Here is a 57,130-nt window from a genome sequence, read left to right as displayed (position 1 = left end):
CTCAACAAGTGGACGGGCTGACCGACGATCGAGGCACGTGCCATTTCAACCGCGGTTATACCGTAATGACTGGCGGCTTCCGCAAGTACCGGTAACACGCCGTAATAAAATGCATCGTTCGACATGAAGAACGTGAACGGCATGCTTACCAGCGCAGTGATCACGGCCAGATACGGGCCGAGAAAATCCGGGATGACCGCCAGCAGGCTTTTCGACATCGCGTCGACCATACCGGTGCCAGTCAGGATACCGGTGAAGATGCCCGCGGCAAAGATCAACCCGACCACCGCCAGCACGCTACCGGCGTGGGCCGCAACGCGGTCCTTCTGTTGTTGCAGGCACGGGTAGTTGACGATCATCGCGATACTGAACGCCACCATGAACAGCACCGGCAGCGGCAACAGGCCCGCGATCAGGGTGCACATCAGGCCCAGGGTCAGGGCGCCGTTGAACCAGATCAACTTCGGACGACGGGCATCCGGGAATTGCGAAACGCTGATTTCACTGTGGTCGATTTCATCGCCCACCAGGTGCAGTTCACCCAGTCGCGCACGTTCACGTTTGCCGTAGAAGTAGGCAATCAGGAGGATTGCCACCACCCCGGCCGCCATCGCCGGAATCATCGGTACGAAGATGTCCGACGGGTCCACATGCAGCGCACTGGCCGCACGGGCGGTCGGGCCGCCCCAAGGGGTCATGTTCATCACGCCACCGGCGAGGATGATCAGACCGGCCATGATCCGCGGGCTCATGCCGATGCGGCTGTAGAGCGGCAGCATGGCGGCCACGCAGATCATATAAGTGGTCGCGCCGTCACCATCGAGGGAGACGACGAGCGCCAGTACGGCGGTGCCGACCGAAACTTTCAGCGGATCGCCCTTGACCAGTTTGAGGATCTTTCGCACAGCCGGGTCGAACAGGCCGGAGTCGATCATCAGGGCGAAGTACAGAATGGCGAACATCAGCATCACACCGGTCGGCGCGAGCTTGGTGATGCCTTCGAGCATCATCGGGCCGATCTTCGGCGCAAAGCCACCGAACAGCGCGAACAGGATCGGGATGATGATCAGAGCGATCAGCGCGGAGAGGCGCTTGGTCATGATCAGGAACATGAACGTGATGACCATGGCAAAGCCAAGGAAAGTCAGCATGGGAATACTCCAGGCATAGCGCGGCTAGGGAATGGGCGAACCGGGTGGGTCAGCGCAGAACGGGAAGCACGAGACGTATGGGCGGAGTGACAGCGAAGCGGCGGGTAGCAAAGGACATCAGGATCACCATTGTTGTTGTTAAATGGGCTGTGCGAGCGATAAAACACTGGCATTGGCCGACCGGTCTGTTGCCGGTAGTGGGGGCGATCCTAATCGGGGAAGCTTTCACCGAGCTTTCGCGGATGAAAGCATTGACCAGATGAGCAGCCGGTCGTCGGACGGGTTTAAAGTCCCTGAATAGGGGGCAGGAGGAAAAAACATGGCCGAAATTCATACGGGCGGCTGCCACTGCGGACATCTGCGCTATCAATTCAGCGGGCCTTTGCACGACATCGCCCACTGTCATTGTTCAATTTGCCGACGGGTCAGTGGCGGCATCGTGACCACCTGGATCACCGTGCCGGCATCAGCCTTTGAATGGGTGAAAGGGATACCCGCGCAGTACGACTCTTCGAAAACCGCCGTGCGGTATTTCTGCAGCAACTGTGGGGCGCAGCTGGCGCTGGTAGCGCACCTGAGCTCGGGCAGCATCGACGTGACCATCGCCACCCTCGATCATCCCGAGCAGGCTCCCGCCCAAAGGCATATCTGGACGGACAACCGTTTACCCTGGCTGCACCTGGACGAGCACTTGCCCGGTGAAGCCGAAGAAACACTCTGATCAAAAAATAGACAGATCCAGCGGCCGAATCGCGCCCATCCAGATGGCATGCTCGGTGTGATCGAGCAGATCGTCGCCAGTGTCCGGGTGCAGGAACACCACCAAACCCTTGCGGTTGAGCGCCAACCACGGCAATACGTCGCCAATGAGCTCTGGCTCGAATGCCAATTGGCAACTCCAGTCCGGGTGCGGGCCCACCGGGCGTTCATGGACGCGGCCCATCTTCAGTGGAAACAAGTGCGCCGCCTGCTCGCACAAGGCTCGCGCCTGTGGGAGGGTGCTGGCGTCGAAATAGACATGGGCGTGGTAGCCCTTGATCCGCTGCATTTGAAACCCTCTGAACCGAGTCGAACTGGCGCTGTTTCCCACAGGTCACACGCCATATACGTAGGAAAAACGGAGTACAGCCATGAAAAATGCCGAAACACCGGTGGTGAAAGTGGTGCTTTATGGTGCCATGAGTAGCCTGGGCAGTGCGCTGATGGCTGAAATGTTGCGGCGCCAACATGAAGTGATCGCGATTCTCGATGACCTGACGGCGCTCGCGCCGCGTCCGGGATTGCGCACCAAGACTGGCGATGTGTTCGACGCCAAGCGGGTCAAGCAGAGTGTTGCCGGTTGTTCGGCGGTGATCTGTCTGCTGGATGCACCAGGGCTGCCGATGAACAGCGAGCACGTGGAAAAATCCATCGTCCCCGGCCCGGTCGAGCAGGTGTTGGCAGTGGATGCTTTGATCGACGGCATGCAGGCCTCGGGAATTGCCCGGCTGTTTCTTGTGGGTGATTTCGAGGTATTGGACGATCCGGAGGTAGAAGATCAACTGCAACGCCACGCCGCCGAAGAAATCCGCGAAGCCCTGCAAAGCAGCACCTTGCACTGGACGCTGGTGAATGCGCCGCGTGGAGTGGCCGGGCTGACCATCGAACATTTCAGCCACGTCAGCAGCAGCCTGGAACCGGGCCTCGCCGAACCGCTCGAGCGGTTGAACCGGGTCGCGGTGGGGATTGCCGATGAGATGCAGTTAAACCTGCATGTCGGCGAACACGTGACCTTTGTCCCGACCGAGGCTATACAGCGATAGATGGCAGCGGCAGGCCGTTCAGCGATTGCGCACTGCTGGCCTGCTCAGCCATCAGCCAGTCCACAAACTGTTGAATCAGAGCACCACGGCGTTTTCTCTGGGGCAGGACCACGTAATAGCCGAGCCTGGAAATAACCGTTTCCGCAATCGGTCGGCACAATAATCCCTGAGCCAGCAAGTTATCCACAAGGTGCCGCCAGCCAATGGCCACGCCCTGGCCACCAATCGCCGCTTGAATCAGTAGCGTGTAATTGTCGAAGCGTAATTGCCCCGGCGCGGGTGCCGAAGCAATCCCCAACTCACGAAACACGCCGCTCCAGTCGAACCAGTTGCTGCTGTTTTCGCCTCGAAGGTGCAGCAACGGGAATTCCAGAAGTGATTGCACCGGCAAGGGCAGGGCGCGCTCCTTCAGCAACAGCGGGCTGCACACCGGAAACACTTCTTCGCTGAACAACCAATGGCTTTCGCCCTGCTTGAATCGGCCATCACCAAACAACACCGCCACATCAATATCGGTGCGCAGCATGTTGAGGCTGCGTTCGCTGGTGACCAGGCTGACGTCCACTTGAGGATTGGCGGCATGAAAGCGATGCAGGCGCGGCATGAGCCAATAGGCGGCGAAGGCAAAGTCGGTGGCGACCTGCAACACTTCATGTTGGTTCTGTGCGCTGATCGCGCTCAATCCTGCGTCTATATTCTGCAATCCAAGCTGAACCTGCTCAAACAGGATCGTCCCGGGCTCAGTCAGTTCGATGCCGCGATAGATACGGTCGAACAGCCGAGTTCCGAGTTGTTCTTCCAACCGTTTGATCTGCTGGCTGATGGCCGGTTGCGTGGTGCCAAGTTCCACCGCAGCAGCGGTGAAGCTGCGCTGCCGGGCCGCCGCTTCAAAGGCGCGAAGCAAATCCAGAGACAAATCACCAAGGGCGTCATACATAAGCTGTGCTTATCCTAGTCATTGCCGTGCATGGGCTTTACCACAAAATGCATGGGCTACATGCTCGATCGCAGCACTCTCGCATAAATATTCACTATGGAATGCCGCGATCACATGAAGCGCAAGAATATTCTTTTCATCATGGCCGATCAGATGGCCGCGCCAATGTTGCCGTTCTACGGCCCTTCGCCCATCAAACTGCCTAATCTGAGCCGCCTCGCCGCCGAAGGCGTGGTGTTCGACGCCGCCTATTGCAACAGCCCACTGTGCGCGCCGTCGCGTTTTACCCTGGTCAGCGGTCAGTTGCCGAGCAAGATCGGCGCCTACGACAACGCGGCCGATTTCCCCGCCGATGTACCGACGTATGCCCACTACCTGCGTCGACTCGGCTACCGCACTGCACTGTCGGGCAAGATGCATTTCTGCGGACCGGATCAGCTGCACGGCTATGAAGAACGCCTGACCAGCGACATCTACCCGGCCGATTACGGCTGGTCTGTGAACTGGGACGAGCCGGACGTGCGTCCAACCTGGTTTCACAACATGTCTTCGGTGCTGCAAGCCGGGCCGTGTGTACGCACCAATCAGCTGGATTTCGACGAAGAGGTGGTGTTCAAGGCCCAACAGTATTTGTTCGACCACATTCGCGAGGAGGGCGATCAGCCGTTCTGCCTGACCGTTTCGATGACTCACCCACACGACCCGTACACCATTCCCAAGGCTTTCTGGGATATGTACGACGACGCCGACATCCCGATGCCTGAGACCCCGGCCCAGTCCGAACTCGATCCGCATTCCCAGCGTTTGCTCAAAGTTTACGACTTGTGGGACAAACCGTTGCCTGTGGATAAGATCCGCGATGCGCGCCGTGCGTACTTCGGTGCGTGCAGCTATATCGACAGTAACGTCGGCAAACTCCTGCAAACACTCGAGGAAACGGGCCTGATCGACGACACCATCATCGTCTTCTCTGGCGACCACGGCGACATGCTCGGCGAACGAGGTCTCTGGTACAAAATGCACTGGTACGAAATGGCCGCCCGCGTGCCGCTGTTGATCAGTGCGCCGGGGCAATTCGGCGCTGGCCGGGTCAGCGCGGCGGTATCCACTGCCGATCTGTTGCCGACCTTCGTGGAACTGGCGGGCGGTTCTCTGGAACCGGGGCTGCCGCTGGACGGCCGCTCACTGGTCTCGCACCTGCAAGGGAAGGGCGGTCATGACGAGGTTTTCGGCGAGTACATGGCCGAAGGCACTATCAGCCCGCTGATGATGATTCGCCGTGGCGCCTACAAATTCATCTACAGCGAAGATGACCCTTGTCTACTCTTTCACGTACACAACGACCCGCGCGAGCAGGAAGAACTTAGTCAATCGCCACAACATCGAGCGCTTTTCGAAGATTTTCTCGCCGAAGCGCGGGCCAAATGGGATATCCCGGCGATCCATCAACAAGTGCTCGCCAGCCAGCGACGTCGACGATTTGTCGCCGAGGCATTGACCATCGGCAAGCTGAAGAGTTGGGATCACCAGCCGTTGGTGGACGCCAGTCAGCAGTACATGCGCAACCACATCGACCTCGACGATCTGGAGCGTAAAGCACGTTATCCACAACCCTGCCAAAACCAATAATGTTAAGGGGAATGCCATGCGTAGGTTATCCACAGCAGTGACCGTTGGGCTTCTGGCTCTGGGCAGTGCATCGGCACATGCCGATCAAAGCTGCAAGACGGTAAAAATGGCCGACCCTGGCTGGAGCGACATTGCCGCGACCAATGCCATCACCGGGTTTCTGCTGGACGGCATGGGCTACAAGGCCAAAGTCGACACGCTTGCCGTGCCGATTACCTTTGGCGGGCTCAAGGATGGGCAGGTCGATGTGTTTCTGGGTAACTGGATGCCGGCGCAGCAAGGTTTCTACGACAAATTCGTGGCCACTGGTGACGTCACGCAACTGGCGAAAAACCTTGATGGCACCGAATTCACGCTCGCCGTCCCGGATTACGTCTGGGACGCGGGTGTGCATAACTTTGCCGACCTGAACAAATTTGCCGACAAGTTCGACAAGAAGATCTACGGCATCGGCTCCGGCGCTCCCGCGAACATCTCCTTGCAGGAAATCATCAAGAAGAACGACTTCGACATGGGTCAGTGGAAACTGGTCGAGTCCAGCGAGCAGGCGATGTTGGCGGAAGTGTCTCGCGCGGTGAAGAAACAGAAATTCGTGGCCTTTCTGGGCTGGACCCCGCACCCGATGAACGTGCAGCTGAAAATGCATTACCTCAAGGGCGGCGAAAAGTATTTCGGCGACACCGGCAGCGTTCATACGCTCACCCGCAAAGGTTATGCACAGGCCTGCCCGAACATCGGCAAGCTGCTCACCAACCTGAGCTTCACCCAGGAGATGGAGAACAGCATCATGGCCGACGTAGTGAACAAAAAGGTCAGCAATGCTGATGCGGCGAAGGCGTGGATCAAGGCCAATCCGGCGGTGTTGGATAAATGGCTGGATGGCGTGAAGACGGTGGATGGGAAGGATGCATTGCCGGCGGTGAAGGCCAAGTTGTAATCAATCCTGTGGGAGCGAGCTTGCTCGCGAAAGGGCCTTCAGATCCGGCATTAATGTCGACTGACACTCCGCATTCGCGAGCAAGCTCGCTCCCACAGTAGGAACGATCAGCGTCTCGTCCTGCTACCCTTGCGCAACCCCCCACCCGAGAGGACCCATGGCCTTCCCAAGCCGCCATTCGCTCTTCCCCTTCCTCAGCTGGTTGCCCCGGCAAACCCGCGCCAGCGTCGGTCGTGACCTGATCGTCGGTCTCAGCGGCGCCATTCTCGCGCTGCCGCAATCCATTGCCTACGCGCTGATCGCCGGTCTCCCACCGGAATACGGTCTGTATGCCGCCATCATCCCGGTGCTGATCGCGTGTCTCTGGGGTTCTTCGTGGCACTTGATCTGCGGTCCTACGGCGGCGATTTCTATTGTCCTATATGCCAGCGTCAGCCCTCTGGCCGTCCCCGCGTCAGAGGACTACGTCACCCTGATTCTGCTTCTGACGCTTCTCGCCGGCATTTTCCAGTGGCTGCTTGGTTTGCTGCGCTTCGGCGCCTTGGTGAATTTCGTCTCGCACTCGGTAGTCCTGGGTTTCACCCTCGGTGCGGCGGTGGTGATTGCCATCGGCCAACTGCCGAATCTGCTGGGACTGGACTTGCCCAACCAGGCAACAGCGCTGAACAGCTTGATGATGCTGTTCAGTCACCTCGGCGAAGTGGATAAACCTTCTCTAATGCTGGGCTTGGCGACAGTCGTGGTGGGCGTGGTGTTGAAACTGCTCTTGCCCCGCTGGCCGACGTTGTTAATCACCCTGGCGCTGAGCGGATTGCTGGTCTGGTTCTGGCCATCGATGTTCGGCCATGTGAAGTTGGTCAGCGCATTTGTCGGTCGGATGCCGCCCTTCAGCCCGCTGCCGCTGGATCTGGACCTGATTCTGCGCTTGCTACCCAGCGCAGTGGCGGTGGGCATGCTTGGGCTGGTCACCAGTCTGTCGATTGCCCGTTCCTTGTCGGCCCGCTCACAGCAGTTGCTCGACGCCAATCAGGAAGTCCGCGCCCAGGGTTTATCGAACATTATCGGTGCGTTTTTTTCCGGGTCGCTGTCAGCCGGTTCCTTCACCCGCTCGGGCCTGAGCTACGAAGCGGGAGCCTGCTCGCCGATGGCCGGCGTGTTCTCAGCGTTATGGGTCGCACTGTTCGCCCTCTTCGGCGCGGCGTTGATCGCGCACATTCCAATCCCGGCCATGGCCGGCAGCATTCTGTTGATCGCGTGGGGCCTGGTGGATCATCGCGGCATTCGCGCGTTGCTGCGGGTCAGCCGCGCCGAGTTCCTGGTCATGGCGCTGACCTGTGTCGCCACGCTGCTGCTGGAGTTGCAGACGGCGATCTACGCAGGCGTGCTGGCCTCGTTGTTTTTCTACCTCAAGCGCACCTCGCAACCGCGGGTCCAACATTGGCGCGATGGGGATGAAGACATTCTGCGGGTTGGTGGTTCGATCTTTTTCGGCGCCAGCCATTACCTGCAAGTGCGCCTGCAACGGATGCACGGCGCGCGCGTGGTGATCGAGGCGCAACAGATCAACTTCATCGACTACTCGGGCGTGGAGATGCTGCACCAGGAAGCGCGGCGACTACTGCGTCAGGATCGCAGCCTGACCCTGCGGCGGGCACGGCCACAGGTGGTGGAAGAATTGAGGAAGCTGGAAGGGGCAGAGAAATGCCCGATCCGGTTTGAGGATTAAAGCGCGAGTTGCCGACGTAACTCTGCGAGCACCGGTGCCGTGTCCGGGCGCACGTCGCGCCACAGGAAGAAGGCTTCTGCCGCTTGTTCAGCGAGCATCCCCAAGCCATCCATCGACACCGCTGCGCCATGTTCCGTTGCCCAACGGCAGAACGAGGTCGGCTCCTTGCCGTACATCATGTCGTAGCACACTGTTTTGCCCGGCTCGATCAAACTGCTGGCAATCGGCGGTACTTCGCCTGACAGACTGGCGGACGTCGCGTTGATGATCAGGTCCACCGACTCCTTCAACCAATCGAAACTACTGGCCGACACTGGTCCCAGGTCCGCGAACAATTCCGCCAGCAACTCGGCTTTTTCCACTGTGCGATTGGCGATGACCACTGACGCCGGTTGCTCGGCCAGCAACGGCTCCAGCGCACCGCGCACCGCGCCACCGGCACCAAGCAGCAGGATGCGTTTGCCCTTGAGGCTGAACCCGGCGTTGACCGTCAGGTCTCGCACCAGTCCGGCGCCATCGGTGTTGTCGCCCAGCAAGCTGCCATCGGCCAGTTTACTCAGGGTGTTCACCGCACCGGCCCGCTGCGCCCGCGCCGTCAGGCTGTTCGCCAGACGATAGGCCTCTTCCTTGAACGGCACTGTGACATTCGCCCCACGCCCTTCAACGAAAAATGCCCGGGCAAATGCGGAAAAGTCGTCGAGGGGCGCCAGCGAGGTGCTGTAGTCCAATTGCTGAGCCGTTTGCTCGGCGAACAGGCGGTGGATCAGCGGCGACTTGCTGTGGCCAATCGGGTTACCGAATACGACGTAACGGTCCATCAGGATTCCTCGTTCAGGCCTTGGCCAACCAATCGCGGTCTTGCAGGAAGTATTCGGTCAAGCGTGCCTCTTCACTGCCCGGCTCGGCTTTCCAGTCGTAGCCCCAGCGTACTTGCGGCGGCAAGGACATCAGGATCGACTCGGTACGCCCGCCCGATTGCAGACCGAACAGCGTGCCGCGGTCGTAGACCAGATTGAACTCGACATAGCGCCCACGGCGGAATTCCTGGAATTCACGCTGTTTCTGGGTAAACGCATCATTTTTGCGGCGCTGCACGATCGGCAGGTAGGCGTCGATGAACGCATCACCGATGGCACGCATGAAGGCGAAGCTGGTGTCGAAGTCCCACTCGTTCAAGTCATCGAAAAACAGCCCACCGATGCCGCGCGGCTCGTGGCGATGCTTGATGTGGAAGTAGCTGTCGCACCAGGCCTTGTAGCGCGGGTAAACATCCGCACCGAACGGCGCGCAGGCCTGCTCGGCGACGCGGTGCCAGTGCATGCAATCTTCTTCGTTGCCGTAATAAGGCGTCAGATCAAAGCCACCGCCGAACCACCAGACCGGTTCTTCGCCTTCTTTCTCCGCGATGAAAAAGCGCACGTTGGCGTGGGACGTCGGCACATACGGGTTGTGCGGGTGAATCACCAGCGACACACCCAGGGCTTCGAAGCCACGGCCGGCCAATTCTGGTCGGTGGGCGCTGGCGGACGGTGGCAGACCGCTGCCGAAGACATGGGAAAAGTTGACGCCGCCCTTTTCGATGACCGCGCCGTTTTCGATCACCCGGGTACGACCGCCACCGCCGGCAGGGCGGGTCCAGGCATCTTCGACGAAGTGCGTGCCGCCATCTTCAGCTTCGAGGGCCGCGCAAATGCGGTCTTGCAGGTCGAGCAGGTAGGCTTTTACGGCCTCGGTGCGGGTCGTCATGTCATCACCTTGAATCGGGCAAAGCTACGCGGCGCTCCATCGGAGCGGGGGCCGGCGCAAATGGGCGCGTAGCATAACATTGCAGATGGGCTCGCCGCAGTTGACGGGGATCAAGCTTAGGAGTTCGATAGGGCGCTTCGCAAAGACGACCCAAGGAGAAGGCAGATGGCTAAGCGTATCCAGTTCCGCACCCATGGCGGCCCCGAAGTGCTCGAGTATGTCGATTACCAACCTGCCGAGCCCAGCCCGCAGCAGGTCCGAGTCACCAACAAAGCCATCGGCCTGAACTTTATCGACACCTATTTCCGCAGCGGCCTCTATGCACCGCCAGCCTTGCCGTCGGGCCTGGGCGCTGAAGGTGCAGGCATCGTCGATGCAGTGGGCAGCGAAGTCACCCGTTTCAAGATCGGTGATCGCGTGGCATATGGCAGCGGTCCGTTGGGCGCCTACAGCGACGTTCACGTTTTGCCGGAGGCCAATCTGGTGCACCTGCCGGACGCGATCAGCTTCGAACAGGCCGCCGGGGTGATGCTCAAGGGCCTGACCGTGCAGTACCTGCTGCGTCAGACGTATGAACTCAAGGGTGGCGAAACCATCCTGTTTCACGCTGCCGCGGGTGGCGTCGGCTCCCTGGCCTGCCAGTGGGCCAAGGCCTTGGGTGTGAAGTTGATCGGCACGGTCAGCTCGCCGGAGAAAGCCGCACTGGCGAAGGCCAACGGCGCTTGGGCGACCATCGATTACAGTCATGAAAACGTCGCACAGCGCGTCCTGGAATTGACTGACGGCAAAAAAGTCCCGGTGGTGTACGACGGCGTCGGCAAGGACACCTGGCTGACCTCCCTCGACAGCACGGCGCCTCGCGGTCTGGTGGTGAGCTTCGGCAATGCGTCCGGTGCGGTAGACGGGGTGAACCTGGGGATTCTCTCGGCGAAGGGTTCGCTGTACGTGACCCGCCCGACCCTGGTGACCTACGCCAACAACGCTGAAAACCTGCAACGTATGGCGGATGAACTGTTCGAGATGATCACCAGCGGGAAGCTGAAGGTGGACATCAGTCAGAAGTATCCGCTGGCTGAAGCGGCGAAGGCGCAGAGCGAATTGTCGGCGCGGCGTACGACGGGCTCGACGGTACTTTTGCCCTAGGATTTTTAGCGTCTGCACTGGCCTCTTCGCGAGCAAGCCCGCTCCCACACTGGATCGTTGTCGAATACAAAATCTGTGTTCGTTGAAGATCTAATGTGGGAGCGGGCTTGCTCGCGAATGCGGACACCTCGGTCTCAGTCCGGGCGCACAACATGCCCAGTCGCCAAATCGCGAATCACACTCGGGTTCTTGCGCCCACCCAAGTTACCGCCCAGCACCAAATCAATCTGCCCACGGAAATACTGCTCGACACGAATCCGCGTCCGCGCCGCCGGCCGGCCCTGTGGATTGGCCGAGGTCGACACCAGCGGCCCCACCAACGCACACAAATCCCGTACATGCGGATGATCGCTGACCCGTAGCGCCACTGTCTCGTGCACACCAGTGATCCACTGCGGCAACAGATTCTGATGCGGCACCAACCAGGTATTCGGCCCCGGCCAGGTGCTGGCCATGCGGTCCATCCACAATTCAGGGAAGTCTTCGAAGAGGAAGTCGAACTGGCGAATGTTGTCGGCGACCAGAATCAGGCCTTTACCCACAGACCGCCCCTTGATCATCAGCAGACGATCCACCGCTTCTTCGTCCCACGGGTCGCAACCCAGGCCCCAGACAGCTTCGGTTGGGTAGGCAATCACCGCCCCTGCGCGAATTGCTCGTGCGGCTTGTCGCACACGCCAACTGTTGACCATGAAAAACTCTCCGGAATAAGGCTCTGCGCAGTTTACCGATCTTCTTTATAAAACCTAGCTCACCCGCGCAAACCAGCGCCCGCTTTCGCAGACCGCACGGCCGTCCATTTCCAGCTCCGTCAGCGCTGCCAGCACTTTGGGCAAGGCCCAGCCGCTGCTGACAGACAATGCTTCACTGGTATGGGGCGCCGCGTGAAGCAGCATCAGCAAGGGATGAGTCGCCGCCACCGAGGGCGTCTCTGTGGATAACGGCAACCGTTGCCAGCCACGCAAGGCTTCGAGGATATGCTCGATGGTTTCCACCAGCACCGCGCCGTCGCGGATCAGCTGATGACACCCCTTGGCACCAGGGTGGTGGATCGACCCCGGAATCGCATACACCTCGCGCCCTTGTTCCGCCGCCAGCCTCGCGGTGATCAACGAACCACTGGCGACACTCGCCTCGACCACCAGCACGCCGAGGGACAAACCGCTGATGATTCGATTGCGCCGCGGAAAGTTGCTGGCGCTGGGACCGGCGTCCAGCGGGAACTCCGAAATCACCGCGCTGCCCGAGTCGATCATGGCGTCCGCCAGTCGTTGATTGCGCTGTGGATAAAACTTTTCAAGTCCCGTGCCAAGTACACCGACCGTTCGCCCGCCCACATCCAAAGCGGCTTGATGCGCGGCAGCATCAATGCCCAGCGCCAAACCGCTGGTAATGACAAAACCGGCGCCGGCCAAACTGCGGGAAAAAGCGGCGGCGGTGTCCATGCCCGGTCGCGAAGCGCGACGACTGCCGACCATCGCCAGCTGCGGTTTTTCCAGAATGCCCGGATCGCCGGCAACGAATAACAGCGGCGGCGCATCACTGATTTCGGCCAGCAGCGCCGGGTAGTCAGGTTGGTCCCACATCAGTAAATGCTGGCCCGGGCGCTCTAACCAGGCCAATGCGTGACCCGCACCATCGCGGATTTCAGTGGAGCGTCTGGCCTCCGCGCAAGCCAGGGGCAAACCCAGAGAACGCCAAGCGCTGGCAGGCGCGCTGATAGCCTTGGAGGCCGAGCCGAACGCCTCAAGCAATTTCTTGAAACGCGCAGGGCCGAGCTCCGGTAGTCGATGCAGACGTAAACGAGCTTCCAGTTCCGCAGGGGAAACCGGTGGAAAAGCTAACGGTGACATGGATCATCCTTGATCGTTATTAGCCCCGTTCAAACGGGAATAAGCTGTGGATAACTCTGTTGGTAACTTGTTGAACATGCTTACGGATTTCGCACCTTGTCCAGGACCGCCAGGGAGCGTGATGCGTTGAGCACCAGCCCGTAACTGAGCTTGTCATAGGTGCGGAAAACCATCAGCAAACCGGCGCGCTCATCCGGGATTTTCAGTGGCTGGCCGGTGATCCGGTCACGCACGGTTTCGCCGGTTTTCATCACCACCAGCACATTGCCTTCGGCGAGACCATCGCGCCGGCCCTTGTTCAGCGTGACCACATCCAGTGCGCCAATCTGAGTGACACCGCGCGGCACGTCGATGATCAACCCGTTGATCTCGGTTGTTGGCGCACTGGGCATGAAGGTCGAGTTGATCGATCGCTCTTCACCGCTGAACAAGCGGTCGCCGAGGCGGACCTCTTGAGTGGTGCGTTGTAGCGCGAGGGTGGCGACGTCGCCTTCGGTGGCCACAATCTCGCCGCCGCCGATGGCGTCGGCATTGATCCCCAAAAACTCTTTACTGTCAGGGTCGGTGTAGATCTTGCCCTGTCGGAAGATGCCGTAAACAGGCTGAGCCGGGTCGAAGTGGCCACGAGCAAAGATTCGGTCACCGGTGCCACTGAGTACGCGCTCGGCATCGCCGGCGACGATGTAAGGCGCCTTGTCGAAGTCTTCGACCTTATCGACGATCCGGTTGCTCAGCAGAAAGCTGTTGATCGACTTCAGCGGAATGCTCGGGATGGCGTCGGCGACCGGGCTGCTGCGGATGCGTGGCGAAAGCTTGATGGTGCCCCGGGAAGCGCCGCGGTTAAGGGTCAGGCGCGGCTGGCCATTGACGTAAACCAGCGAAAGCGAGTCGCCGGGGTAGATGAGATTGGGGTTTTCAATTTGTGGATTGGCCTGCCAGAGCTCCGGCCATTTCCACGGTTCACGCAGGAATTTCCCCGATATGTCCCAGAGTGTGTCACCCGATACCACGGTGTATTTCTGTGGAAAACCTTCCTTGAGTTGCACTTGCCCGTGCGCCAAACCGGCCGAGGCCAGAAGGAGCAAGGCGAGTAGTGATTTCCTCATGCGGTGAATCCCTTTATTATGTGCGTTCGCGTGAAACGCCAGAGCCCTCGTGGCTCGCTCCTGACTCTTCACCAAAAAGAAAAGGGAGCTACGCTTCACAACGGTAGCCTGCATCTTCGGACCCGCCAGGCCATCGACCCGACATTACCTCACACGTGCAGCAATTACGCTTATGGCCATTTTAGACATCCTCGAATTCCCCGACTCGCGCCTGCGCACTATCGCCAAACCTGTGGCCGTAGTGGACGACGAAGTGCGTCAGTTGGTCGATGACATGTTTGAAACAATGTATGAAGCGCCAGGCATCGGCCTCGCCGCGACCCAGGTCAACGTGCACAAACGTATCGTCGTGATGGACCTCTCCGAAGACCGCAGCGAACCACGGGTGTTCATCAACCCCGAGTTCGAAACCCTGACCGACGAGATGGAGCAATATCAGGAAGGCTGCCTCTCTGTGCCGGGCTTCTACGAAAACGTCGATCGCCCGCAGAAGGTCAAGATCAAGGCCCTGGACCGCGACGGCCAACCTTACGAACTGATTGCCGAAGGCCTGCTCGCCGTGTGCATCCAGCATGAATGCGACCACCTGAACGGCAAATTGTTCGTCGACTACCTGTCCAATCTCAAACGCGACCGAATCAAGAAGAAACTGGAAAAGCTCCATCGCCAGAACGCTTGATGCCCTCCTTTCAAAGGCTTGCTGCGGCAAGCCTTTTTCTTTTCAGAGATTGCTTCCATGACTGAGCCACTGCGCATCGTCTTTGCCGGCACCCCGGAATTCGCCGCCGATCACCTCAAGGCCCTGCTCGACAGCCCTTATGAGATCGTCGCGGTCTACACCCAACCGGACCGTCCGGCGGGTCGTGGGCAAAAGCTGATGCCAAGCCCGGTCAAGCAACTGGCGCTGGAAAACAACATCCCGGTGCTGCAACCGCCGACGCTGCGCAATGAAGACGCTCAGGCTGAACTGGCCGCGCTCAAGCCGGACTTGCTGGTGGTAGTCGCCTACGGCCTGATCCTGCCGCAAGTGGTGCTGGATATTCCGCGCCTGGGCTGCATCAACAGCCATGCCTCCTTGCTGCCACGCTGGCGCGGTGCGGCGCCAATCCAGCGCGCCGTTGAAGCGGGCGACAGCGAAAGCGGCGTGACGGTGATGCGCATGGAACTGGGCCTCGACACCGGACCGATGCTGCTGAAGGTCACCACGCCGATCACCGGTGAAGACACCGGCGGCAGTCTCCACGACCGTTTGGCCGAAATGGGCCCACCGGCGGTGATCCAGGCGATTGCCGGCCTCGCCGCCGGAACGCTGGAAGGCGAAGTGCAGGACGACAGCCTCGCCACTTATGCTCACAAATTGAACAAAGACGAGGCACGCATCGACTGGAGCCGTCCAGCCGTTGAGTTGGAACGCCTTGTCCGCGCCTTCAACCCGTGGCCCATCACCCACAGCACGCTGAATGGCGAAGCATTGAAGGTGCTGGCCGCCAACCTGGCTGAAGGGCTGGGCGCACCGGGGGAAATCCTCAGCGCCAGCAAGGACGGTCTGATCATCGCCTGCGGTGAGCAGGCACTGTGTCTGACCCGTCTGCAATTGCCCGGCGGCAAGGCGCTGAACTTCAGCGACTTGTTCAATAGCCGTCGTGAGAAATTCGCCGTCGGCACCGTGCTTGGTCAAGCGGCGGACGCTCAATGAATCCACGTCTGGCCGCCGCCAAGGCACTTGCTGCTGTTCTTAACGGAAAAGCCTCACTCAATAGTTCCCTGCCGACACAGATGGACAAGGTCGAAGACCGCGACCGCGGCTTCACCCAAGACCTGGCGTTTGGCACCGCACGCTGGCAGCCGCGTTTGTCGGCGCTGGCGGCAAAATTGCTGCAGAAGCCGTTCAAGGCAGCCGACGCCGATGTCGAAGCGCTGTTGCTGGTCGGTCTCTATCAACTGCTCTACACCCGGGTCCCGGCCCACGCCGCCATCGGTGAAACCGTGGGTTGCGCCGACAAGCTGAAAAAGCCGTGGGCCAAGGCTTTGCTCAACGCCGTGTTGCGTCGCGCCCAGCGGGAAAGCGAAGCGCTGCTGGCCGAGCTGGAACATGACCCGGTGGTGCGCACCGCCCATCCGCGCTGGCTGCAAAAATCCCTCAAGGCTTTCTGGCCTGAACAGTGGGAAGCCATTTGTTCAGCGAACAACGCGCACCCGCCGATGATTCTGCGAGTCAACCGTCGCCATCACACCCGCGATGCTTATCTCGTGTTGCTGAGCGAAGCCGGCATCGCCGCCACGCCGTGCGTTTACAGTCAGGACGGCATCATCCTCGACGCCGCCGCCGACGTGCGCAGCCTGCCGGGTTTCGCCGAAGGCTGGATCAGCGTGCAGGATGAAGCGGCGCAACTGGCCGCCGACCTGCTCGACCTGGCGCCAGGCCAACGGGTGCTGGACGCTTGCTGCGCGCCGGGCGGCAAGACCTGTCACATTCTTGAAGCCGAGCCGGCACTCGCCGGCGTCGTGGCAGTGGACCTGGAAGCCAAACGTCTGGTGCGAGTGCGGGAAAACCTCGCACGTCTGGGCCTCAGCGCCGAACTGATCGCCGCCGACGGCCGCGACACCGCCACCTGGTGGGACGGCAAACCGTTCCAACGCATTCTGCTGGACGCGCCATGCTCGGCCACCGGTGTGATCCGTCGCCATCCCGACATCAAACTGACCCGCCAACCCGATGACATCGGCGCACTGGCGGTGCTTCAAGGTGAACTGCTCGACGCCATGTGGCTAACGCTGGAAGTCGGCGGCATTCTGCTTTATGCAACATGCTCCACGCTACCGACCGAGAACACTGAAGTCATCGAAGCGTTCCTCGCTCGTACGCCGGGCGCCCGTGAACTGGACCTCGCCACTGCGGCCGGCATCAAGCAGCCTCATGGTCGCCAGTTGCTGGCCCAGGAAGGCGGCCACGACGGGTTCTACTACGCCAAGCTGATCAAGATCGCCGCCACGCGCGGTTAAATGGACTCAAGGGAGTAACTGGATGAAAATCATCATCCTCGGTGCGGGGCAGGTCGGCGGTTCGCTGGCAGAACATTTGGCCAGTGAGGCCAACGACATCACCGTCGTCGACACCGACAGCGAGCGCCTGCGCGATCTCGGTGATCGGCTGGACATCCGCACCGTGCAAGGCCGCGGCTCACTGCCGACGGTGCTGCGTCAGGCCGGCGCGGACGACGCCGACATGCTGGTGGCGGTGACCAACAGCGATGAAACCAACATGGTTGCCTGCCAGGTTGCCCACACCCTGTTCCACACCCCGACCAAGATCGCCCGGGTGCGCGAAGCCGCGTACCTGACTCGCTCCGAGCTGTTCGACAACGAAGCGATTCCGGTGGATGTGCTGATCAGCCCGGAGCAAGTGGTCACCAATTACATCAAGCGCCTGATCCAACACCCGGGCGCCTTACAGGTAATCGATTTCGCCGAAGGCAAGGCGCAATTGGTGGCGGTCAAGGCGTACTACGGCGGCCCGTTGGTGGGACAGCAGCTGCGCCAGTTGCGTGAACACATGCCGAATGTCGAAACCCGCGTGGCGGCGATTTTCCGTCGCGATCGGCCGATCCTGCCGCAGGGCGATACGGTGATCGAGGCGGACGACGAAGTGTTTTTCATCGCCGCCAAAGCGAATATCCGCGCGGTGATGAGCGAAATGCGCCGCCTCGATGAGAGCTACAAGCGCATCGTTATCGCCGGTGGCGGACAGATTGGTGAGCGTCTGGCCGAGGCCATTGAAAGTCGTTACCAGGTGAAGATCATCGAGATGAACCCGGCGCGCTGCCGTCATCTCTCGGACACCCTCGACAGCACCGTGGTGTTGCAGGGCAGCGCATCGGATCGGGATTTGCTGATGGAGGAGAATATCGCCGACGCCGACCTTTTCCTGGCCCTGACCAACGACGACGAAGCCAACATCATGTCGTCGCTGCTGGCCAAGCGCCTGGGTGCGAAGAAGGTGATGACCATCATCAACAACCCGGCCTACGTCGACCTGATCCAGGGCGGCGACATCGACATCGCCATTAGCCCCCAATTGGCGACCATCGGCACCTTGCTGGCCCACGTGCGCCGTGGCGATATCGTCAGCGTGCACTCATTGCGCCGGGGTGCGGCGGAAGCCATCGAGGCGATTGCCCACGGTGATGAGAAGTCGAGTAAGGTCATCGGCAAGTCCATTGAGAACATTGGCTTGCCGCCGGGCACCACCATTGGCGCAATCATCCGCGACGAAGAAGTGATCATTGCCCACGACGACACGGTGATCGCGGCGGGCGACCATGTGATTCTGTTCCTTGTGGATAAGAAGCATATTCGGGATGTGGAGAAGCTGTTCCATGTGGGGCTCAGTTTCTTCTGATCTGTGACTTTGGGCGCCTGGACTGGCCTCTTCGCGAGCAGGCTCGCTCCCACAGTGGATTTCTGCCGTACACAAATATGTGTTCACTGAAGATCTACTGTGGGAGCGAGCCTGCTCGCGAAAGGGGTCGTTCAGAGAAACTTCCCTTCCTGATTCTCATCAACAAGGAATTCACCATGCTCGAATCCCTGGAAAAAATGCTCGCCAAGGGTGTGGATAACTCATTGCTGCGCTTCGGGCTGGGCAAGGGTTACCTGGATCTTGGGGATAACGCCAGGGCCGCCGAGCATTTCCAGCGTTGCGTCGAATTCGATCCGAAGTATTCGGCGGCCTGGAAGCTATTGGGCAAGGCCCATCTGGCGCTGGCGGACTATCCGGCCGCACGCCACGCGTGGGAACAGGGCCTGGAAGCCGCTCGAGCCCATGGCGACAAGCAGGCAGAAAAGGAAATGGTGGTGTTTCTGAAGAAGCTCGAGCGTCAGGCTCACTGATCAGAGGTAACGCAGGCCAATGCCCTCGGCGTCCACAAGCACCACTTCCATGCGCACGCGCGGCGCGCCTGTGGGTAAGTCCTGCACTTGACCGTAAACCACCGCGCCCTTGGGTAACGCCGACAAACCAGGATGCTTGACGTAGACACCTGTCGTCGACAGGTTACGTGTCTGGCCCAGGCATTCGCCGAAGCTGTCGTGAATGATCTTGATACGAAACGATCTGAGGTGTTCGGACATCTTCTGCGCCCTTCATTGAACGGTTGTGGATAACCCTGCACCCAAAGTTACCCACAGATCGTGCCAAATCAACTCAATACCAGCGTTCTTCACCTGGCGGACGCTTCTTGAAGCGCTTCATGCTCCACATGTACTGGCTCGGATACGCCCGCACATAGCGTTCGACTACCTGGCTCATGGCCGCGCAGGACGTCTCGGTATCGGTGCTGTACATGGCTTCTGGCGCGGCTTCGAGGATCACTTTGTAACCCGAACCGTCCGGCAGACGTAGCGCATGCAGGAACACGCCGACCGCTTTGCCGCCGGCGAGCATGTTCGGTACGAACTTGCTGGTCAGGGCCTGTGTGGCAAAGAACGGCACGAAGATCCCGGCGGATTCGGACGGTTCCGGGTCAGCGGGAATGCCTACTGCACCACCTTTGCGCACTTCCTTGATGACGCTGAGGATGCCTTCCTTGGTGGAAGCAGCCACCCGGTTGCCCAATTGCACCCGCTGCTTGCGCAGCAAGTCATCCACCGCCTTGAGCTTGGGCGGACGGTAGAAAATGATCGGTTTGCACTGGTTGCAATAGAAGTGGTTCAACACTTCCCAGTTGCCCAGGTGGCTGGTGATGCCGACCACGCCTTTGCCGGAGGCGAGGGCATCCTTGAGCACATCGAGACCTTCGACTTCGCGCACCAGATCAATGGAACGCTGAGCCGGCCAGATCCACGCGCAAGCGCTTTCGGTCAGGGACTTGCCAATGTCTTTCAGGCTCTGGCCCACCAGACGCTCGCGTTCGGCCGGGTCCATCTGCGGAAAGCACTTGGCGAGGTTGATCCGCACCACGTCGCGGGAACGGTTGGGGGTTTTCCACATGATCCAGCCAATTGCTGAACCCACCACCTGCACTGCCCGCCAAGGAAGCAGGGCAAACAGACGCAGAGCGCCTACCAGCAAGGCGCCTTTCAACTTATCCACAGGTCACTCCTGATCTTGTGCTGTGCGCGAGGCGGCTATTCTAACCGCCGTTCGCCAAGGTGGCGTAGCGATCGCAATCCCGAGTGTGGTCCATGACCATGCCCGAAGCCTGCATCAACGCGTAACAAATGGTCGGGCCGACGAAGGTGAAGCCGGCTTTTTTCAGGCCTTTGCTCATCTCGACGGCGACCGGTGTCACGGCCGGCACTTCACTGCGATCCTTGAAATGATTGATCACAGGCGTGCCGCCAACGAAGGACCAGAGAAACGCCACCGGATCTTCCAGCGCCAGCCAGGCCTGGGCATTGCGCCGGGCCGCGTTGAGTTTGAGGCGATTGCGAATGATGCCCGGATCGAGCATCAATTCATCGATTTCGGCGTCGCTCATTTGCGCCACGCGCTGTACGTCAAAGCCAAACAGCACCTCGCGATAACGCTCACGTTTACGCAGCACGGTGATCCAGGAAAGGCCGGCCTGGAACCCTTCGAGTAAAAGCAACTCGAACAATCCCTGTGCATCGCGTAGCGGCGTACCCCACTCCTGATCGTGATAAGCCATGTACAGCGGATCTTCGGAACACCAAAAGCAGCGTGGCATAAGGCTCCAGGGGGCGTGCGCAGGACCGAATCGGGTATACTCCCGCTCTTTAAATCGCAGCCCAAGAAACAGGTGAATTTCGTGAGCCAGCCTACGCCAGCCGTGCGTACCTTCCAAGACTTGATCCTCGCCCTCCAGCAATACTGGGCCGAGCAAGGTTGTGTGGTACTTCAGCCCTACGATATGGAAGTAGGCGCCGGGACTTTCCACACTGCCACGTTTCTGCGCGCCATTGGCCCGGAAACCTGGAACGCCGCTTATGTGCAGCCCAGTCGTCGCCCGACTGACGGCCGCTACGGCGAAAACCCGAACCGTCTGCAGCACTACTACCAATTCCAGGTCGTGCTGAAGCCGAACCCGGACAACTTCCAGGAACTGTACCTGGGCTCCCTGAAGCACGTCGGCCTGGACCCGCTGGTCCACGACATTCGCTTCGTTGAAGACAACTGGGAATCGCCGACGCTGGGCGCCTGGGGCCTGGGCTGGGAAGTCTGGCTCAACGGCATGGAAGTGACGCAGTTCACTTACTTCCAGCAAGCGGGCGGCATCGAGTGCTACCCGGTGACCGGCGAGATCACTTACGGTCTCGAGCGCCTGGCCATGTACCTGCAAGGCGTGGACTCGGTCTACGACCTGGTCTGGGCTGACGGCCCGATGGGCAAAGTGACCTACGGCGACGTGTTCCACCAGAACGAAGTGGAGCAGTCGACCTACAACTTCGAACACGCCAACGTCGAGAAGCTGTTCGAACTGTTCGATTTCTACGAAAGCGAGGCCAAGCGCCTGATCGAACTCGACCAGCCGCTGCCGTTGCCGAGCTACGAAATGGTGTTGAAGGCGTCCCATACCTTCAACCTGCTGGATGCTCGCCGGGCGATCTCGGTGACCGCGCGTCAGCAGTACATTCTGCGTGTCCGCACTCTGGCGCGTTCCGTTGCGCAAGCCTACCTGCTGGCTCGCGCCAAGCTGGGCTTCCCGATGGCGACCCCGGACCTGCGTGATGAAGTGTTGGCTAAGCTGGAGGCTGCACAATGAGTGCTCAAGATTTTCTGGTTGAACTGGGCACCGAAGAACTGCCACCCAAAGCCCTGAACTCCCTGGCCGACGCGTTTCTGGCCGGTATCGACAAGGGCCTGCAAGCCGCAGGCCTGAACTACGAGACCAAAACCGTCTACGCCGCGCCACGTCGCCTGGCTGTGCTGATCACTTCGCTGTCGACTCAGCAGCCGGATCGCAGCATTAACCTCGATGGCCCGCCACGTCAGGCCGCGTTCGATGCCGAAGGCAATCCGACTCAAGCGGCACTGGGCTTCGCCAAGAAGTGCGGCGTCGACCTGAGCGAAATCGATCAAAGCGGTCCGAAACTGCGCTACAGCCAAAGCATCGCCGGCAAGCCGACCGCGAGCCTGATGCCAACGATCGTCGAAGACTCCCTGAACGACCTGCCTATCCCCAAGCGCATGCGCTGGGGTGCTCGCAAGGAAGAGTTCGTTCGCCCGACCCAGTGGCTGGTGATGCTGCTCGGTGACCACGTCATCGATTGCACCATCCTCGCGCAAAAGTCCGGCCGCGATTCCCGTGGTCACCGCTTCCACCATCCTGAAAGCGTGCGCATCACCTCGCCGGCCAACTACCTCAGCGATCTGCGTGCTGCCTATGTATTGGCCGACGGCAACGAGCGTCGCGAGCTGATCAGCAAGCGCGTCGAAGAGCTGGCAACGATGCAGGAAGGTACTGCAATCGTTCCGCCAGCCCTGCTCGACGAAGTGACCGCGTTGGTTGAATGGCCGGTGCCGCTGGTGTGCTCGTTCGAGGAACGTTTCCTCGACGTGCCGCAAGAAGCGCTGATCACCACCATGCAGGACAACCAGAAGTATTTCTGCCTGCTGGATGCCGACGGCAAGTTGCTGCCTCGTTTCATTACCGTGGCCAACATCGAAAGCAAAGACCCGCAGCAGATCATCGCCGGTAACGAGAAAGTGGTTCGCCCACGCCTGACCGACGCCGAGTTCTTCTTCAAGCAAGACAAGAAGCAGAAACTCGAAGACTTCAACCTGCGTCTGCAGAACGTGGTGTTCCAGGAAAAACTCGGCAGCGTCTACGACAAGGCCGAGCGCGTTTCCAAACTCGCCGCGTTTATCGCTCAGCGCATTGGCGGTAACGCCGCCTGGGCTTCCCGCGCTGGCCTGCTGTCCAAGTGCGACCTGGCGACCGAGATGGTCGGCGAGTTCCCGGAGATGCAAGGTGTCGCCGGTTATTACTACGCCCTCAACGACGGCGAGCCGCAAGATGTTGCACTGGCCCTGAACGAGCAATACATGCCGCGCGGTGCCGGCGCTGAACTGCCGACTACCCTGACCGGTGCGGCCGTGGCTATCGCGGACAAGCTCGACACGCTGGTCGGCATTTTCGGCATCGGCATGCTGCCGACCGGTAGCAAAGACCCGTATGCCCTGCGCCGTGCAGCGCTGGGTGTATTGCGAATCCTGATCGACAAGAAACTTGACCTCGACCTGAACGACGCCGTGGCTTTCGCCGTGAATGCGTTCGGTACCAAGATCAAGGCCGCAGGCCTGAACGACTCGGTGCTGGAGTTTATCTTCGACCGTCTGCGTGCCCGTTATGAAGACGAAGGCGTTGATGTCGGGACGTACCTGTCGGTGCGTGCCCTGAAGCCGGGTTCGGCGCTGGACTTCGATCAGCGCGTACAAGCGGTAGAGGCGTTCCGTAAGTTACCGGAAGCCGCTGCCCTGGCCGCAGTGAACAAGCGCGTTTCGAACTTGCTGAGCAAGGTAGAAGGTTCTGTTCCTTCGGTCGTGGAAGCCAAGTACTTCGACAACGCCAACGAGTTCTCCCTGTATTCGGCGATCCAGCAGGCTGACCAGGCTGTCCAGCCGATGGCCGCTGCACGTCAGTACAGCGAATCGCTGGCACGTCTGGCTGCCCTGCGCGAGCCGGTGGATGCGTTCTTTGAAGCGGTGATGGTCAACGCCGAAGATGCCAAGGTGCGCGCCAACCGTTATGCGTTGCTGGCACGTCTGCGTGGGCTGTTCCTCGGCGTCGCTGACATTTCGCTGCTGGGCTGAGGGGTTGCTGTTGAAACTGCTGATTCTCGATCGGGACGGGGTGATCAATTATGACTCCGACGCTTACATCAAGTCGGTGGAGGAGTGGATTGCGCTCCCCGGTGCGATCGAAGCCATCGCGCAGTTGAGCAAGGCCGGCTGGACGGTAGCGGTGGCTACCAACCAGTCGGGCATCGCTCGCGGCTATTACGACATCGCCACCCTGGATGCCATGCACGAGCGCTTGCGCTCGTTGGTGGCGGATCAGGGTGGTGAGGTCGGGCTGATCGTCTATTGCCCGCACGGGCCGGATGAGGGCTGCGATTGCCGCAAGCCAAAACCCGGGATGTTGAAAACCATCGCCGCTCATTACAACGTATCGCTGACGAATCTATGGTTCGTCGGCGACAGTCTCGGTGACCTGGAAGCCGCCAAAGCCGTCGATTCTCAGCCAGTTTTAGTTAAGACCGGGAAAGGCGAAAAGACTTTGGGCAAAACCCTACCGGCGGGCACCTTGATTTTTGACGATCTCGCGGCGATTGCCGCAGAACTTATCCACAATTAGAGCGTTTTCGAGATTCCTGACCAAGGATTGATCGGGAGTGCGCTTTATATAGACGGGCAGAGCCCGCACGGTAAACGTCGCCATGTCGATACTGCAGGCCATCAGAACGTTCCTCTTTTATCTGTTGCTGGGCACCAGCTCTTTGCTTTGGTGCAGCCTGAGCTTTTTCATCGCGCCTTTTCTGCCGTTCAAGGCCCGATATCGCTTCATTAATGTGTACTGGTGCCGCTGTGCCTTATGGTTGAGCAAAGTATTTCTGGGTATCAGCTACGAAATCAAAGGCGCCGAGCATGTGCCCAACCAGCCCTGCGTGATTCAGTCGAACCACCAGAGCACGTGGGAGACGTTCTTTCTATCGGCTTACTTCGAGCCGTTGAGCCAGGTGCTCAAACGTTCATTGCTGTTCGTGCCGTTCTTCGGCTGGGCGATGGCCATGCTGCGACCGATCGCCATCGACCGAGACAACCCGAAAGCCGCGCTCAAACATGTGGCGAAGAAGGGCCATGAGTTGCTGAAGGATGGCGTTTGGGTGCTGATCTTCCCAGAGGGGACACGCGTTCCTTACGGGACTATCGGAAAATTCTCTCGGGGTGGTACCGCTTTGGCGGTCAATGCCGCACTTCCGGTGCTGCCGATTGCACACAATGCTGGCAAGTTCTGGCCAAAAACCGGTTGGGCGAAAAAGCAGGGCGTGATCACCGTGATCATCGGCGAACCGATGTATGCCGAGGGCAGCGGGCCGCGGGCCATTGCTGCATTGAACGACCGGGTTCAAGCCTGGAACGAGCAGATGCAACGGGACATGGGTTCGTTGCCACCGGCCCCTCAAGCGCCAGCCGCGACTGATCAAATGGCTGTCTGAGATTCTGTGGATAACCTGTGTACCGTTTTACCGAAAACTAGCTTTTTATGATCGTATCTTTATGATTTATATACATATTTATTAATCTCATAAAACTCGGCAAATGGTGCATAAGTTTTTTTTGGGCGCAAAAAAACCGGCTGATATAGCCGGTTTTTTTATGCCCGCGATTTGCAATGTTTTTCGCTTCTGCGACCATTTTTTGATGAGATAAAAAAAGGCCAACACTACGTGTTGGCCTTTTTTCATTTGGCAGGTTCGCTGGATCAGAAGTCCAGGTTGGAAACCGCCAGAGCATTACTTTCGATGAATTCACGACGAGGCTCGACCGCATCACCCATCAGGGTGTTGAAGATCTGGTCTGCGCCAATGGCGTCTTCGATGGTCACTTTAAGCATCCGGCGCTGGCTTGGGTCCATGGTGGTTTCCCACAGCTGATCCGGGTTCATTTCACCCAGACCTTTGTATCGCTGGATGGTGTGACGCTTGGTGCTTTCAGTCATCAACCATTCAAGGGCTTCCTTGAACTCGGTGACCGGCTTCTTGCGCTCGCCACGCTGGATGTACGCGCCGTCGTCCAGCAAGGTGCTCAATTGAGCGCCCAGAGAAACCACAGTCTTGTAATCGTTGCTGCCGAAGAAATCGCGGTTGAAAGTGACGTAGTTCGACAAGCCGTGGGAGATCAGTTCGACCTCAGGCAGCCAGACATTACGTTCACGGTCTTCACGCAGGCTGGCTTTATAAACCAGGCCAGACTTCTCGACGGTGCGCAGGCGAACTTCGTACCGGGCCAGCCAATCCTGCATCGCTGCGTGATCGGACAGTTGCTCCATGCTCACTGCCGGCAGGTAGATGAAGTGCTCGGTCAGTTCCTGTGGGTACAGGCGCGACAGACGCTTGAGGGTCTTCATCACCAGACGGAAGTCATTCACCAACCGCTCCAGGGCGGGTCCGGAAATACCCGGTGCCTCCTCGTTCAAGTGCAGGCTCGCGTCTTCCAGGGCCGACTGCGTCATGTACTCTTCCATGGCGTCGTCGTCTTTGATGTATTGCTCTTGCTTGCCCTTCTTGACCTTGTACAGCGGTGGCTGAGCAATGTAGATGTAGCCGCGCTCGATCAGTTCCGGCAACTGGCGGAAGAAGAAGGTCAGCAACAGAGTACGGATGTGCGAACCGTCGACGTCAGCATCGGTCATGATGATGATGTTGTGGTAGCGCAGCTTCGCGATGTTGTACTCGTCGCGGCCAATGCCGCAGCCCAGCGCGGTGATCAAGGTACCCACTTCTTGCGAAGAGATCATCTTGTCGAAACGCGCCTTCTCGACGTTCAGGATCTTGCCTTTCAGCGGCAGGATGGCCTGGGTTTTACGGTTACGTCCCTGCTTGGCGGAGCCGCCAGCAGAGTCACCTTCCACGAGGTACAGTTCGGAAAGGGCAGGGTCTTTTTCCTGGCAGTCAGCCAGTTTGCCCGGCAGGCCGGCGATATCCAGCGCGCCCTTACGGCGGGTCATCTCGCGGGCTTTACGCGCCGCTTCACGAGCACGAGCCGCATCGATCATCTTGCCGACGACCAGCTTGGCTTCGTTCGGGTTTTCCAACAGGAAGTCGGAGAAGTACTTGCCCATTTCCTGTTCGACCGCGGTCTTCACTTCGGAAGAAACCAGCTTGTCTTTGGTCTGGGAGCTGAACTTCGGATCCGGCACTTTTACCGAGATGATCGCGGTCAGGCCTTCACGGGCATCGTCACCGGTGGTCGCGACTTTGTGTTTCTTCGCCAGACCTTCAGCTTCGATGTAGGTGTTCAGGTTACGCGTCAGTGCGGAACGGAAACCCACCAGGTGAGTACCGCCATCGCGCTGCGGAATGTTGTTGGTGAAGCACAACAGGTTCTCGTTGAAGCTGTCGTTCCACTGCAGGGCGATTTCCACGCCGATGCCGTCTTCGCGCTGGATATTGAAGTGGAACACTTGGTTGACCGGGGTCTTGTTGGTGTTCAGGTATTCAACGAACGCACGCAGGCCACCTTCGTACTTGAACAACTCTTCCTTGCCGCTGCGTTCATCCTTGAGGACGATGCCGACACCGGAGTTGAGGAAGGACAGCTCACGAATTCGCTTGGCCAGGATGTCCCAGCTGAAGTGGATGTTCTTGAACGTCAGATCAGACGGTTTGAAGTGAATCTGGGTACCGGTGGTTTCGCTTTCACCGACGATTTTCATCGGTTCTTGTGGAACACCGTGAATGTAGGTCTGTTCCCAGATCTTGCCGCTACGGCGAACGGTCAGAACCAGCTCTTCAGACAGAGCGTTCACCACCGACACACCTACACCGTGCAGGCCGCCGGAGACTTTGTAGGAGTTGTCATCGAACTTACCGCCGGCGTGCAGCACGGTCATGATGACCTCGGCTGCCGAAACGCCTTCTTCTTTGTGCACGTCTACCGGGATGCCACGACCGTTGTCGCGAACGGTGATGGATTCGTCCGGGTGGATGATGATGCTGATGTCGTCGCAGTGGCCGGCGAGAGCTTCGTCGATCGAGTTATCGACCACTTCGAACACCATGTGGTGTAGACCGCTGCCATCGTCGGTGTCACCAATGTACATACCGGGACGTTTGCGTACGGCATCCAGGCCTTTCAGCACTTTAATGCTCGTTGAGTCGTACGTATTTTCTTCGCTCAATGCCTTCACTCCCGATGGTCGTGGGTCTGGGTGATACGGCCCTGTTCCACGTGGAACAGAGCGACTGGCGTTTCCGTCTGCCAGCCTTCCCTCAATAATTCGTGATCTACACAGGTAATAAACACCTGGCAGCGTAAGTCTTCCAGCAAGCGGCAAAGCGCGCGACGGTGGTGCTCGTCCAGTTCGGACGGCAGGTCATCCACCAGATAAATACACTGGCCGCGCCGGGCCTGGCTGACCAAGTGCCCTTGGGCAATCCGCAAAGCACAGACCACTAGCTTCTGCTGACCGCGGGACAAGATGTCCGCGGCATTGTGTGCGCCCAATCTAAGACGCAAATCAGCACGCTGTGGTCCGGCCTGGGTATGACCCATTTGCTGATCGCGCTGAAGGGACCCGGCGAGCACTGCACTCAGCTCGCGGTCTTTGTCCCAACCTCGGTAATAACTGAGCGTTAAGCCCTCGAGCTCAACCAGTTCGCTCAAGGTCTGTTCAAAGACTGGTTTCAAGGCTTTGATATAAGCGCGGCGGTATTCATCTATTTCAGCGCTAGCCTGGCACAGTTCCCTGTCCCAAACCGCTTGCGAAACGGCGTCAAGTGTACCATGCCGCAGCCAAGAGTTTCTCTGGCGCAGGGCCTTCTGCAACCGCTGCCAGGTGGACATGAACCGTGGTTCCACGTGGAACACGCCCCAGTCGAGAAACTGCCTGCGTATCTTCGGCGCGCCTTCCAGCAAGCGGAAGCTGTCGGGGTTAATCAACTGCAACGGCAGGATTTCCGCCAGTTGCGCCGCGCTGCGGGCGTTCTGCCCGTCGATGCGGATCTGGAACTCCCCTTGGCGGTCGCGGGAGATCCCCAAGGCGCTGTGCCCGCCCTCGGCTAATTCAACCTGACCAAACACCGTGCATGCCAATTGCTCGTACTGAATGACCGGCAGAAGACGGCTGCTACGAAACGAACGGGCAAGCCCCAGCAGATGAATGGCTTCCAGAACACTGGTTTTGCCGCTGCCGTTGGCGCCGTAAAGAATGTTGATTCGGGGGGAGGGGGAGAAGGTCACCGGGTGCAGATTGCGCACCGCGGTGACCGTGAGGCGACTTAAGGACATCTAGCTTCTGCTGAGCATGATTACAGACGCATCGGCATAACAACGTAGGCCGAGTCGTCGTTGTCGGACTCTTGCACCAGCGCACTGCTGTTGGAGTCGGACAGGATCAGACGAACCTGCTCGGTGGTCATCACACCCAGCACGTCGAGCAAGTAGCTCACGTTGAAACCGATTTCCAGATTGCCGCCGTTGTATTCAACACCCACTTCTTCTTCCGCTTCTTCCTGCTCCGGGTTGTTCGCCTGAATCTTCAGCTGACCGTTAGCCAGTTGCAGACGAATGCCGCGGTACTTCTCGTTGGACAGAATCGCGGTACGACTGAAGGCTTCACGCAGGGCCTGGCGATCGCCGAGTACCAGTTTGTCGCCGCCTTTAGGCAGGACGCGCTCGTAGTCAGGGAATTTGCCATCGACCAGTTTCGAGGTGAAGGTGAATTCGCCAGTGGTGGCGCGGATATGGTGTTGACCCAGCACGATGCTGACAAGGCCATCAGGTTCGGTCAGCAGGCGCGCCAGTTCGAGAATACCTTTGCGTGGAACGATGACCTGATGTCGATCCGGCTGACCGATATCGGCCTGCATCGAGCACATGGCCAGGCGGTGACCGTCAGTGGCCACGGCACGGATGATGCCAGCCGAGACTTCCAGCAACATGCCGTTGAGGTAGTAACGCACGTCCTGCTGGGCCATCGCGAAGCTGGTGCGTTCGATCAGGCGACGCAGTTTGCTTTGCTCAAGGCTGCACGTCAGTGAGCCTGGGCCTTCTTCCACCGTAGGGAAGTCATTGGCCGGGAGGGTCGACAGGGTGAAGCGGCTACGGCCGGCCTTCACCACGAGTTTCTGCTCATCGACCTTGATGTCGATCAGCGCGTCGTTCGGCAAGCTCTTGCAGATGTCCATCAGCTTGCGCGCAGGCACAGTGATGGAACCTGGATCGGCAGGCTCTTCGAGTTGTACACGACCGACCAGCTCGACTTCCAGGTCGGTACCGGTCAGCGACAGTTGCTGGCCTTCGACAACCAGCAGCACGTTGGAGAGCACCGGCAAGGTCTGTCGGCGCTCGACGACGCCTGCGACCAGTTGCAGGGGTTTCAACAGGGCTTCGCGTTGAATGGTGAAATGCATGGTCTAGTCCCTTGCCTTAATAAGCTGCGCTGGTGTTCATCAAGTGGTCAGTGTACGCAGCAGGTTCTTGTAGTCCTCGCGGATGTCCGCGTCGGATTCCTTAAGTTCGTTGATCTTGCGGCAGGCGTGCAAAACCGTCGTGTGGTCTCGGCCACCAAACACGTCGCCGATTTCCGGCAGGCTGTGGTTGGTCAGTTCTTTGGACAAAGCCATGGCGACCTGACGCGGACGGGCTACCGAGCGCGAACGACGTTTGGACAACAAGTCGGAGATCTTGATCTTGTAGTACTCAGCGACAGTGCGCTGAATGTTATCCACAGAGACCAGTTTATCTTGCAGTGCCAACAGATCTTTCAGGGATTCGCGAATCAGCTCGATGGTGATGTCGCGGCCCATGAAGTGCGAGTGAGCGATCACACGTTTGAGCGCGCCTTCCAGCTCACGGACGTTGGAACGAATACGCTGGGCGATGAAGAACGCCGCGTCATGGGGCAGATCGACTTTGGCCTGATCGGCCTTTTTCATCAGGATCGCCACACGGGTTTCCAGCTCCGGCGGCTCGACGGCGACCGTCAGGCCCCAACCGAAACGAGATTTGAGACGTTCTTCGAGGCCTTCGATTTCTTTCGGGTAGCGGTCACTGGTAAGAATGACCTGCTGGCCACCTTCAAGCAGGGCGTTGAAGGTGTGGAAAAATTCTTCCTGGGAACGTTCCTTGCGGGCGAAGAACTGAATGTCATCGATCAACAACGCATCCACCGAACGGTAGAAGCGCTTGAACTCGTTGATTGCGTTCAGCTGCAGGGCCTTGACCATGTCGGCCACGAACCGCTCGGAATGCAGGTACACGACCTTGGCGTTCGGATTCTTCTTTAATAGGTGGTTACCCACGGCGTGCATCAAGTGGGTTTTACCCAAGCCGACGCCACCATAAAGAAAGAGCGGGTTGTAACCGTGCTTGGGGTTGTCCGCCACTTGCCAGGCCGCAGCCCGTGCCAGTTGGTTGGACTTGCCCTCGACGAAGTTTTCGAAGGTGAAGGTGCGGTTCAGGTAGCTGGTGTGCTTGAGCGCGCCTTCGACCTGCACCGTACGCTGTTCGGCGCGAATCGGTGCCTGTTGCGAACTGGCTCCGGCCATCGGGTCGAAGCTGTCACGCGAAGGCTCTTCATTAACCTCGGCAATCTTTTGCGTCGAACGCTTGGCCGGGGCGGCAACCGAGGATGGCGCCGGAGCGCTCACGGGTGCTTGAGCGGCCTGAGCCTGTGAGGCAGCGGCGGCCAAGGGAGCATTCGGGGCGGCACGCGGTGCCGAACTGCGTTTGCTGCCTATTAATAAGGAAAGCGCCGGCGCTGTGCCATTGCCATGCTCATCCAGCAGTTCAAGTACGCGGCCCAGGTACTTTTCGTTGACCCAATCGAGAACAAAACGATTCGGTGCGTAAACACGCAACTCGTCGCCTTCGGCTTCGACCTGTAGTGGACGGATCCAAGTGTTGAATTGTTGGGCAGGCAGCTCATCGCGCAAAAGCTCCACGCACTGCTGCCAAAGTTCCACTGACACGGATATCCCCTAAGTTGAAAGCCGGTGAGGCAAAAACAAGACGCCATTGTAGCCGACCAGACGCCGACTTATCCACACGAAGGTTGTTCACTGCCCAAGAAGAATCAGTGCGTTATACGAAAAAAAGACGACCAGTGGTCTGTGCATAAGCTCTGTGGATAACCGGGTCTAAGGTCGTTGTACAAGTGGGGGGGAAACTCGGTGGATAACCCTGCTGTGGATAAGTAGCCCTTTCACACACAGCTTATCCGATAGCGCAGCACAGGCTGAACACTGTTTTCCACTGTAGTTGTCATTCTCTGTACATCACGTCTTTAAAGGGCTAATGGCAGTTATCCACAGAGGATCGCGCCCCTAGCTTTTATAAGCTTTACAGAAAAGCTTTAAATACTTTCCTTTCTAATTTCTATATCTAGCGAAGGACCTCGGGCAGGAAAAACGTCTGGAGATCTATTTATAAGGAAACGCTGGTTGGAAATTGACCTAGAGGCTTGCTTTCTCTAGAATCCCCGGTCTCTTAAAACGGGGGCCATTCCGGCCCGTTGTGGACGAACCAGGTAACACGACAATGAAACGTACTTTCCAACCAAGCACTATCAAACGCGCTCGTACCCACGGTTTCCGTGCTCGCATGGCTACCAAAAACGGTCGCGCCGTCCTGTCGCGTCGTCGCGCCAAAGGTCGTGCGCGTCTGGCAGTTTGATAATCCGGCACTGGAGGTGAGTCAGGACTTCAGTCGGGAAAAGCGTCTGCTTACTCCCCGGCATTTCAAGGCAGTCTTTGACTCCCCTACCGGCAAGGTTCCGGGGAAAAATCTCCTGCTCCTTGCGCGCAACAACGATCTTGATCACCCCCGTCTCGGGTTGGTTATCGGGAAAAAGAGCGTAAAGCTCTCCGTCGAGCGCAATCGCCTCAAACGTCTGATGCGCGAATCGTTCCGTCTGCACCAGGATTCACTGGTCGGCTGGGACATTGTTATCGTCGCGCGCAAAGGTTTGGGGGACGTAGAAAACCCCGAATTGATTCAGCATTTCGGCAAACTCTGGAAGCGTCTGGCACGCAGCACGCCAGTACCAGCAGTCAAAACCGAAACTGTAGGGGTAGACAGTCCCGATGCGTAAACTGGCACTCGTTCCGATCCAGTTTTATCGCTATGCCATTAGTCCTCTGATGGCCAGTCACTGTCGTTTCTACCCCAGTTGTTCCTGCTACGCGTATGAAGCCATAGAAAATCATGGCCTTCTGCGCGGTGGCTGGCTGGCCTTTCGTCGTTTAGGTCGCTGTCATCCGTGGAATCCCGGTGGTTATGACCCGGTTCCATCTATCCCTACCTCCCGTTCTTCTTCGATGGCCGAGTAATCATGGATATCAAACGCACGATCCTGATCGTCGCCCTGGCAATCGTGACCTACGTTATGGTTCTTAAATGGAACCAGGACTATGGCCAGGCTGCCCTGCCGACTCAGAATGTTGCTTCCAGTACTACCGCACCGGGTCTACCGGATACGGCGACTGGCAATAATGCTTCTGTCAGTGACGACATTCCACGCGCCGCAAGCGATACCACTGCAACTGCACCCGCTGAAACGCCAGTGGCTGCAAGCAAAGACCTCATCCAGATCAAAACGGATGTGCTCAACCTGGCTATCGATCCACAAGGTGGCGATGTTGCCCAGTTGACGTTGCCGCTGTATCCACGCCGCCAGGACCATCCGGACATTCCATTCCAGCTGTTCGATAACGGCAACGAACGGACTTATCTGGCCCAGAGCGGTTTGATCGGCTCCAACGGTCCTGACGCAAGTCCTGCCGGTCGTCCGGTTTATTCCTCGGAGAAGAAAGTTTACCAACTGGCTGACGGTCAGGACCAATTGGTCGTAGACCTGAAGTTCAGCAAGGACGGCGTCAACTACATCAAGCGTTTCACCGTGAAACGTGGCTTGTATGACGTAACCGTTTCCTACCAGATCGACAACCAGAGCGCTCAGCCCTGGTCCGGTGCAATGTTTGCGCAGTTGAAGCGTGACGCCAGCTCCGATCCTTCTTCCAGCACGGCCACCGGCACCGCGACTTACTTGGGCGCCGCCCTGTGGACAAGTAACGAGCCGTACAAGAAAGTGTCGATGAGCGACATGGACAAGGCTCAGCTGAAAGAAACCGTGAACGGTGGTTGGGTTGCCTGGTTGCAGCACTACTTCGTGACCGCGTGGATTCCGGCGAAGGGCGAAAACAACGTCGTCCAGACCCGTAAAGACAGCAAAGGCAACTACATCATCGGTTACACCGGCCCGGCAATGACCGCCGCGCCGGGTGCAAAAGCCGAAACAAGCGCCGTTCTGTACGCCGGCCCGAAAAGCCAGGCTGTATTGAAAGAGTTGTCCCCAGGTCTGGAATTGACCGTCGACTACGGCATTCTGTGGTTCATCGCCCAGCCAATCTTCTGGCTGCTGCAACATATCCACGCGCTGATCGGCAACTGGGGCTGGTCAATCATCTTCCTGACCATGCTGATCAAAGGGATATTCTTCCCGCTGTCGGCAGCCAGCTACAAATCCATGGCCCGCATGCGTGCAGTGGCACCGAAACTGGCTGCGCTGAAAGAGCAACATGGCGACGACCGGCAGAAAATGTCGCAAGCCATGATGGAGCTGTACAAGAAAGAGAAAATCAATCCCCTGGGTGGTTGCTTGCCAATCCTCGTGCAGATGCCGGTTTTCCTCTCCCTGTACTGGGTGCTGCTGGAAAGCGTTGAAATGCGCCAAGCGCCGTTCATGCTGTGGATTACTGACCTGTCGATCAAGGATCCGTTCTTCATTCTGCCGATCATCATGGGTGCAACCATGTTCATCCAGCAGCAGTTGAACCCGACACCTCCGGATCCGATGCAGGCCAAGGTGATGAAGATGATGCCAATCATCTTCACCTTCTTCTTCCTGTGGTTCCCGGCTGGTCTGGTGCTGTATTGGGTAGTGAACAACTGCCTGTCGATCGCCCAACAGTGGTACATCACTCGTAAAGTCGAAGCGGCTACCAAAGCAGCTGCCTGATTTACACTGTGAATAACCACTCAAAACGCCCCCTAGTGGGGCGTTTTGCTATCTGTCACTTTTGTCTGGATAACGGTTTATGAGCGTTCCTCGTGAAACCATTGCAGCCGTCGCCACCGCTCAAGGTCGCGGCGGTGTGGGTATCGTCCGTATTTCCGGGCCGCTGGCGAGCGTTGCCGCCAAAGCCTTCAGCGGTCGTGAACTCAAGCCGCGATTCGCCCATTACGGCCCATTTCTCAGTGAAAACGATGAGGTTCTGGATCAAGGCATCGCATTGTATTTTCCGGGCCCGAACTCATTCACCGGCGAAGATGTGCTGGAACTCCAGGGCCATGGCGGTCCGGTAGTTCTGGATATGCTGCTTCAGCGTTGCCTGGAACTGGGCTGTCGGTTGGCCCGGCCGGGTGAATTCAGCGAGCGTGCATTCCTCAACGACAAACTCGACCTGGCTCAGGCCGAAGCCATTGCCGACTTGATCGAGGCGAGTTCTGCACAGGCTGCACGAAATGCCCTGCGTTCCTTGCAGGGCGCATTTTCCGAGCGTGTGCATAACCTCACCGAGCAACTGATTGGCCTGCGCATCTATGTCGAAGCGGCTATCGACTTCCCGGAAGAAGAAATCGACTTTCTTGCCGATGGCCATGTACTGAGCATGCTCGACAAAGTGCGTGACGAGTTATCCACCGTACTACGGGAAGCCGGACAGGGTGCCTTGCTGCGTGACGGGATGACCGTGGTGATCGCTGGTCGGCCGAATGCCGGTAAATCCAGCTTGTTGAATGCCCTGGCAGGACGAGAAGCAGCGATCGTGACCGAGATTGCCGGCACTACCCGGGACATTCTTCGTGAACATATCCACATCGATGGCATGCCGCTGCACGTGGTCGACACCGCAGGTCTGCGCGATACCGAAGACCAGGTAGAAAAAATCGGCGTCGAACGGGCGTTGAAAGCGATCGGCGAGGCTGATCGCGTGCTGTTGGTGGTCGATGCTACCGCTCCTGAGGCGCTTGATCCGTTCGCGTTATGGCCGGAATTCCTGGAAGTCCGTCCGGATCCGGCGAAAGTCACGCTGATCCGTAACAAGGCTGACCTCACGGGCGAAGCCATTGCACTGGATATCAGCGAGGATGGCCATGTCACCATCAGCCTGAGCGCCAAGTCTGCCGGTGAAGGGCTGGAATTGCTACGCGACCACCTCAAGGCCTGCATGGGCTACGAACAGACCTCGGAGAGCAGCTTCAGCGCTCGCAGGCGTCACCTTGACGCGTTACGTCATGCCAGTGCGTCCCTCGAGCACGGCCGTGCGCAGCTGACGTTGGCCGGTGCCGGTGAACTGCTGGCCGAAGATTTACGCCAGGCTCAGCACTCTTTGGGTGAAATCACCGGTGCATTCAGCTCCGATGACCTGTTGGGACGAATCTTTTCCAGCTTCTGTATCGGTAAATAGTCCTTCCGTTATTCACAGACAGGCCATTCGTGCCTGTCTGTTCCTTCCTTTTTTTAAATTCTCTCCCAATGCCAGGCAGATTCTTTCTGCTTGTGTCGATTTTCCGTGTCCAGGATTTGCCTATTCTGCGTTTTTCTGTGGATTAAGCCCTGTGAATAACTGCCACTAAGGGCAGTTGATAACAGGGCCTCAAAACTGAAGATAACCGTGCTTGTGGATAACAAGCCCTTTCATCCACAGGCTTAAACCGGTTATCCAAGGGCCTCCTTGGTACATGACCACAGGGTTTTGATTCTCTGTACATATTGAATATAAAGGCCTATAGCGATCTATCCACAGAAATTGGCTTCAGTAGAAATAAACATAAAAACAAAGATTTAATAAATTTCTCTCTTTTTAATTTCTATAACCGCGACTTCTCCACAGCTGGTTGAATTTTGTGCAAAGGGTTCTTTAGGAAGGGCGAAGTCCCTATACTTGCCGCCCAGGTCCAAAAACCTGAGCTCAAACTATTCCTGATTACCTAACTGAAGCAGGCACGAGGTGCGTGGTGGATTTCCCTTCCCGTTTTGAAGTGATCGTCATCGGCGGCGGTCATGCCGGTACCGAGGCAGCACTGGCCTCAGCACGTATGGGTGCAAAAACCCTGTTGCTGACGCATAACGTGGAAACCCTCGGTGCCATGAGTTGCAACCCCGCTATTGGTGGAATCGGCAAAAGTCACCTGGTCAAGGAAATCGACGCCCTTGGCGGCGCGATGGCCATGGCTACCGACAAAGGTGGTATTCAGTTTCGCGTGTTGAACAGCCGTAAAGGCCCGGCCGTGCGAGCGACTCGCGCTCAGGCTGATCGGGTTCTGTACAAGGCCGCTGTCCGCGAAGCCCTGGAAAACCAGCCGAACCTGTGGATATTTCAACAAGCCGCCGATGACCTGATCGTCGAACAGGAACAAGTGCGCGGTGTTGTCACCCAAATGGGCCTGCGTTTCCTCGCGGACTCGGTGGTGTTGACCACTGGCACCTTCCTCGGCGGACTTATCCACATCGGCATGCAGAATTTTTCCGGAGGCCGTGCCGGTGATCCGCCGTCGATCGCCCTGGCTCACCGCTTGCGTGAATTGCCACTGCGCGTTGGTCGCCTGAAAACCGGCACACCACCGCGTATCGACGGTCGTTCTGTGGATTTCTCGGTGATGACCGAGCAAGCCGGCGATACACCGATCCCGGTGATGTCGTTCATGGGTTCCAAAGAGCAGCATCCGAAACAGGTCAGCTGCTGGATTACCCACACCAACGCCCGCACCCACGAAATCATTGCCGCCAACCTTGATCGTTCGCCGATGTATTCCGGTGTGATCGAAGGTATCGGCCCGCGTTACTGCCCGTCGATCGAAGACAAGATCCATCGCTTTGCCGACAAGGAAAGCCATCAGGTCTTCATCGAGCCGGAAGGCCTGACGACCAACGAGCTGTACCCGAACGGGATATCCACATCCCTGCCATTCGACGTGCAACTGCAGATCGTGCAATCGATCCGCGGCATGGAAAATGCGCACATCGTTCGTCCGGGTTACGCCATCGAGTACGATTACTTCGACCCGCGAGACCTGAAGTACAACCTGGAAACCAAAGTTATCGGCGGTCTGTTCTTCGCCGGGCAAATCAACGGCACCACCGGTTACGAAGAAGCCGGTGCCCAGGGTTTGCTGGCCGGGGCCAACGCCGCACTGCGTGCTCAGGGCAAAGATGCCTGGTGCCCGCGTCGCGACGAGGCGTACATCGGGGTGTTGGTCGACGACCTGATTACCCTGGGTACCCAGGAACCGTATCGGATGTTCACGTCCCGCGCCGAATATCGCCTGATCCTGCGCGAAGATAACGCCGACCTGCGCTTGACCGAAAAAGGTCGCGAACTGGGTCTGGTGGACGACGCGCGTTGGGCTGCGTTCTGCACCAAACGTGAAAGCATCACGCTGGAAGAGCAACGCCTGAAAAGTACCTGGGTTCGCCCAGGTACCGAGCAGGGCGATGCGATTTCCGAGAAATTCGGTACGCCGCTGACCCACGAATACAACTTGCTCAATCTGCTGAGCCGTCCGGAAATCGACTACGCTGGCCTGATCGCCGTGACCGGCGGGGGCGCAGAAGACCCGCAAGTCGCCGAGCAGGTCGAAATCAAGACCAAATACGCCGGTTACATCGATCGCCAGCAGGATGAAATCGCACGGCTGCGGGCCAGCGAAGACACAAAACTGCCTGTGGATATCGATTACACGAATATTTCCGGTCTCTCCAAAGAGATCCAGAGCAAGCTCGGTGCGACTCGTCCAGAGACCCTGGGCCAGGCGTCGCGTATCCCGGGCGTGACGCCAGCAGCGATTTCGCTGTTGATGATTCATTTGAAAAAACGCGGCGCGGGCCGTCAGTTGGAGCAAAGCGCTTGAGTTCGTTGGTCACCTCGCAACACGCAGAAGAGTTATCCACAGGTGCTCGCCAGCTCGGTGTCACACTGACAGAATCCCAGCATGCGCAGCTGCTGGGTTATCTGGCCCTGTTGATCAAATGGAACAAGGCGTACAACCTGACCGCCGTACGCGATCCGGACGAGATGGTTTCCCGTCACTTGCTCGATAGTTTGAGCGTGATGTCGTTCGTCGAAAACGGCCGCTGGCTTGACGTGGGCAGCGGTGGTGGCATGCCGGGTATCCCGATGGCCATCCTGTTTCCAGAGTCCCAAGTGACCTGCCTGGACAGCAACGGCAAGAAAACCCGCTTCCTGACTCAGGTCAAACTCGAACTCAAACTGGATAACCTTCAAGTTATCCACAGTCGCGTCGAAGCCTTCCAGCCTGCACAGCCATTCAACGGGATCATTTCCCGGGCATTCAGCAGCATGGAGAACTTCAGCAACTGGACTCGCCACCTCGGCGACGCCGATACGCGTTGGCTGGCAATGAAGGGCGTTCATCCGGCCGATGAGCTGGTAGCATTGCCGGCAGACTTCCACCTCGATAGCGAACACGCCCTGGCCGTACCCGGTTGCCAAGGCCAACGCCATCTGCTGATACTGCGCCGCACGGCATGATTGGGAACACAAGCAAGAATGGCTAAGGTATTCGCGATAGCGAACCAAAAGGGTGGAGTGGGCAAGACCACCACCTGCATCAACCTCGCAGCTTCCCTGGTCGCTACCAAGCGTCGGGTGCTGTTGATCGATCTCGATCCACAGGGCAACGCCACCATGGGTAGCGGTGTGGATAAACACGGCCTGGAAAACTCGGTCTACGACCTGCTGATCGGCGAATGCGATCTGGCCCAGGCCATGCACTACTCCGAGCACGGTGGTTACCAACTGCTGCCGGCCAACCGTGACTTGACCGCGGCCGAAGTGGTTCTGCTGGAAATGCAGATGAAGGAAAGTCGCCTGCGCAGTGCGTTGGCGCCGATCCGTGAAAACTACGATTACATTTTGATCGACTGCCCGCCGTCGCTGTCGATGCTCACGCTTAACGCACTGGTGGCGGCTGACGGGGTGATTATCCCCATGCAGTGCGAGTACTTCGCGCTCGAAGGCTTGAGCGACCTTGTGGATAACATCAAGCGCATCGCAGAACTGCTGAACCCGAACCTGAAAGTCGAAGGCCTGTTGCGGACCATGTATGACCCGCGCCTGAGCCTGATGAACGATGTTTCGGCGCAGCTCAAGGAACACTTCGGCGAGCAGCTCTACGACACGGTGATTCCGCGCAACATTCGCCTGGCCGAAGCGCCAAGCTATGGCATGCCGGCGCTGGCGTACGACAAATCATCTCGGGGCGCCATTGCCTATCTGGCATTGGCCGGCGAGATGGTTCGCCGTCAACGCAAAAACTCACGCACCGCTGCTGTTCAGGCAACTTAAGGAATCCCCATGGCCGTCAAGAAACGAGGTCTCGGACGTGGACTGGATGCACTGCTGAGTGGTCCGACTGTCAGCTCGCTGGAAGAACAAGCGGTGCAGGCAGATCAGCGTGAGCTGCAGCACCTGCCCCTGGACCTGATCCAGCGCGGCAAGTACCAGCCGCGTCGGGACATGGACCCACAGGCGCTGGAAGAGCTGGCACAGTCGATCAAGGCTCAGGGCGTGATGCAACCGATCGTGGTTCGACCGATCGGTAGCGGTCGCTTCGAAATCATCGCCGGCGAACGCCGTTGGCGCGCCAGCCAGCAGGCTGGCCAGGAAACCATCCCGGCAATGGTTCGCGATGTACCGGATGAAACCGCGATCGCGATGGCACTGATCGAGAACATCCAGCGCGAAGACCTCAATCCGATCGAAGAAGCGGTGGCCTTGCAGCGTTTGCAGCAGGAATTCCAGCTGACTCAGCAACAAGTGGCCGAAGCGGTGGGCAAATCCCGCGTGACCGTGGCCAACCTGCTACGCTTGATCGCGTTGCCGGAAGTCATCAAAACCATGCTGTCCCACGGCGACCTGGAAATGGGTCATGCCCGTGCTTTGCTCGGTTTGCCGGAGAATCAACAGGTTGAAGGGGCGCGACACGTTGTCGCACGGGGGCTGACTGTGCGCCAGACTGAAGCACTGGTACGCCAGTGGTTGAGCGGCAAACACGAACCTGCTGAACCGGTAAAGCAGGACCCTGATATTGCGCGACTCGAACAGCGTCTGGCCGAGCGCCTAGGCTCTGCGGTGCAGATCCGCCACGGTAAAAAGGGGAAGGGGCAGTTGGTGATCGGTTACAACTCCCTCGATGAGCTTCAAGGTGTACTTGCGCACATTCGCTGAAACATTTCCTCATGTAGCGTGCAGTCGGAAATCACTACCTGCCAGTTGAATAGGGGCAGAACCGCCCCTATACTCTGCGCGCATTTTGTCGGCACAAATTATGCCAAGTTATTGAATTCTGGCAGCCGATCATTGGGGAGCAAAATCGATGGAGAGCCGCACGCCAAACCGCTTGCCGTTCCATCGCCTGGCAGTTTTTCCGGTATTACTGGCTCAATTTGTCGTATTGGTACTGGCCGCTTTGGCGCTTTGGTACTGGCATGGAGTCGTAGCCGGGTATTCAGGACTTTGCGGAGGCCTGATAGCCTTGCTGCCCAATGTTTATTTCGCTCACAGGGCATTTCGGTTTTCCGGCGCCCGAGCAGCTCAAGCCATCGTCCGGTCTTTTTATGCCGGCGAGGCGGGCAAACTGATTTTGACGGCAGTGCTCTTTGCATTGACGTTTGCAGGTGTGAAGCCATTGGCGCCGCTAGCTGTATTCGGCGTCTTCGTGTTGACCCAACTGGTCAGCTGGTTCGCGCCCCTGCTGATGAGAACAAGACTTTCGAGACCTTAGGGCGTTTGAGGCAACCATGGCAGAAACAACCGCTTCGGGCTATATCCAGCACCACTTGCAGAACCTGACCTTCGGTCAGCATCCAACCGGCGGGTGGGGTTTTGCCCACACCGCAGCAGAAGCCAAAGAAATGGGCTTCTGGGCTTTCCACGTCGATACTCTCGGCTGGTCGGTCGCGTTGGGCCTGATTTTCGTTCTTCTTTTCCGCATGGCGGCAAAGAAGGCGACTACGGGTGTACCTGGTGCTTTGCAGAACTTCGTTGAAGTATTGGTCGAATTCGTCGATGGCAGCGTGAAAGACAGCTTCCATGGCCGTAGCCCGGTGATTGCACCGTTGGCACTGACCATCTTCGTCTGGGTCTTCCTGATGAACGCCGTCGACCTGATACCGGTCGACTGGATTCCTCAGTTGGCCATCCTGATCACTGGCGATGCGCACATTCCGTTCCGTGCCGTATCGACCACTGACCCGAACGCTACCCTGGGCATGGCCCTGTCGGTGTTCGCGTTGATCATTTTCTACAGCATCAAGGTCAAGGGCATCGGCGGCTTCATCGGCGAACTGACCCTGCACCCTTTCGGTAGCAAGAACATTTTCCTGCAAGCGCTGCTGATTCCGGTGAACTTCCTGCTGGAGTTCGTGACACTGATTGCCAAGCCAATCTCTCTGGCACTGCGTCTGTTCGGCAACATGTACGCCGGCGAACTGGTCTTCATTCTGATCGCTGTGATGTTCGGCAGCGGTCTGCTCTGGCTTAGCGGCCTGGGTGTAGTTCTGCAGTGGGCGTGGGCTGTGTTCCACATCCTTATCATCACCCTGCAGGCGTTTATCTTCATGATGCTGACCATCGTTTACCTGTCGATGGCGCACGAAGAGAACCATTAAGACCAGTCTCGACTGGTCTGATGTCCCACTCGGTCAAACGAGTGGGTGCCCGAACAGGGCTATGAAACGATTTGTTCTACCGCTTTAAAATCTAAAAAACCTAAACCATACGACGTAAAAGTCGGGAGGAAAGATGGAAACTGTAGTTGGTCTAACCGCTATCGCTGTTGCACTGTTGATCGGCCTGGGCGCACTGGGTACCGCAATTGGTTTCGGCCTGTTGGGTGGCAAGTTCCTGGAAGGCGCAGCGCGTCAGCCAGAGATGGTTCCAATGCTGCAAGTTAAAATGTTCATCGTTGCCGGTCTGCTCGACGCCGTCACCATGATCGGTGTTGGTATCGCTCTGTTCTTCACCTTCGCGAACCCATTCGTTGGTCAACTCGCTGGCTGATTACTCGAACCTTCGAGTAATTGGTTTGATGTGCAACGAACGAGCGAGGTGTTGGCGTGAACATTAATGCAACCCTGATTGGCCAGTCCGTTGCGTTCTTCATTTTTGTACTGTTTTGCATGAAGTTCGTGTGGCCTCCGGTCATCGCGGCTTTGCACGAACGTCAGAAGAAGATCGCGGATGGATTGGACGCTGCCGCCCGAGCAGCTCGCGACCTGGAGTTGGCCCAAGATAAAGCGGGTCAACAACTGCGCGAAGCTAAAGCTCAGGCAGCCGAAATCATTGAGCAAGCCAAGAAACGCGGTAATCAGATCGTCGAAGAGGCTGTTGAAAAAGCCCGTATCGACGCTGACCGTGTGAAGGTTCAGGCTCAGGCCGAGATCGAGCAGGAGCTGAACAGTGTCAAAGACGCGCTGCGTGCCCAATTGGGTGCTCTGGCCGTTGGCGGCGCCGAGAAGATCCTGGGTGCCACAATCGATCAAAACGCGCACGCGGAGCTGGTAAACAAACTGGCTGCTGAAATTTAAGCGAGGGCGATCATGGCAGAATTGACCACGTTGGCCCGACCTTACGCTAAGGCAGCCTTCGAGCACGCCCAGGCCCACCAGCAACTGGCCTCTTGGTCAGCCATGCTCGGCCTGGCTGCAGCAGTGTCGCAAGACGACACTATGCAGCGCGTGCTCAAGGCCCCGCGACTGACGAGCGCAGACAAGGCCGCCACGTTTATTGACGTGTGCGGCGACAAGTTTGATGTGAAGGTACAGAACTTCATCAACGTCGTTGCCGAAAACGACCGTCTCCCGCTGTTGCCGGAGATCGCCGCTCTGTTTGACCTGTACAAGGCCGAACAAGAGAAATCGGTAGACGTTGAAGTGACCAGTGCTTTTGCATTGAACCAAGAACAGCAAGACAAACTCGCCAAGGTTCTCAGTGCACGACTCAACCGGGAAGTGCGCCTGCAAGTCGAGGAAGACAAATCCCTTATTGGGGGCATTGTCATCCGCGCCGGCGACCTGGTAATCGATGGCTCGGTTCGCGGCAAACTCGCGAACCTTGCCGAAGCATTGAAATCTTGAGTTTGAAGGGGCAGCAGAGCAATGCAGCAACTCAATCCTTCCGAAATAAGTGAAATTATCAAGGGCCGCATCGACAAGCTCGATGTGACCTCCCAAGCCCGTAACGAAGGCACTGTCGTCAGCGTATCTGACGGTATCGTGCGGATTCACGGTCTGGCCGACGTAATGTACGGCGAGATGATCGAGTTTCCGGGCGGCGTCTTCGGTATGGCTCTCAACCTGGAGCAAGACTCTGTAGGTGCCGTTGTATTGGGCTCTTATCAGTCTCTGGCTGAAGGCATGAGCGCCAAGTGCACCGGCCGCATCCTCGAAGTTCCGGTTGGTAAGGAACTGCTGGGTCGCGTAGTCGACGCACTGGGTAACCCTGTTGACGGCAAAGGTCCGCTGAACAACACCGAGACCGATGCGGTCGAGAAAGTTGCTCCAGGCGTGATCTGGCGTAAGTCGGTAGACCAGCCTGTACAGACTGGCTACAAGGCTGTCGATGCCATGATCCCTGTCGGCCGTGGCCAGCGTGAGCTGATCATCGGTGACCGTCAGATCGGTAAAACCGCTCTGGCGATCGACGCGATCATCAACCAGAAGAACAGCGGTATTTTCTGCGTCTACGTAGCGATCGGTCAGAAACAATCGACCATCGCTAACGTTGTTCGCAAGCTGGAAGAAAACGGCGCACTGGCTAACACCATCGTCGTGGCCGCGAGCGCTTCGGAATCTGCAGCACTGCAATTCCTGGCACCGTACTCCGGTTGCACCATGGGTGAATTCTTCCGCGACCGCGGTGAAGACGCGCTGATCGTTTATGACGATCTGTCCAAGCAAGCAGTGGCTTACCGCCAGATTTCCCTGCTGCTGCGCCGTCCACCAGGCCGTGAAGCTTACCCAGGCGACGTGTTCTATCTCCACTCCCGTCTGCTGGAGCGCGCATCCCGCGTTTCGGAAGAGTACGTAGAGAAGTTCACCAACGGCGCAGTGACCGGCAAAACCGGTTCCCTGACCGCACTGCCGATCATCGAAACCCAGGCTGGCGACGTTTCCGCGTTCGTTCCGACCAACGTGATTTCCATCACCGACGGTCAGATCTTCCTGGAATCGGCCATGTTCAACTCCGGGATCCGTCCTGCTGTGAACGCCGGTGTTTCGGTATCCCGTGTGGGTGGTGCCGCTCAGACCAAGATCATCAAGAAGCTCTCCGGTGGTATCCGTACCGCTCTGGCTCAGTACCGTGAACTGGCGGCATTCGCCCAGTTCGCTTCTGACCTGGACGAAGCGACCCGTAAGCAACTTGAGCATGGTCAGCGCGTTACCGAGCTGATGAAGCAGAAGCAATACGCACCAATGTCGATCGCTGACATGGCGCTGTCGCTGTATGCCGCTGAGCGTGGGTTCCTGACTGACGTTGAAATCGCCAAGATCGGCAGCTTCGAACAAGCGCTGATTGCTTTCTTCAACCGCGATCACGCCGATTTGATGGCGAAGATCAACGTGAAGGGTGACTTCAATGACGAAATCGACGCTGGCCTGAAAGCCGGTATCGAGAAGTTCAAGGCCACCCAAACCTGGTAAGCCGCAGCGGGAGCCGCAAGGCTCCCGCTTGCTAACCTGATAGGTGTTACATGGCAGGCGCAAAAGAGATTCGCAGTAAGATTGCGAGCATCAAAAGCACGCAAAAGATTACCAGCGCCATGGAAAAAGTGGCGGTCAGTAAAATGCGCAAGGCACAAATGCGCATGGCTGCTAGCCGTCCTTACGCGGAGCGCATCCGCCAGGTTATTGGTCATTTGGCCAACGCTAACCCGGAATATCGCCACCCCTTCATGATCGAGCGAGAAATCAAGCGCGTCGGTTATGTCGTAGTGAGCAGTGACCGTGGTTTGTGTGGTGGCTTGAACACCAACCTGTTCAAGGCCTTGGTCAAGGACATGGCGGTAAACCGCGATAACGGCGTCGAGATTGATCTGTGTGTTGTTGGTAGCAAGGGTGCGGCTTTCTTCCGCAACTTCGGCGGTAACGTCGTTGCAGCTATCAGCCACCTGGGTGAAGAGCCGTCGATCAATGATCTGATTGGCAGCGTCAAGGTGATGCTGGATGCCTACCTGGACGGCCGTATTGATCGCCTGTCCGTGGTGTCCAACAAGTTCATCAACACCATGACGCAACAGCCTACTGTGGAGCAGTTGATTCCACTGGAGGCAACCGCGGATCAATCACTCAAGCATCACTGGGACTATCTCTACGAACCGGATGCCAAAGAGCTGCTTGACGGCTTGATGGTCCGCTACGTTGAGTCGCAGGTCTACCAGGCGGTGGTCGAGAACAACGCGGCTGAACAGGCTGCGCGGATGATCGCGATGAAGAACGCTACCGACAACGCCGGTGATTTGATCAGCGATTTGCAGCTGGTCTACAACAAGGCGCGTCAGGCTGCGATCACCCAAGAGATCTCGGAAATCGTCGGCGGCGCTGCCGCGGTTTAACGGTTCAAATATTCAGAGGATCCAGCTATGAGTAGCGGACGTATCGTTCAAATCATCGGCGCCGTTATCGACGTGGAATTTCCACGCGACAGCGTACCGAGCATCTACAACGCTTTGAGTGTAAAAAGCGATGCAGGCACCACCCTGGAAGTTCAGCAGCAGCTGGGCGACGGCGTGGTTCGTACCATTGCGATGGGTTCCACCGAAGGCTTGAAGCGCGGTCTGGAAGTCACCGACTCTGGCGCAGCCATCTCCGTACCGGTCGGTAAAGCGACCCTGGGCCGGATCATGGACGTTCTGGGTAACCCGATCGACGAAGCTGGCCCGATCGACACCGAAGAGCGTTGGGGCATTCACCGTCCTGCGCCAACCTTCGCTGAACAAGCGGGCGGCAACGACCTGCTGGAAACCGGCATCAAGGTTATCGACCTGGTTTGCCCGTTCGCCAAGGGTGGTAAAGTTGGTCTGTTCGGTGGTGCCGGTGTAGGCAAAACCGTAAACATGATGGAACTGATCCGTAACATCGCCATCGAGCACAGCGGTTATTCCGTGTTCGCCGGTGTGGGTGAGCGTACTCGTGAGGGTAACGACTTCTACCACGAGATGAAGGACTCCAACGTTCTGGACAAAGTGGCACTGGTTTACGGTCAGATGAACGAGCCGCCGGGTAACCGTCTGCGCGTAGCACTGACTGGCCTGACCATGGCCGAGAAGTTCCGTGACGAAGGTAACGACGTTCTGTTGTTCGTCGACAACATCTATCGTTACACCCTGGCCGGTACTGAAGTATCCGCACTGCTGGGCCGTATGCCTTCCGCAGTAGGTTACCAGCCGACCCTGGCCGAAGAGATGGGTACTCTGCAAGAGCGTATCACTTCGACCAAAAACGGTTCGATCACCTCGATCCAGGCGGTATACGTACCGGCGGATGACTTGACTGACCCGTCGCCAGCGACCACCTTCGCCCACTTGGACGCCACCGTCGTTCTGTCCCGTGACATCGCTTCCCTGGGTATCTACCCAGCGGTCGATCCACTGGACTCGACTTCGCGTCAGCTGGACCCGAACGTGATCGGTCAGGACCACTACGACACCGCTCGCGGCGTACAGTATGTTCTGCAACGTTACAAAGAACTGAAGGACATCATTGCGATCCTGGGTATGGACGAGCTGTCGGAAACCGACAAGCAGTTGGTAAACCGTGCTCGTAAGATCCAGCGTTTCTTGTCGCAACCGTTCTTCGTGGCTGAAGTCTTCACCGGTGCTTCGGGTAAATACGTTTCCCTGAAAGACACCATTGCTGGCTTCAAAGGCATCCTCAACGGTGACTACGACCACCTGCCAGAACAAGCGTTCTACATGGTCGGCGGCATCGAAGAAGCGATCGAGAAAGCCAAGAAACTGTAATCCCGGCGCCCGGCAACGGGCGCTAATTTAGGTTGAGGCAATCAGATGGCTATGACAGTCCATTGCGATATCGTCAGCGCGGAAGGGGAAATCTTTTCCGGCCTGGTCGAGATGGTGGTTGCGCACGGTGCACTGGGTGATCTTGGTATCGCCCTGGGTCACGCGCCGCTGATCACTAATCTCAAACCGGGCCCGATCCGCCTGGTCAAGCAGGGCGGGGAAGAGGAGGTGTTTTACATCTCCGGTGGTTTCCTCGAGGTTCAGCCGAACATGGTCAAGGTGCTTGCCGACACTGTGCAACGCGCTGCCGACCTGGACGAAGCCTCCGCTCAGGAAGCCGTTAAGGCTGCCGAGAAGGCCTTGCATGACCGTGGTGCAGAATTCGATTACGGTTCTGCTGCCGCACGTCTGGCCGAGGCTGCAGCTCAGCTGCGCACCGTCCAGCAGATCCGCAAGAAGTTCGGCCACTAATAGGCCCTACTTGTTGTGCGATTGATTAAAAAGGGTAGCCTCGGCTACCCTTTTTTCTTTTCCGACATTCATAACCTGGTCGCAGCCGCTGACCAGCCAGGATTGGTAGCCAGTCATGTCTTTAGAAATCGTTATCCTCGCTGCTGGCCAGGGCACTCGCATGCGTTCGGCGTTGCCGAAAGTTCTGCACCCGATTGCCGGCAACTCGATGCTCGGCCATGTTATCCACAGCGCCCGGCAACTTGATCCACAGCGCATCCACGTCGTGATCGGCCATGGCGCCGATGCCGTGCGTGAGCGTCTGGCGGCGGATGATCTGAATTTCGTCCTGCAGGACAAACAACTCGGAACCGGTCATGCGGTGGCGCAGGCCGTGCCGTTCATCAAGTCCGACACGGTGCTGATTCTCTACGGTGACGTGCCGCTGATTGAAGTCGAAACCCTGCAGCGTTTGCTGAAGAAAGTGGCGCCGCAACAACTGGGTTTGCTCACCGTTGAACTGGACGATCCAACCGGCTACGGCCGCATCGTCCGTGACGCGGCTGGAAAGGTCACCGCTATCGTCGAGCAGAAAGACGCCAACGAAGCTGAACGCGCAATCACCGAGGGCAACACCGGCATTCTGGCGCTGCCTTTCGAACGTCTTGGCGACTGGATGAGCCGCCTCTCGAACAACAATGCCCAGGGCGAGTATTACCTGACTGACGTGATCGCCATGGCGGTCAGCGACGGAATGGTGGTAGCGACCGAACAACCCCACGATGCAATGGAAGTGCAGGGTGCTAACGATCGCAAGCAGCTTGCCGAGCTTGAGCGTCACTATCAGCTGCGCGCCGGTCGTCGTTTGATGGCTCAGGGCGTGACCCTGCGTGACCCGGCTCGTTTTGATGTGCGCGGTGAAGTCACCGTCGGCCGCGACGTACTGATCGACATCAACGTGATCCTCGAAGGCAAGGTCGTTATTGAGGACGACGTGGTCATTGGCCCGAACTGTGTGATCAAGGACAGCACCCTGCGCAAAGGCGTGGTGATCAAGGCCAACAGCCACATCGAAGGCGCGATCCTCGGTGAAGGCAGCGATGCCGGTCCATTCGCTCGTTTGCGCCCAGGCACAGTCCTTGAAGCGCGCGCGCATGTGGGTAACTTCGTTGAGTTGAAAAACGCTCATTTGGGCGAGGGCGCCAAGGCCGGTCACCTGACTTACCTGGGGGATGCGGAGGTTGGTGCGCGTACCAACATCGGGGCCGGCACCATCACCTGCAATTACGACGGCGCCAACAAATGGAAAACCGTGTTGGGTGAAGATGTGTTCATCGGCTCCAACAACTCGTTGGTCGCGCCTGTGGATATCTCTGCGGGTGCAACGACTGCGGCAGGTTCGACCATTACCCAAAATGTGGATAACGCTCAGTTGGCGGTAGGCCGAGCGCGGCAGAAGAACATCGACGGCTGGAAGCGGCCGGAGAAGATCAAGAAGAGCTGAGTTATCCACAGCTCTTTTTATCGCCCCACGCTTGACGAAGTTTCGCCGATAGGTTTTGATTGCTTCCGTTATCTTTCGAATCGAAACTTACCAAGCCATGTCGAAACGCAATACACCTCAACGCCGTCACAATATCCTCGCCTTGCTCAATGAGCAGGGCGAAGTCAGTGTGGATGAGCTGGCCAAGCGCTTCGAAACTTCGGAAGTTACGATCCGCAAGGACCTCGCGGCGCTTGAGAGCAACGGACTGCTGCTGCGCCGTTATGGCGGAGCGATCACCATGCCTCAAGAGCTGGTGGCCGACATTGGTCAGCCGGTGTCCAAATACAAGCAGGCAATCGCCCGCGCCGCCGTTACGCGGATTCGCGAGCATGCGCGGATCATCGTCGATAGCGGCAGCACCACGGCGGCGATGATTCCGGAACTCGGCCAACAACCGGGTCTGGTGGTGATGACCAATTCCCTGCATGTCGCCAATGCCTTGAGCGAGCTCGAGCATGAGCCGGTGCTGTTGATGACCGGCGGCACCTGGGACCCGCATTCCGAGTCCTTTCAGGGGCAGGTGGCCGAGCAGGTACTACGCTCTTACGACTTTGATCAGTTGTTCATTGGTGCCGATGGCATCGATTTGATTCGCGGCACAACCACCTTCAACGAACTGCTGGGATTGAGCCGGGTCATGGCTGAAGTCGCCCGCGAAGTGGTGGTCATGGTCGAGGCCGACAAAATCGGCCGCAAGATTCCCAACCTGGAACTGCCCTGGAGCAGCGTCCATACCCTTATTACCGATGATCGCCTGCCGCTTGCGGCACGGGATCAGATTCAGGCCCGCGGAATCAATTTGATCCTCGCGGCTGTCAGTCAGGAGAAATAGCATGTGTGGAATTGTTGGCGCAGTTGCAGAACGTAACATCACTGCCATCCTGCTCGAAGGCCTGAAGCGCCTGGAATACCGTGGCTACGACAGTGCGGGTGTGGCGGTTTACACTAATGACGAAAAGCTTGAGCGCCTGCGCCGCCCGGGCAAAGTCAGTGAATTGGAACTGGCGCTGGCCGAAACACCGCTGGTCGGCCGCCTGGGTATCGCCCACACCCGCTGGGCCACTCACGGTGCGCCGTGCGAGGGCAACGCTCACCCGCATTTCTCCGGTGATCTGGCGGTGGTGCACAACGGCATCATCGAGAATTACGAAGCCCTGCGTGAGCAACTCAAAGCTTTGGGTTACGTGTTCACTTCGGACACCGACACCGAGGTCATTGCTCACCTGTTGAACCACAAACTCAAGGATCTGCGTGATCTGACCGTGGCCCTGAAGGCTACTGTCAAAGAGCTGCACGGTGCTTACGGTTTGGCGGTCATCAGCGCTCAGCAACCGGATCGTCTGGTCGCTGCCCGCAGCGGCAGCCCACTGGTTATTGGCCTGGGCCTGGGTGAAAACTTCCTGGCTTCCGATCAATTGGCCCTGCGCCAGGTCACTGACCGCTTCATGTACCTGGAAGAAGGCGATATCGCCGAAATTCGCCGCGACAGCGTTCAGATCTGGGACGTGAGCGGCCAAGTTGTCAAACGCGAATCCGTGCAGTACCGCGATGGTGCCGAAGCCGCCGACAAAGGCGAGTTCCGCCACTTCATGCTCAAGGAAATTCACGAGCAACCGGCTGTGGTGCAGCGCACCCTGGAAGGTCGCCTGAGTCCGAACGGCGTGCTGGTGCAAGCGTTCGGTCCACAGGCTGCCGAGTTGTTCACCAAAGTGCGCAACGTGCAGATCGTCGCGTGTGGCACCAGTTACCACGCCGGCATGGTTGCCCGTTACTGGCTCGAAGAACTGGCCGGGATCCCGTGCCAGGTCGAAGTCGCCAGCGAATTTCGCTACCGCAAGGTGGTGGTGCAACCCGACACGCTGTTCGTGACCATCTCCCAGTCCGGCGAAACCGCGGACACCCTGGCTGCCCTGCGCAACGCCAAGGAACTGGGTTTCCTCGCCAGCCTGGCGATCTGCAACGTCGGCATCAGCTCACTGGTGCGTGAGTCCGACCTGACACTGCTGACCCAGGCGGGTCGTGAAATTGGCGTGGCCTCGACCAAAGCCTTCACCACTCAATTGGTCGGCCTGTTGCTGTTGACCTTGTCCCTGGGCCAGGTTCGCGGCACGTTGGCCAAAGGCGTCGAAGCCACGTTGGTTGAAGAGCTGCGTCGCCTGCCGGCCCGCCTCGGCGAAGCCTTGGCCATGGACAGCACCGTGGAGAAAATCGCCGAGCTGTTCGCCGAGAAAAACCACACCCTGTTCCTCGGTCGTGGTGCGCAATTCCCGGTAGCGATGGAAGGGGCTCTCAAGCTCAAGGAAATCTCCTACATCCACGCCGAAGCCTATCCGGCTGGCGAGCTGAAACACGGCCCGTTGGCGCTTGTGGATAACGACATGCCAGTGGTCACCGTGGCACCGAACAACGAGCTGCTGGAGAAGTTGAAATCCAACCTCCAGGAAGTCCGCGCTCGTGGTGGTCAGCTGATCGTCTTTGCAGACGAGCAGGCCGGCATGACCAATGCTGAAGGCACTCACGTTGTACAAATGCCACACATACACAACACCCTGTCGCCGATCCTCTACACCATTCCGCTGCAGTTGCTCTCGTATTACGTGGCCGTGCTGAAGGGCACAGACGTTGACCAGCCGCGTAACCTGGCGAAGTCGGTGACGGTGGAATAAGTTATCCACAGCTGATCGAAACATTAAAAATCGCAGCCTACGGTTGCGATTTTTTTTATCTGAATAGAGGGCACGCCCATGGACCGTTTCCAGGAGATGCAGGTCTTCGCCGCCGTCGCCCAAGACCAAGGTTTCTCGGCGGCGGCGCGGCGTTTGGGCCTGTCGGCAGCCAGTGTCACTCGCGCAGTGGCGGCGTTGGAGAAGCGCATCGGCACGTTGCTGCTGACACGCACCACCCGCAGTGTTCACTTGAGCGAGGCGGGTCAGCGTTTCCTGGAAGACTGTCGGAGGATTCTCGCCGAGGTGCAGGAAGCCGAGGATTCGGCGGCGGGCAGTCATGCTCAACCGCGTGGGCAACTGACAATCACCGCGCCGGTGTTGTTCGGTGAGTTGTTTGTCACGCCGGTCATGGTCGGTTATCTGACTCAATTCCCTGAAGTCAGCATCAACGCTTTATTGGTAGACCGAGTGGTGAGCATGGTCGAGGAGGGCATCGATGTGGCGGTGCGCATTGGTGAGTTGCCTGATAGCAATCAACATGCAATTCGAGTGGGCGAAGTGCGGCGGGTGATCTGCGCTTCTCCTGGATTTCTGAATGACCGTGGTCGGCCCCGGCATCCTGCAGACTTGAGCGCAGCCCCGATCATCGCCGCCTCGTCCATTGGTCAACTCAGAAGCTGGCCGTTTCTTGATGCGGGAGCACTGATCAGCGTTCGTCCGGAACCGCGTCTTGTTGTCACCGCCAATCAGGCTGCAATCACCGCCGCCTGCATGGGCCTGGGGCTGACCCGGGTTCTGTCTTATCAGGTAGCAAGCAAAGTCGCCTCCGGTGAGCTGGAAATCGTTCTGGCTGACTTCGAATTGCCTCCATTACCCATTCATGTGGTCTATCAGGGTGGGCGCAAGGCCCCGGTGCGGGTCCGTAGTTTTGTGGACTTCGCGGTGAAGACACTGCGCGAACATCCGGCCTTGCTCGGCTAAAGGGTTATTGCGCCGGCTGAAATAATGGATTGCGTTTGCTGGTTATTCTGTTGTTTGGGTTGCGAGTGGAAGATGGCTCCCCACCGTTACTGATCTCTCTTCAACAGCGCCACTATCCAGCGGAGAACACCATGCAAGCCATCAAGCTCTACAACTTCCCACGTTCCGGCCACGCTCACCGTGTAGAACTAATGCTGTCCCTGCTGCAACTGCCGACCGAACTGATCTTTGTCGATCTGGCCAAGGGCGCGCACAAACAGCCGGACTTTCTGGCGCTCAACGCGTTTGGTCAAGTGCCGGTCATTGATGATCAAGGCGTGATACTGGCCGATTCCAACGCGATCCTGGTTTATCTGGCGCAAAAGTACGGTAACGGCCGTTGGTTGCCAGCCGATCCGGTCGGCGCGGCGAAGGTTCAGCGCTGGTTGTCGATTGCCGCTGGGCCCATTGCCTTTGGCCCCGCCAGAGCAAGGCTGATCACGGTGTTTGGTGCGCCGTACAACGCTGAAGAGGTGATCGCTTATTCCCACACCGTGCTCAAAGTGATCGATCAGGAACTGGCGGCAACGCCGTATCTGGCTGGCGCCGAGCCAACCATTGCCGACGTTTCGGCCTACAGCTACATCGCCCATGCGCCTGAAGGCAACGTGTCGCTGGAAGACTACGCCAACATCCGCGCCTGGTTGGCGCGGATCGAAGCTTTGCCAGGGTTTGTCGGCATGCCGCGCACCGTCGTCGGTCTGCAAAAAACTGCCTGATGCCTGCGGCCCGACACTGTCGGGTCGTTCACACTGCGCCGATGGCGCAGGGGAGAAGCCGTTATGGACCGTTCACCCTGGCACGCCGGCGAGAAACGATTGCAGGCTTATGTGGGCATTGCCGAGCGGATGGAGGTGCTCGGTCGTAAGGTGATTCGCAGTGAGATGCCGGACCAGCACCGCAAGTTCTATGAGCAACTGCCGTTCATGTTGTACGGCGCGGTGGATGCCGACGGTAATCCTTGGGCCAGTATTCTTGAAGGGCAGCCGGGCTTCGCTCACTCGCCCGAGCCAGGTGCACTGCAATTTCGCAGCCTGCCGGGCGCTGATGATCCTGCGCAATTGACGGAGGGCGCGGCGATCGGCCTGCTGGGGATCGAACTGCACACCCGCCGCCGCAACCGCCTCAACGGTCGAGTCGGCGCGATGACGGCGAGCGGCTTCGATGTGGCGGTGGAGCAGTCCTACGGCAATTGCCCGCAGTACATTCAATTGCGGCAGTTTCGCTCAGTGCCACTGGCGGATCCGTCGACTCGCGTCGCGCAACACCTCAACGCGCTGGACGATGCGGCCAAAGCCCTGATCGCGGGATCCGATACGTTCTTTGTCGCCAGTTACGTGGACGTCGATGGCCAACGTTCGGTGGACGTTTCTCACCGAGGCGGCCAGGCCGGTTTCGTACAGGTAGAAGGTAATCGCCTGACCATCCCGGATTTCGCCGGCAACCTGTTTTTCAACACCTTGGGCAACCTGCTGCTCAATCCCCGGGCCGGTTTGCTGTTTATCGATTTCAATTCGGGAGACCTGCTGCACCTCAGCGGTCGCACCGAAGTCATTCTTGAAGGCCCCCAGGTCGAGGCGTTTCAAGGGGCCGAGCGCTTGTGGACATTTGAAGTGGAAAGCGTGGTGCGTCGTCCCGCCGCGCTCGCTCTGCGGTGGCGCTTCGACGGCGTATCACCCACCAGTTTGCTGACCGGCACCTGGGAGCAAGCCAACGCCCGTCTGCAAGCCCAGGCCTTGGGGGATCGCTGGCGGCCGTTGCGGGTGGTGCGCATCGAACCGCAAAGCCACAACATCCGCTCAATCTATCTGGAGCCTGCCGATGGCGCGGGGTTGCCAGTGTTTCAAGCCGGGCAGCATTTGCCGCTGCGCTTCAACATTGGCGGCGAGGTGCATATCCGTACCTACAGCCTGTCGAGCGCGCCGTCCGATGATTTTTTCCGCATCAGCGTGAAGCGTGACGGTTTGGTGTCTTCGCACCTGCATGAACAGGTGCGCGTCGGTGATCTGTTGGAGGCCCGCGCGCCTCAGGGGCATTTCACCGTGGAACCCCATGAGCGTCGGCCGCTGGTGTTGTTGGCTGCCGGTGTCGGCATTACGCCGCTGCTGTCGATGCTGCGCGAGGTGGTTTATCAAGGCCTGCGTACTCGCCGCATCCGGCCGACCTGGTTTTTCCAGAGTTCGCGCACATTGGCTGATCAAGTGTTTCGGCCTGAGGTGGATCGCTTGCTCGATGAGGCGGGTGATGCGGTCAGGGTGTTGCGCCTGCTAAGTCAGCCGGAGGCAGAGGCCCGAGAGGGTGAAGACTTCGACCTGACCGGGCGGATCGACACCGCGTTGCTCAAGACCATTTTTGAAGTGGAGGACTATGATCAGCTGGATTTTGTCCTCTGCGGTCCGGGCAGTTTTACCCAAGGGCTGTATGACAGCCTGCGGGAACTGGACATCCGTGATGCAAGGATTCACGCCGAAACCTTCGGCCCCTCCACCTTGCGTCGGGTGCCGGACCCCGACGCGGTAGTCATCGAGCAACCGCCCGCGGCTACAACCTCGGTGCCAGTGGTGTTTCAGCGCTCGGCTAAAGAGGCCCGCTGGCAACCCGACGGTGGCAGCTTGCTGGAGTTGGCGGAAAGCCGTGGGTTGCGCCCGGAATTCAGCTGCCGCGGCGGTTCCTGCGGGACCTGCAAGACGCGCCTGATCAGCGGCCAGGTGAATTATCCACAGCCGCCGGCAGAAGTGCCGGACGACGGAGAAGTGCTGATTTGTTGTGCGATTCCGGCGCAGGGGTCGCAGCCTTTGGTCCTCGACCTGTAGCATCTGCCGAACGCAGCTTCTGGCCGCTGCGACCAAGGATCAGATTCGGTTATGTATTTTTTCGCTCGTCTGTCGGCACTGATTGTCGCAGTGGCGTTGCTCAACGGTTGCGAACGACAGGACGGGCCACCGCTTGATCAGCAACTCTACGTCTGGCAACGACAATGGACACCGGCCCACGAAGCGGCGCTGAGGTACAGCCGCGCTGACTTTTCCACCCTGCGGGTGCTGGCCTTGCAGGCATTCCCTGAGGCGGGTTGGAGCCGGGCGCGGATTGACCGGGCGCTGCTCAAACGGGATGGTCGGCCGCTGATCGCGGTGATTCGTCTTGATGGCCAACTCAAGTCGCTGGATCAGGACGCAGTCACCGCGCAGATCCAGCAGGTGCTCGGCGATTGGCAAGGGCAGGGGATGACGCTCTCCGGCGTGGAAATCGACCACGATGCCGGTACTGCTCGGCTGCCGACCTACCGCGAATTTCTTACGCACCTGCGCGCAGTTCTTCCGGCCTCTATTGCACTGAGCATCACCGCATTGCCCGCCTGGCTCGACAGTCCCGAATTGCCGGCGCTGTTATCCACAGTCGACAGCAGCGTGTTGCAGGTGCACGCGGTGAGTGATCCGCGTCTTGGCTTGTTCGATGCGGATCAGGCCCGCAAATGGGCCAGGGCCTGGAGCCGCATCACTTTGAAACCTTTCTATCTGGCGCTGCCAGCCTATGGTGTGGCGTTGTTGCCGGGTGGCGGAGCACCAGTAGTGGAAAGCGAAGTGCCCATCGAACGGGGCGGAAAACGCCGGGAATTGCACGCCGATCCACAGCAACTGAGCCAGCTCGGGACCGAGTTGCGCAATGATCCACCGGCTCATCTGGCGGG

55 protein-coding genes (2 of these 55 running past the window's edge) are annotated in these 57,130 nt (G+C 58.4%); 40 read left to right on the top strand and 15 right to left on the bottom strand.

Going from position 1 to position 57,130, the window contains the following annotated elements; translation table 11 throughout:
- Positions 1-1,151 carry the 5' portion of a CitMHS family transporter gene (locus ACYZTX_RS01715; protein WP_462032687.1) on the bottom strand. The gene continues 157 nt to the left of window position 1, outside the view, so 1,151 of the gene's 1,308 nt are visible here — the first part of the coding sequence; its start codon is at positions 1,149-1,151; its stop codon lies off the left edge, out of view.
- A gap of 319 nt (positions 1,152-1,470) precedes the next feature.
- Here ACYZTX_RS01715 and ACYZTX_RS01710 point away from each other — a divergent pair, with 319 nt between their 5' ends.
- Positions 1,471-1,872 (top strand): GFA family protein, encoded by a 402-nt coding sequence (locus ACYZTX_RS01710; RefSeq protein WP_462032686.1) that lies wholly within the window; start codon positions 1,471-1,473, stop codon positions 1,870-1,872.
- On the opposite strand, the gene ACYZTX_RS01705 is transcribed toward ACYZTX_RS01710, so the two are convergent.
- Complete coding sequence (locus ACYZTX_RS01705; protein WP_462032685.1) at positions 1,873-2,199, bottom strand: DOPA 4,5-dioxygenase family protein; 327 nt, start codon at positions 2,197-2,199, stop codon at positions 1,873-1,875. It lies immediately after the preceding gene.
- An 82-nt stretch (positions 2,200-2,281) separates the two neighbouring features.
- Between ACYZTX_RS01705 and ACYZTX_RS01700 the strand changes: the two genes are divergently transcribed.
- Positions 2,282-2,953, top strand: coding sequence for an NAD(P)-dependent oxidoreductase (locus ACYZTX_RS01700; protein WP_462032684.1), 672 nt, complete (start codon positions 2,282-2,284; stop codon positions 2,951-2,953).
- Here ACYZTX_RS01700 and ACYZTX_RS01695 read toward each other — a convergent pair.
- Positions 2,940-3,890 carry a choline sulfate utilization transcriptional regulator gene (locus ACYZTX_RS01695; protein WP_462032683.1) on the bottom strand — a complete coding sequence of 317 codons (951 nt, stop codon included), beginning with the start codon at positions 3,888-3,890 and terminating at the stop codon, positions 2,940-2,942. The genes ACYZTX_RS01700 and ACYZTX_RS01695 overlap by 14 nt on opposite strands.
- A gap of 114 nt (positions 3,891-4,004) precedes the next feature.
- Between ACYZTX_RS01695 and betC the strand changes: the two genes are divergently transcribed.
- From betC to ACYZTX_RS01680, 3 genes are all read left to right on the top strand, one after another.
- Positions 4,005-5,519 carry a choline-sulfatase gene (gene betC, locus ACYZTX_RS01690; RefSeq protein ID WP_462032682.1) on the top strand — a complete coding sequence of 505 codons (1,515 nt, stop codon included), beginning with the start codon at positions 4,005-4,007 and terminating at the stop codon, positions 5,517-5,519.
- 16 nt (positions 5,520-5,535) lie between these two features.
- Positions 5,536-6,456, top strand: coding sequence for a choline ABC transporter substrate-binding protein (choX, locus tag ACYZTX_RS01685; RefSeq protein WP_462032681.1), 921 nt, complete (start codon positions 5,536-5,538; stop codon positions 6,454-6,456).
- A gap of 157 nt (positions 6,457-6,613) precedes the next feature.
- Positions 6,614-8,182, top strand: a complete 1,569-nt coding sequence (locus tag ACYZTX_RS01680) for a SulP family inorganic anion transporter (RefSeq protein WP_462032680.1) — start codon at positions 6,614-6,616, stop codon at positions 8,180-8,182.
- Here the strand turns inward: ACYZTX_RS01680 and aroE are convergent.
- On the bottom strand, positions 8,179-9,000 hold the full coding sequence (aroE, locus tag ACYZTX_RS01675) for a shikimate dehydrogenase (protein WP_462032679.1): 822 nt from the start codon (positions 8,998-9,000) through the stop codon (positions 8,179-8,181). The two genes, ACYZTX_RS01680 and aroE, sit on opposite strands and share 4 nt — an antisense overlap.
- A gap of 13 nt (positions 9,001-9,013) precedes the next feature.
- Positions 9,014-9,928: an oxygen-dependent coproporphyrinogen oxidase gene (gene hemF, locus ACYZTX_RS01670; RefSeq protein WP_462032678.1), complete on the bottom strand. Its 915-nt coding sequence runs from the start codon at positions 9,926-9,928 to the stop codon at positions 9,014-9,016.
- Between the two features lie 165 nt (positions 9,929-10,093).
- On the opposite strand from hemF, the gene ACYZTX_RS01665 reads away from it, so the two are divergent.
- On the top strand, positions 10,094-11,071 hold the full coding sequence (locus tag ACYZTX_RS01665) for an NADPH:quinone reductase (RefSeq protein ID WP_462032677.1): 978 nt from the start codon (positions 10,094-10,096) through the stop codon (positions 11,069-11,071).
- 134 nt (positions 11,072-11,205) lie between these two features.
- Here ACYZTX_RS01665 and ACYZTX_RS01660 read toward each other — a convergent pair whose 3' ends face one another.
- The 3 genes from ACYZTX_RS01660 to ACYZTX_RS01650 all read right to left on the bottom strand — a co-directional run bounded on the left by ACYZTX_RS01660 (position 11,206) and on the right by ACYZTX_RS01650 (position 14,030).
- Positions 11,206-11,763, bottom strand: a complete 558-nt coding sequence (locus tag ACYZTX_RS01660) for an L-threonylcarbamoyladenylate synthase (protein WP_462032676.1) — start codon at positions 11,761-11,763, stop codon at positions 11,206-11,208.
- A 54-nt stretch (positions 11,764-11,817) separates the two neighbouring features.
- On the bottom strand, positions 11,818-12,924 hold the full coding sequence (dprA, locus tag ACYZTX_RS01655; protein WP_462032675.1) for a DNA-processing protein DprA: 1,107 nt from the start codon (positions 12,922-12,924) through the stop codon (positions 11,818-11,820).
- Between the two features lie 80 nt (positions 12,925-13,004).
- Positions 13,005-14,030: a LysM peptidoglycan-binding domain-containing protein gene (locus ACYZTX_RS01650; RefSeq protein WP_462032674.1), complete on the bottom strand. Its 1,026-nt coding sequence runs from the start codon at positions 14,028-14,030 to the stop codon at positions 13,005-13,007.
- A gap of 172 nt (positions 14,031-14,202) precedes the next feature.
- On the opposite strand from ACYZTX_RS01650, the gene def reads away from it, so the two are divergent.
- From def to ACYZTX_RS01625, 5 genes are all read left to right on the top strand, one after another.
- Positions 14,203-14,709 carry a peptide deformylase gene (def, locus tag ACYZTX_RS01645; RefSeq protein WP_046056612.1) on the top strand — a complete coding sequence of 169 codons (507 nt, stop codon included), beginning with the start codon at positions 14,203-14,205 and terminating at the stop codon, positions 14,707-14,709.
- 57 nt (positions 14,710-14,766) lie between these two features.
- Positions 14,767-15,726, top strand: coding sequence for a methionyl-tRNA formyltransferase (gene fmt / locus ACYZTX_RS01640; RefSeq protein WP_462032673.1), 960 nt, complete (start codon positions 14,767-14,769; stop codon positions 15,724-15,726).
- Complete coding sequence (gene rsmB, locus ACYZTX_RS01635) at positions 15,723-17,033, top strand: 16S rRNA (cytosine(967)-C(5))-methyltransferase RsmB (RefSeq protein WP_462032672.1); 1,311 nt, start codon at positions 15,723-15,725, stop codon at positions 17,031-17,033. The genes fmt and rsmB overlap by 4 nt, the downstream gene beginning before the upstream one ends.
- 22 nt (positions 17,034-17,055) lie before the next feature.
- Positions 17,056-18,429, top strand: a complete 1,374-nt coding sequence (trkA, locus tag ACYZTX_RS01630; protein WP_462032671.1) for a Trk system potassium transporter TrkA — start codon at positions 17,056-17,058, stop codon at positions 18,427-18,429.
- A gap of 176 nt (positions 18,430-18,605) precedes the next feature.
- A complete protein-coding gene (locus ACYZTX_RS01625) occupies positions 18,606-18,920 on the top strand; it encodes a tetratricopeptide repeat protein (RefSeq protein ID WP_462032670.1) in 315 nt (104 codons plus the stop codon).
- Here the strand turns inward: ACYZTX_RS01625 and ACYZTX_RS01620 are convergent, their stop codons facing one another.
- From ACYZTX_RS01620 to tag, 3 genes are all read right to left on the bottom strand, one after another.
- Positions 18,921-19,160 carry a PilZ domain-containing protein gene (locus ACYZTX_RS01620; RefSeq protein WP_462032669.1) on the bottom strand — a complete coding sequence of 80 codons (240 nt, stop codon included), beginning with the start codon at positions 19,158-19,160 and terminating at the stop codon, positions 18,921-18,923. It lies immediately after the preceding gene.
- A gap of 73 nt (positions 19,161-19,233) precedes the next feature.
- The gene (locus ACYZTX_RS01615; RefSeq protein WP_462032668.1) at positions 19,234-20,121 is read right to left on the bottom strand and encodes a lysophospholipid acyltransferase; all 888 of its coding nucleotides are present in this window, start codon (positions 20,119-20,121) and stop codon (positions 19,234-19,236) included.
- A gap of 40 nt (positions 20,122-20,161) precedes the next feature.
- Complete coding sequence (tag, locus tag ACYZTX_RS01610) at positions 20,162-20,719, bottom strand: DNA-3-methyladenine glycosylase I (RefSeq protein ID WP_462032667.1); 558 nt, start codon at positions 20,717-20,719, stop codon at positions 20,162-20,164.
- An 81-nt stretch (positions 20,720-20,800) separates the two neighbouring features.
- On the opposite strand from tag, the gene glyQ reads away from it, so the two are divergent.
- The 4 genes from glyQ to ACYZTX_RS01590 all read left to right on the top strand — a co-directional run bounded on the left by glyQ (position 20,801) and on the right by ACYZTX_RS01590 (position 25,211).
- Complete coding sequence (gene glyQ, locus ACYZTX_RS01605) at positions 20,801-21,754, top strand: glycine--tRNA ligase subunit alpha (RefSeq protein WP_008155694.1); 954 nt, start codon at positions 20,801-20,803, stop codon at positions 21,752-21,754.
- Entirely contained in the window at positions 21,751-23,805 is a 2,055-nt protein-coding gene (glyS, locus tag ACYZTX_RS01600; protein ID WP_462032666.1) for a glycine--tRNA ligase subunit beta, read from the top strand. Before glyQ ends, glyS begins: the two co-directional genes overlap by 4 nt.
- A gap of 4 nt (positions 23,806-23,809) precedes the next feature.
- Positions 23,810-24,349 carry a D-glycero-beta-D-manno-heptose 1,7-bisphosphate 7-phosphatase gene (gene gmhB / locus ACYZTX_RS01595; RefSeq protein WP_462032665.1) on the top strand — a complete coding sequence of 180 codons (540 nt, stop codon included), beginning with the start codon at positions 23,810-23,812 and terminating at the stop codon, positions 24,347-24,349.
- An 82-nt stretch (positions 24,350-24,431) separates the two neighbouring features.
- Positions 24,432-25,211, top strand: coding sequence for a lysophospholipid acyltransferase family protein (locus ACYZTX_RS01590; protein ID WP_462032664.1), 780 nt, complete (start codon positions 24,432-24,434; stop codon positions 25,209-25,211).
- 266 nt (positions 25,212-25,477) lie between these two features.
- On the opposite strand, the gene gyrB is transcribed toward ACYZTX_RS01590, so the two are convergent.
- Genes gyrB through dnaA form a run of 4 tightly spaced genes read right to left on the bottom strand, consistent with a single transcriptional unit; the run spans position 25,478 to position 31,688 of the window.
- Positions 25,478-27,895, bottom strand: coding sequence for a DNA topoisomerase (ATP-hydrolyzing) subunit B (gene gyrB, locus ACYZTX_RS01585; protein ID WP_462032663.1), 2,418 nt, complete (start codon positions 27,893-27,895; stop codon positions 25,478-25,480).
- 5 nt (positions 27,896-27,900) lie between these two features.
- Positions 27,901-29,004 (bottom strand): DNA replication/repair protein RecF, encoded by a 1,104-nt coding sequence (gene recF, locus ACYZTX_RS01580; protein WP_462032662.1) that lies wholly within the window; start codon positions 29,002-29,004, stop codon positions 27,901-27,903.
- Between the two features lie 20 nt (positions 29,005-29,024).
- On the bottom strand, positions 29,025-30,128 hold the full coding sequence (gene dnaN / locus ACYZTX_RS01575; RefSeq protein ID WP_461967456.1) for a DNA polymerase III subunit beta: 1,104 nt from the start codon (positions 30,126-30,128) through the stop codon (positions 29,025-29,027).
- 39 nt (positions 30,129-30,167) lie between these two features.
- Positions 30,168-31,688, bottom strand: a complete 1,521-nt coding sequence (gene dnaA, locus ACYZTX_RS01570) for a chromosomal replication initiator protein DnaA (RefSeq protein ID WP_462032661.1) — start codon at positions 31,686-31,688, stop codon at positions 30,168-30,170.
- A 568-nt stretch (positions 31,689-32,256) separates the two neighbouring features.
- Here dnaA and rpmH point away from each other — a divergent pair.
- From rpmH to ACYZTX_RS01445, 25 genes are all read left to right on the top strand, one after another.
- Positions 32,257-32,391 carry a 50S ribosomal protein L34 gene (rpmH, locus tag ACYZTX_RS01565; RefSeq protein WP_003213577.1) on the top strand — a complete coding sequence of 45 codons (135 nt, stop codon included), beginning with the start codon at positions 32,257-32,259 and terminating at the stop codon, positions 32,389-32,391.
- Positions 32,392-32,407: 16 nt separating this feature from the next.
- Positions 32,408-32,809, top strand: coding sequence for a ribonuclease P protein component (rnpA, locus tag ACYZTX_RS01560; RefSeq protein ID WP_027926203.1), 402 nt, complete (start codon positions 32,408-32,410; stop codon positions 32,807-32,809).
- Positions 32,802-33,047: a membrane protein insertion efficiency factor YidD gene (yidD, locus tag ACYZTX_RS01555; protein ID WP_074872215.1), complete on the top strand. Its 246-nt coding sequence runs from the start codon at positions 32,802-32,804 to the stop codon at positions 33,045-33,047. The genes rnpA and yidD overlap by 8 nt, the downstream gene beginning before the upstream one ends.
- A gap of 2 nt (positions 33,048-33,049) precedes the next feature.
- The gene (gene yidC / locus ACYZTX_RS01550; protein ID WP_462032660.1) at positions 33,050-34,735 is read left to right on the top strand and encodes a membrane protein insertase YidC; all 1,686 of its coding nucleotides are present in this window, start codon (positions 33,050-33,052) and stop codon (positions 34,733-34,735) included.
- Between the two features lie 79 nt (positions 34,736-34,814).
- Complete coding sequence (mnmE, locus tag ACYZTX_RS01545; protein WP_462032659.1) at positions 34,815-36,185, top strand: tRNA uridine-5-carboxymethylaminomethyl(34) synthesis GTPase MnmE; 1,371 nt, start codon at positions 34,815-34,817, stop codon at positions 36,183-36,185.
- Between the two features lie 550 nt (positions 36,186-36,735).
- Positions 36,736-38,628: a tRNA uridine-5-carboxymethylaminomethyl(34) synthesis enzyme MnmG gene (mnmG, locus tag ACYZTX_RS01540; RefSeq protein WP_462032658.1), complete on the top strand. Its 1,893-nt coding sequence runs from the start codon at positions 36,736-36,738 to the stop codon at positions 38,626-38,628.
- Complete coding sequence (gene rsmG, locus ACYZTX_RS01535) at positions 38,625-39,269, top strand: 16S rRNA (guanine(527)-N(7))-methyltransferase RsmG (RefSeq protein ID WP_462032657.1); 645 nt, start codon at positions 38,625-38,627, stop codon at positions 39,267-39,269. The genes mnmG and rsmG overlap by 4 nt, the downstream gene beginning before the upstream one ends.
- 18 nt (positions 39,270-39,287) lie before the next feature.
- Positions 39,288-40,085 (top strand): ParA family protein, encoded by a 798-nt coding sequence (locus tag ACYZTX_RS01530; RefSeq protein WP_462032656.1) that lies wholly within the window; start codon positions 39,288-39,290, stop codon positions 40,083-40,085.
- 9 nt (positions 40,086-40,094) lie between these two features.
- Entirely contained in the window at positions 40,095-40,967 is an 873-nt protein-coding gene (locus tag ACYZTX_RS01525; protein WP_129439758.1) for a ParB/RepB/Spo0J family partition protein, read from the top strand.
- A gap of 148 nt (positions 40,968-41,115) precedes the next feature.
- Positions 41,116-41,523, top strand: coding sequence for a F0F1 ATP synthase subunit I (locus ACYZTX_RS01520; RefSeq protein WP_007948092.1), 408 nt, complete (start codon positions 41,116-41,118; stop codon positions 41,521-41,523).
- Positions 41,524-41,539: 16 nt separating this feature from the next.
- Entirely contained in the window at positions 41,540-42,409 is an 870-nt protein-coding gene (gene atpB, locus ACYZTX_RS01515) for a F0F1 ATP synthase subunit A (protein WP_131059034.1), read from the top strand.
- A gap of 133 nt (positions 42,410-42,542) precedes the next feature.
- Positions 42,543-42,800 carry a F0F1 ATP synthase subunit C gene (gene atpE / locus ACYZTX_RS01510; protein ID WP_002555987.1) on the top strand — a complete coding sequence of 86 codons (258 nt, stop codon included), beginning with the start codon at positions 42,543-42,545 and terminating at the stop codon, positions 42,798-42,800.
- Between the two features lie 56 nt (positions 42,801-42,856).
- Entirely contained in the window at positions 42,857-43,327 is a 471-nt protein-coding gene (locus ACYZTX_RS01505) for a F0F1 ATP synthase subunit B (RefSeq protein WP_008027535.1), read from the top strand.
- 12 nt (positions 43,328-43,339) lie between these two features.
- Positions 43,340-43,876 (top strand): F0F1 ATP synthase subunit delta, encoded by a 537-nt coding sequence (locus tag ACYZTX_RS01500; RefSeq protein WP_150582363.1) that lies wholly within the window; start codon positions 43,340-43,342, stop codon positions 43,874-43,876.
- Between the two features lie 21 nt (positions 43,877-43,897).
- Positions 43,898-45,442 (top strand): F0F1 ATP synthase subunit alpha, encoded by a 1,545-nt coding sequence (gene atpA, locus ACYZTX_RS01495; protein ID WP_150711443.1) that lies wholly within the window; start codon positions 43,898-43,900, stop codon positions 45,440-45,442.
- Between the two features lie 50 nt (positions 45,443-45,492).
- A complete protein-coding gene (gene atpG / locus ACYZTX_RS01490) occupies positions 45,493-46,353 on the top strand; it encodes a F0F1 ATP synthase subunit gamma (RefSeq protein ID WP_283182329.1) in 861 nt (286 codons plus the stop codon).
- Between the two features lie 27 nt (positions 46,354-46,380).
- Positions 46,381-47,760: a F0F1 ATP synthase subunit beta gene (atpD, locus tag ACYZTX_RS01485; RefSeq protein WP_150630634.1), complete on the top strand. Its 1,380-nt coding sequence runs from the start codon at positions 46,381-46,383 to the stop codon at positions 47,758-47,760.
- A 45-nt stretch (positions 47,761-47,805) separates the two neighbouring features.
- On the top strand, positions 47,806-48,231 hold the full coding sequence (locus ACYZTX_RS01480; RefSeq protein WP_131059030.1) for a F0F1 ATP synthase subunit epsilon: 426 nt from the start codon (positions 47,806-47,808) through the stop codon (positions 48,229-48,231).
- A gap of 115 nt (positions 48,232-48,346) precedes the next feature.
- Positions 48,347-49,714, top strand: a complete 1,368-nt coding sequence (glmU, locus tag ACYZTX_RS01475; RefSeq protein ID WP_462032655.1) for a bifunctional UDP-N-acetylglucosamine diphosphorylase/glucosamine-1-phosphate N-acetyltransferase GlmU — start codon at positions 48,347-48,349, stop codon at positions 49,712-49,714.
- A gap of 97 nt (positions 49,715-49,811) precedes the next feature.
- Positions 49,812-50,588, top strand: coding sequence for a DeoR/GlpR family DNA-binding transcription regulator (locus tag ACYZTX_RS01470; RefSeq protein ID WP_462032654.1), 777 nt, complete (start codon positions 49,812-49,814; stop codon positions 50,586-50,588).
- A 1-nt stretch (position 50,589) separates the two neighbouring features.
- Entirely contained in the window at positions 50,590-52,422 is a 1,833-nt protein-coding gene (gene glmS / locus ACYZTX_RS01465; RefSeq protein WP_462032653.1) for a glutamine--fructose-6-phosphate transaminase (isomerizing), read from the top strand.
- A 78-nt stretch (positions 52,423-52,500) separates the two neighbouring features.
- Positions 52,501-53,403, top strand: coding sequence for a LysR family transcriptional regulator (locus ACYZTX_RS01460; RefSeq protein WP_462032652.1), 903 nt, complete (start codon positions 52,501-52,503; stop codon positions 53,401-53,403).
- Between the two features lie 131 nt (positions 53,404-53,534).
- Positions 53,535-54,161: a glutathione S-transferase family protein gene (locus ACYZTX_RS01455; protein ID WP_462032651.1), complete on the top strand. Its 627-nt coding sequence runs from the start codon at positions 53,535-53,537 to the stop codon at positions 54,159-54,161.
- Positions 54,162-54,224: 63 nt separating this feature from the next.
- Positions 54,225-56,255 carry a 2Fe-2S iron-sulfur cluster-binding protein gene (locus ACYZTX_RS01450; RefSeq protein ID WP_462032650.1) on the top strand — a complete coding sequence of 677 codons (2,031 nt, stop codon included), beginning with the start codon at positions 54,225-54,227 and terminating at the stop codon, positions 56,253-56,255.
- A 51-nt stretch (positions 56,256-56,306) separates the two neighbouring features.
- Positions 56,307-57,130: the 5' portion of a DUF3142 domain-containing protein gene (locus ACYZTX_RS01445; RefSeq protein ID WP_462032649.1), read on the top strand. It continues 370 nt past the right edge of the window; 824 of the gene's 1,194 nt are visible here — the first part of the coding sequence; its start codon is at positions 56,307-56,309; its stop codon lies beyond the right edge, outside the window.

Source organism: Pseudomonas sp. MDT1-17 (genome assembly GCF_054898105.1).
The sequence above is the reverse complement of the archived record's forward strand: the minus strand, read 5'-3'. Positions and strand labels throughout refer to the sequence as shown.

Bases quoted from the DNA above. Each gene is read 5' to 3' on its own strand.
- ACYZTX_RS01710 (WP_462032686.1), top strand. From the start codon at position 1,471: ATGGCCGAAATTCATACGGGCGGCTGCCACTGCGGACATCTGCGCTAT.
- ACYZTX_RS01705 (WP_462032685.1), bottom strand. From the start codon at position 2,199: ATGCAGCGGATCAAGGGCTACCACGCCCATGTCTATTTCGACGCCAGC.
- ACYZTX_RS01700 (WP_462032684.1), top strand. From the start codon at position 2,282: ATGAAAAATGCCGAAACACCGGTGGTGAAAGTGGTGCTTTATGGTGCC.
- ACYZTX_RS01695 (WP_462032683.1), bottom strand. From the start codon at position 3,890: ATGTATGACGCCCTTGGTGATTTGTCTCTGGATTTGCTTCGCGCCTTT.
- betC (WP_462032682.1), top strand. From the start codon at position 4,005: ATGAAGCGCAAGAATATTCTTTTCATCATGGCCGATCAGATGGCCGCG.
- choX (WP_462032681.1), top strand. From the start codon at position 5,536: ATGCGTAGGTTATCCACAGCAGTGACCGTTGGGCTTCTGGCTCTGGGC.
- ACYZTX_RS01680 (WP_462032680.1), top strand. From the start codon at position 6,614: ATGGCCTTCCCAAGCCGCCATTCGCTCTTCCCCTTCCTCAGCTGGTTG.
- aroE (WP_462032679.1), bottom strand. From the start codon at position 9,000: ATGGACCGTTACGTCGTATTCGGTAACCCGATTGGCCACAGCAAGTCG.
- hemF (WP_462032678.1), bottom strand. From the start codon at position 9,928: ATGACGACCCGCACCGAGGCCGTAAAAGCCTACCTGCTCGACCTGCAA.
- ACYZTX_RS01665 (WP_462032677.1), top strand. From the start codon at position 10,094: ATGGCTAAGCGTATCCAGTTCCGCACCCATGGCGGCCCCGAAGTGCTC.
- ACYZTX_RS01660 (WP_462032676.1), bottom strand. From the start codon at position 11,763: ATGGTCAACAGTTGGCGTGTGCGACAAGCCGCACGAGCAATTCGCGCA.
- dprA (WP_462032675.1), bottom strand. From the start codon at position 12,924: ATGTCACCGTTAGCTTTTCCACCGGTTTCCCCTGCGGAACTGGAAGCT.
- ACYZTX_RS01650 (WP_462032674.1), bottom strand. From the start codon at position 14,030: ATGAGGAAATCACTACTCGCCTTGCTCCTTCTGGCCTCGGCCGGTTTG.
- def (WP_046056612.1), top strand. From the start codon at position 14,203: ATGGCCATTTTAGACATCCTCGAATTCCCCGACTCGCGCCTGCGCACT.
- fmt (WP_462032673.1), top strand. From the start codon at position 14,767: ATGACTGAGCCACTGCGCATCGTCTTTGCCGGCACCCCGGAATTCGCC.
- rsmB (WP_462032672.1), top strand. From the start codon at position 15,723: ATGAATCCACGTCTGGCCGCCGCCAAGGCACTTGCTGCTGTTCTTAAC.
- trkA (WP_462032671.1), top strand. From the start codon at position 17,056: ATGAAAATCATCATCCTCGGTGCGGGGCAGGTCGGCGGTTCGCTGGCA.
- ACYZTX_RS01625 (WP_462032670.1), top strand. From the start codon at position 18,606: ATGCTCGAATCCCTGGAAAAAATGCTCGCCAAGGGTGTGGATAACTCA.
- ACYZTX_RS01620 (WP_462032669.1), bottom strand. From the start codon at position 19,160: ATGTCCGAACACCTCAGATCGTTTCGTATCAAGATCATTCACGACAGC.
- tag (WP_462032667.1), bottom strand. From the start codon at position 20,719: ATGCCACGCTGCTTTTGGTGTTCCGAAGATCCGCTGTACATGGCTTAT.
- glyS (WP_462032666.1), top strand. From the start codon at position 21,751: ATGAGTGCTCAAGATTTTCTGGTTGAACTGGGCACCGAAGAACTGCCA.
- ACYZTX_RS01590 (WP_462032664.1), top strand. From the start codon at position 24,432: ATGTCGATACTGCAGGCCATCAGAACGTTCCTCTTTTATCTGTTGCTG.
- recF (WP_462032662.1), bottom strand. From the start codon at position 29,004: ATGTCCTTAAGTCGCCTCACGGTCACCGCGGTGCGCAATCTGCACCCG.
- dnaN (WP_461967456.1), bottom strand. From the start codon at position 30,128: ATGCATTTCACCATTCAACGCGAAGCCCTGTTGAAACCCCTGCAACTG.
- rpmH (WP_003213577.1), top strand. From the start codon at position 32,257: ATGAAACGTACTTTCCAACCAAGCACTATCAAACGCGCTCGTACCCAC.
- yidD (WP_074872215.1), top strand. From the start codon at position 32,802: ATGCGTAAACTGGCACTCGTTCCGATCCAGTTTTATCGCTATGCCATT.
- yidC (WP_462032660.1), top strand. From the start codon at position 33,050: ATGGATATCAAACGCACGATCCTGATCGTCGCCCTGGCAATCGTGACC.
- mnmE (WP_462032659.1), top strand. From the start codon at position 34,815: ATGAGCGTTCCTCGTGAAACCATTGCAGCCGTCGCCACCGCTCAAGGT.
- ACYZTX_RS01530 (WP_462032656.1), top strand. From the start codon at position 39,288: ATGGCTAAGGTATTCGCGATAGCGAACCAAAAGGGTGGAGTGGGCAAG.
- ACYZTX_RS01525 (WP_129439758.1), top strand. From the start codon at position 40,095: ATGGCCGTCAAGAAACGAGGTCTCGGACGTGGACTGGATGCACTGCTG.
- ACYZTX_RS01520 (WP_007948092.1), top strand. From the start codon at position 41,116: ATGGAGAGCCGCACGCCAAACCGCTTGCCGTTCCATCGCCTGGCAGTT.
- atpB (WP_131059034.1), top strand. From the start codon at position 41,540: ATGGCAGAAACAACCGCTTCGGGCTATATCCAGCACCACTTGCAGAAC.
- atpE (WP_002555987.1), top strand. From the start codon at position 42,543: ATGGAAACTGTAGTTGGTCTAACCGCTATCGCTGTTGCACTGTTGATC.
- ACYZTX_RS01500 (WP_150582363.1), top strand. From the start codon at position 43,340: ATGGCAGAATTGACCACGTTGGCCCGACCTTACGCTAAGGCAGCCTTC.
- atpA (WP_150711443.1), top strand. From the start codon at position 43,898: ATGCAGCAACTCAATCCTTCCGAAATAAGTGAAATTATCAAGGGCCGC.
- atpG (WP_283182329.1), top strand. From the start codon at position 45,493: ATGGCAGGCGCAAAAGAGATTCGCAGTAAGATTGCGAGCATCAAAAGC.
- atpD (WP_150630634.1), top strand. From the start codon at position 46,381: ATGAGTAGCGGACGTATCGTTCAAATCATCGGCGCCGTTATCGACGTG.
- ACYZTX_RS01480 (WP_131059030.1), top strand. From the start codon at position 47,806: ATGGCTATGACAGTCCATTGCGATATCGTCAGCGCGGAAGGGGAAATC.
- glmU (WP_462032655.1), top strand. From the start codon at position 48,347: ATGTCTTTAGAAATCGTTATCCTCGCTGCTGGCCAGGGCACTCGCATG.
- ACYZTX_RS01470 (WP_462032654.1), top strand. From the start codon at position 49,812: ATGTCGAAACGCAATACACCTCAACGCCGTCACAATATCCTCGCCTTG.
- glmS (WP_462032653.1), top strand. From the start codon at position 50,590: ATGTGTGGAATTGTTGGCGCAGTTGCAGAACGTAACATCACTGCCATC.
- ACYZTX_RS01460 (WP_462032652.1), top strand. From the start codon at position 52,501: ATGGACCGTTTCCAGGAGATGCAGGTCTTCGCCGCCGTCGCCCAAGAC.
- ACYZTX_RS01455 (WP_462032651.1), top strand. From the start codon at position 53,535: ATGCAAGCCATCAAGCTCTACAACTTCCCACGTTCCGGCCACGCTCAC.
- ACYZTX_RS01450 (WP_462032650.1), top strand. From the start codon at position 54,225: ATGGACCGTTCACCCTGGCACGCCGGCGAGAAACGATTGCAGGCTTAT.